At 65.4% G+C, this 55,504-nt stretch carries 51 protein-coding genes, 2 tRNA genes and 1 pseudogene (1 of these 54 cut by a window edge); 22 read left to right on the top strand and 32 right to left on the bottom strand.

Annotation, left to right across the window (positions count from 1 at the left end; all coding sequences use genetic code 11):
- On the bottom strand, positions 1 to 166 hold the 5' end (the start) of the coding sequence (locus ACQR0U_RS25385; RefSeq protein WP_316170109.1) for a hypothetical protein. 596 nt of this gene lie to the left of the window's left edge; 166 of the gene's 762 nt are visible here — the first part of the coding sequence; it begins with the start codon at positions 164 to 166; its stop codon lies off the left edge, out of view.
- On the opposite strand from ACQR0U_RS25385, the gene ACQR0U_RS25380 reads away from it, so the two are divergent.
- Complete coding sequence (locus tag ACQR0U_RS25380) at positions 165 to 992, top strand: metallophosphoesterase family protein (protein WP_316165222.1); 828 nt, start codon at positions 165 to 167, stop codon at positions 990 to 992. The two genes, ACQR0U_RS25385 and ACQR0U_RS25380, sit on opposite strands and share 2 nt — an antisense overlap.
- Here the strand turns inward: ACQR0U_RS25380 and ACQR0U_RS25375 are convergent.
- From ACQR0U_RS25375 to ACQR0U_RS25345, 7 genes are all read right to left on the bottom strand, one after another.
- A complete protein-coding gene (locus tag ACQR0U_RS25375) occupies positions 931 to 1,416 on the bottom strand; it encodes a Crp/Fnr family transcriptional regulator (protein ID WP_316165221.1) in 486 nt (161 codons plus the stop codon). The two genes, ACQR0U_RS25380 and ACQR0U_RS25375, sit on opposite strands and share 62 nt — an antisense overlap.
- Positions 1,417 to 1,748: 332 nt before the next feature.
- Positions 1,749 to 1,825 (bottom strand) — tRNA-Val (locus tag ACQR0U_RS25370).
- A 185-nt stretch (positions 1,826 to 2,010) separates the two neighbouring features.
- Complete coding sequence (gene lon / locus ACQR0U_RS25365; protein ID WP_315711533.1) at positions 2,011 to 4,434, bottom strand: endopeptidase La; 2,424 nt, start codon at positions 4,432 to 4,434, stop codon at positions 2,011 to 2,013.
- A gap of 327 nt (positions 4,435 to 4,761) precedes the next feature.
- Positions 4,762 to 6,036 (bottom strand): ATP-dependent Clp protease ATP-binding subunit ClpX, encoded by a 1,275-nt coding sequence (gene clpX / locus ACQR0U_RS25360; RefSeq protein ID WP_012044595.1) that lies wholly within the window; start codon positions 6,034 to 6,036, stop codon positions 4,762 to 4,764.
- A 444-nt stretch (positions 6,037 to 6,480) separates the two neighbouring features.
- Positions 6,481 to 7,113, bottom strand: coding sequence for an ATP-dependent Clp protease proteolytic subunit (locus tag ACQR0U_RS25355; protein ID WP_315711531.1), 633 nt, complete (start codon positions 7,111 to 7,113; stop codon positions 6,481 to 6,483).
- A 298-nt stretch (positions 7,114 to 7,411) separates the two neighbouring features.
- Positions 7,412 to 8,770 carry a trigger factor gene (gene tig / locus ACQR0U_RS25350; protein ID WP_316165219.1) on the bottom strand — a complete coding sequence of 453 codons (1,359 nt, stop codon included), beginning with the start codon at positions 8,768 to 8,770 and terminating at the stop codon, positions 7,412 to 7,414.
- Positions 8,771 to 8,942: 172 nt separating this feature from the next.
- Positions 8,943 to 9,027: transfer RNA gene (locus ACQR0U_RS25345), tRNA-Leu, on the bottom strand.
- A 174-nt stretch (positions 9,028 to 9,201) separates the two neighbouring features.
- On the opposite strand from ACQR0U_RS25345, the gene ACQR0U_RS25340 reads away from it, so the two are divergent.
- Both ACQR0U_RS25340 and ACQR0U_RS25335 read left to right on the top strand, forming a co-directional pair.
- Positions 9,202 to 10,506 carry a multicopper oxidase family protein gene (locus tag ACQR0U_RS25340; protein ID WP_434843818.1) on the top strand — a complete coding sequence of 435 codons (1,305 nt, stop codon included), beginning with the start codon at positions 9,202 to 9,204 and terminating at the stop codon, positions 10,504 to 10,506.
- 27 nt (positions 10,507 to 10,533) lie between these two features.
- Positions 10,534 to 11,616, top strand: coding sequence for an enolase C-terminal domain-like protein (locus ACQR0U_RS25335; protein WP_316165218.1), 1,083 nt, complete (start codon positions 10,534 to 10,536; stop codon positions 11,614 to 11,616).
- 177 nt (positions 11,617 to 11,793) lie between these two features.
- Here the strand turns inward: ACQR0U_RS25335 and ACQR0U_RS25330 are convergent, their stop codons facing one another.
- Entirely contained in the window at positions 11,794 to 13,293 is a 1,500-nt protein-coding gene (locus ACQR0U_RS25330) for an NAD(P)H-hydrate dehydratase (protein WP_315711528.1), read from the bottom strand.
- A 538-nt stretch (positions 13,294 to 13,831) separates the two neighbouring features.
- Here ACQR0U_RS25330 and ACQR0U_RS25325 point away from each other — a divergent pair.
- From ACQR0U_RS25325 to ACQR0U_RS25315, 3 genes are all read left to right on the top strand, one after another.
- A complete protein-coding gene (locus tag ACQR0U_RS25325) occupies positions 13,832 to 14,170 on the top strand; it encodes a P-II family nitrogen regulator (RefSeq protein ID WP_009027873.1) in 339 nt (112 codons plus the stop codon).
- 222 nt (positions 14,171 to 14,392) lie between these two features.
- Positions 14,393 to 15,802 (top strand): type I glutamate--ammonia ligase, encoded by a 1,410-nt coding sequence (glnA, locus tag ACQR0U_RS25320; RefSeq protein ID WP_006611030.1) that lies wholly within the window; start codon positions 14,393 to 14,395, stop codon positions 15,800 to 15,802.
- 218 nt (positions 15,803 to 16,020) lie between these two features.
- Positions 16,021 to 16,413 carry a COG4315 family predicted lipoprotein gene (locus ACQR0U_RS25315; RefSeq protein ID WP_315711527.1) on the top strand — a complete coding sequence of 131 codons (393 nt, stop codon included), beginning with the start codon at positions 16,021 to 16,023 and terminating at the stop codon, positions 16,411 to 16,413.
- A gap of 426 nt (positions 16,414 to 16,839) precedes the next feature.
- Here ACQR0U_RS25315 and ACQR0U_RS25310 read toward each other — a convergent pair whose 3' ends face one another.
- The 3 genes from ACQR0U_RS25310 to ACQR0U_RS25300 all read right to left on the bottom strand — a co-directional run bounded on the left by ACQR0U_RS25310 (position 16,840) and on the right by ACQR0U_RS25300 (position 18,935).
- Complete coding sequence (locus ACQR0U_RS25310) at positions 16,840 to 17,415, bottom strand: hypothetical protein (RefSeq protein ID WP_410051865.1); 576 nt, start codon at positions 17,413 to 17,415, stop codon at positions 16,840 to 16,842.
- 58 nt (positions 17,416 to 17,473) lie between these two features.
- A complete protein-coding gene (locus tag ACQR0U_RS25305) occupies positions 17,474 to 18,082 on the bottom strand; it encodes a hypothetical protein (RefSeq protein ID WP_315711525.1) in 609 nt (202 codons plus the stop codon).
- An 82-nt stretch (positions 18,083 to 18,164) separates the two neighbouring features.
- Positions 18,165 to 18,935, bottom strand: a complete 771-nt coding sequence (locus ACQR0U_RS25300) for a gamma-glutamyl-gamma-aminobutyrate hydrolase family protein (protein ID WP_315711523.1) — start codon at positions 18,933 to 18,935, stop codon at positions 18,165 to 18,167.
- Between the two features lie 235 nt (positions 18,936 to 19,170).
- On the opposite strand from ACQR0U_RS25300, the gene ACQR0U_RS25295 reads away from it, so the two are divergent.
- Entirely contained in the window at positions 19,171 to 20,319 is a 1,149-nt protein-coding gene (locus ACQR0U_RS25295) for an AI-2E family transporter (RefSeq protein WP_315711522.1), read from the top strand.
- A gap of 18 nt (positions 20,320 to 20,337) precedes the next feature.
- On the opposite strand, the gene ACQR0U_RS25290 is transcribed toward ACQR0U_RS25295, so the two are convergent.
- The 4 genes from ACQR0U_RS25290 to ACQR0U_RS25275 all read right to left on the bottom strand — a co-directional run bounded on the left by ACQR0U_RS25290 (position 20,338) and on the right by ACQR0U_RS25275 (position 23,849).
- A complete protein-coding gene (locus tag ACQR0U_RS25290) occupies positions 20,338 to 21,507 on the bottom strand; it encodes a M20 aminoacylase family protein (protein WP_316175239.1) in 1,170 nt (389 codons plus the stop codon).
- 161 nt (positions 21,508 to 21,668) lie between these two features.
- Positions 21,669 to 22,217: an HD domain-containing protein gene (locus tag ACQR0U_RS25285; protein WP_434843786.1), complete on the bottom strand. Its 549-nt coding sequence runs from the start codon at positions 22,215 to 22,217 to the stop codon at positions 21,669 to 21,671.
- Positions 22,218 to 22,254: 37 nt separating this feature from the next.
- A complete protein-coding gene (locus tag ACQR0U_RS25280; protein WP_315711517.1) occupies positions 22,255 to 22,557 on the bottom strand; it encodes an antibiotic biosynthesis monooxygenase family protein in 303 nt (100 codons plus the stop codon).
- A gap of 68 nt (positions 22,558 to 22,625) precedes the next feature.
- The gene (locus tag ACQR0U_RS25275) at positions 22,626 to 23,849 is read right to left on the bottom strand and encodes a GGDEF domain-containing protein (protein ID WP_315711515.1); all 1,224 of its coding nucleotides are present in this window, start codon (positions 23,847 to 23,849) and stop codon (positions 22,626 to 22,628) included.
- Between the two features lie 390 nt (positions 23,850 to 24,239).
- On the opposite strand from ACQR0U_RS25275, the gene ACQR0U_RS25270 reads away from it, so the two are divergent.
- On the top strand, positions 24,240 to 26,339 hold the full coding sequence (locus ACQR0U_RS25270) for a LamG-like jellyroll fold domain-containing protein (protein ID WP_434843787.1): 2,100 nt from the start codon (positions 24,240 to 24,242) through the stop codon (positions 26,337 to 26,339).
- Between the two features lie 96 nt (positions 26,340 to 26,435).
- On the opposite strand, the gene rpsI is transcribed toward ACQR0U_RS25270, so the two are convergent.
- The 3 genes from rpsI to ACQR0U_RS25255 all read right to left on the bottom strand — a co-directional run bounded on the left by rpsI (position 26,436) and on the right by ACQR0U_RS25255 (position 27,971).
- The gene (rpsI, locus tag ACQR0U_RS25265; protein WP_172109671.1) at positions 26,436 to 26,918 is read right to left on the bottom strand and encodes a 30S ribosomal protein S9; all 483 of its coding nucleotides are present in this window, start codon (positions 26,916 to 26,918) and stop codon (positions 26,436 to 26,438) included.
- A 1-nt stretch (position 26,919) separates the two neighbouring features.
- Positions 26,920 to 27,384: a 50S ribosomal protein L13 gene (rplM, locus tag ACQR0U_RS25260; RefSeq protein ID WP_315711511.1), complete on the bottom strand. Its 465-nt coding sequence runs from the start codon at positions 27,382 to 27,384 to the stop codon at positions 26,920 to 26,922.
- A 158-nt stretch (positions 27,385 to 27,542) separates the two neighbouring features.
- Complete coding sequence (locus ACQR0U_RS25255; RefSeq protein WP_315799672.1) at positions 27,543 to 27,971, bottom strand: PaaI family thioesterase; 429 nt, start codon at positions 27,969 to 27,971, stop codon at positions 27,543 to 27,545.
- A gap of 70 nt (positions 27,972 to 28,041) precedes the next feature.
- Between ACQR0U_RS25255 and ACQR0U_RS25250 the strand changes: the two genes are divergently transcribed.
- From ACQR0U_RS25250 to ACQR0U_RS25240, 3 genes are all read left to right on the top strand, one after another.
- Positions 28,042 to 28,863, top strand: coding sequence for an enoyl-CoA hydratase (locus ACQR0U_RS25250; protein WP_434843788.1), 822 nt, complete (start codon positions 28,042 to 28,044; stop codon positions 28,861 to 28,863).
- 239 nt (positions 28,864 to 29,102) lie between these two features.
- Positions 29,103 to 29,687: a CoA-binding protein gene (locus ACQR0U_RS25245; protein ID WP_434843789.1), complete on the top strand. Its 585-nt coding sequence runs from the start codon at positions 29,103 to 29,105 to the stop codon at positions 29,685 to 29,687.
- A 225-nt stretch (positions 29,688 to 29,912) separates the two neighbouring features.
- Positions 29,913 to 31,196, top strand: a complete 1,284-nt coding sequence (locus ACQR0U_RS25240) for an O-acetylhomoserine aminocarboxypropyltransferase (protein WP_316194892.1) — start codon at positions 29,913 to 29,915, stop codon at positions 31,194 to 31,196.
- 330 nt (positions 31,197 to 31,526) lie between these two features.
- Here the strand turns inward: ACQR0U_RS25240 and ACQR0U_RS25235 are convergent, their stop codons facing one another.
- Complete coding sequence (locus ACQR0U_RS25235) at positions 31,527 to 31,721, bottom strand: hypothetical protein (protein ID WP_434843790.1); 195 nt, start codon at positions 31,719 to 31,721, stop codon at positions 31,527 to 31,529.
- Between the two features lie 318 nt (positions 31,722 to 32,039).
- Between ACQR0U_RS25235 and ACQR0U_RS25230 the strand changes: the two genes are divergently transcribed.
- A complete protein-coding gene (locus tag ACQR0U_RS25230) occupies positions 32,040 to 32,378 on the top strand; it encodes a hypothetical protein (protein ID WP_315750861.1) in 339 nt (112 codons plus the stop codon).
- A gap of 111 nt (positions 32,379 to 32,489) precedes the next feature.
- Here the strand turns inward: ACQR0U_RS25230 and ACQR0U_RS25225 are convergent, their stop codons facing one another.
- Complete coding sequence (locus tag ACQR0U_RS25225) at positions 32,490 to 33,122, bottom strand: RraA family protein (RefSeq protein ID WP_316194891.1); 633 nt, start codon at positions 33,120 to 33,122, stop codon at positions 32,490 to 32,492.
- Between the two features lie 129 nt (positions 33,123 to 33,251).
- Here ACQR0U_RS25225 and ACQR0U_RS25220 point away from each other — a divergent pair, with 129 nt between their 5' ends.
- Both ACQR0U_RS25220 and ACQR0U_RS25215 read left to right on the top strand, forming a co-directional pair.
- On the top strand, positions 33,252 to 34,151 hold the full coding sequence (locus ACQR0U_RS25220) for a LysR family transcriptional regulator (protein WP_315711504.1): 900 nt from the start codon (positions 33,252 to 33,254) through the stop codon (positions 34,149 to 34,151).
- 172 nt (positions 34,152 to 34,323) lie between these two features.
- Positions 34,324 to 35,232 (top strand): amino acid ABC transporter substrate-binding protein, encoded by a 909-nt coding sequence (locus ACQR0U_RS25215; RefSeq protein ID WP_434843791.1) that lies wholly within the window; start codon positions 34,324 to 34,326, stop codon positions 35,230 to 35,232.
- A 267-nt stretch (positions 35,233 to 35,499) separates the two neighbouring features.
- Here ACQR0U_RS25215 and ACQR0U_RS25210 read toward each other — a convergent pair whose 3' ends face one another.
- From ACQR0U_RS25210 to ACQR0U_RS25195, 4 genes are all read right to left on the bottom strand, one after another.
- On the bottom strand, positions 35,500 to 35,736 hold the full coding sequence (locus tag ACQR0U_RS25210; RefSeq protein WP_434843792.1) for a transcriptional regulator: 237 nt from the start codon (positions 35,734 to 35,736) through the stop codon (positions 35,500 to 35,502).
- A gap of 109 nt (positions 35,737 to 35,845) precedes the next feature.
- A complete protein-coding gene (locus ACQR0U_RS25205) occupies positions 35,846 to 36,046 on the bottom strand; it encodes a hypothetical protein (RefSeq protein WP_315738305.1) in 201 nt (66 codons plus the stop codon).
- Between the two features lie 4 nt (positions 36,047 to 36,050).
- Entirely contained in the window at positions 36,051 to 36,344 is a 294-nt protein-coding gene (locus ACQR0U_RS25200; RefSeq protein ID WP_434843793.1) for a BrnT family toxin, read from the bottom strand.
- Between the two features lie 704 nt (positions 36,345 to 37,048).
- Positions 37,049 to 38,137, bottom strand: coding sequence for a COX15/CtaA family protein (locus ACQR0U_RS25195; RefSeq protein ID WP_434843794.1), 1,089 nt, complete (start codon positions 38,135 to 38,137; stop codon positions 37,049 to 37,051).
- Positions 38,138 to 38,239: 102 nt separating this feature from the next.
- Between ACQR0U_RS25195 and ACQR0U_RS25190 the strand changes: the two genes are divergently transcribed.
- Positions 38,240 to 38,461: a DUF2842 domain-containing protein gene (locus ACQR0U_RS25190; protein WP_315711497.1), complete on the top strand. Its 222-nt coding sequence runs from the start codon at positions 38,240 to 38,242 to the stop codon at positions 38,459 to 38,461.
- On the opposite strand, the gene ACQR0U_RS25185 is transcribed toward ACQR0U_RS25190, so the two are convergent.
- Positions 38,462 to 39,523, bottom strand: a complete 1,062-nt coding sequence (locus ACQR0U_RS25185; RefSeq protein ID WP_434843795.1) for a polysaccharide deacetylase family protein — start codon at positions 39,521 to 39,523, stop codon at positions 38,462 to 38,464.
- Between the two features lie 275 nt (positions 39,524 to 39,798).
- On the opposite strand from ACQR0U_RS25185, the gene ACQR0U_RS25180 reads away from it, so the two are divergent.
- Positions 39,799 to 41,031, top strand: coding sequence for a GNAT family N-acetyltransferase (locus tag ACQR0U_RS25180; RefSeq protein WP_315755017.1), 1,233 nt, complete (start codon positions 39,799 to 39,801; stop codon positions 41,029 to 41,031).
- Here the strand turns inward: ACQR0U_RS25180 and ACQR0U_RS25175 are convergent.
- On the bottom strand, positions 41,028 to 43,331 hold the full coding sequence (locus tag ACQR0U_RS25175; protein WP_434843796.1) for a GumC family protein: 2,304 nt from the start codon (positions 43,329 to 43,331) through the stop codon (positions 41,028 to 41,030). The two genes, ACQR0U_RS25180 and ACQR0U_RS25175, sit on opposite strands and share 4 nt — an antisense overlap.
- Before the next feature lie 325 nt (positions 43,332 to 43,656).
- Positions 43,657 to 43,809, bottom strand: a complete 153-nt coding sequence (locus ACQR0U_RS25170; RefSeq protein ID WP_315712657.1) for a hypothetical protein — start codon at positions 43,807 to 43,809, stop codon at positions 43,657 to 43,659.
- Here ACQR0U_RS25170 and ACQR0U_RS25165 point away from each other — a divergent pair.
- The 3 genes from ACQR0U_RS25165 to ACQR0U_RS25155 all read left to right on the top strand — a co-directional run bounded on the left by ACQR0U_RS25165 (position 43,759) and on the right by ACQR0U_RS25155 (position 47,874).
- Complete coding sequence (locus ACQR0U_RS25165; protein WP_315712597.1) at positions 43,759 to 44,829, top strand: glycosyltransferase family 4 protein; 1,071 nt, start codon at positions 43,759 to 43,761, stop codon at positions 44,827 to 44,829. The two genes, ACQR0U_RS25170 and ACQR0U_RS25165, sit on opposite strands and share 51 nt — an antisense overlap.
- Positions 44,830 to 44,982: 153 nt before the next feature.
- Positions 44,983 to 46,512, top strand: a complete 1,530-nt coding sequence (locus tag ACQR0U_RS25160; protein WP_315755021.1) for an undecaprenyl-phosphate glucose phosphotransferase — start codon at positions 44,983 to 44,985, stop codon at positions 46,510 to 46,512.
- 87 nt (positions 46,513 to 46,599) lie between these two features.
- On the top strand, positions 46,600 to 47,874 hold the full coding sequence (locus ACQR0U_RS25155; RefSeq protein ID WP_434843797.1) for an O-antigen ligase family protein: 1,275 nt from the start codon (positions 46,600 to 46,602) through the stop codon (positions 47,872 to 47,874).
- Here ACQR0U_RS25155 and ACQR0U_RS25150 read toward each other — a convergent pair.
- The 3 genes from ACQR0U_RS25150 to ACQR0U_RS25140 form a co-directional block, all read right to left on the bottom strand.
- A complete protein-coding gene (locus ACQR0U_RS25150) occupies positions 47,871 to 49,049 on the bottom strand; it encodes a saccharopine dehydrogenase family protein (RefSeq protein WP_434843798.1) in 1,179 nt (392 codons plus the stop codon). The genes ACQR0U_RS25155 and ACQR0U_RS25150 overlap by 4 nt on opposite strands.
- Positions 49,050 to 49,088: 39 nt before the next feature.
- The gene (locus ACQR0U_RS25145; RefSeq protein WP_434843799.1) at positions 49,089 to 50,267 is read right to left on the bottom strand and encodes a saccharopine dehydrogenase family protein; all 1,179 of its coding nucleotides are present in this window, start codon (positions 50,265 to 50,267) and stop codon (positions 49,089 to 49,091) included.
- Positions 50,268 to 50,398: 131 nt separating this feature from the next.
- Positions 50,399 to 51,184, bottom strand: coding sequence for a DUF169 domain-containing protein (locus ACQR0U_RS25140; RefSeq protein ID WP_315711487.1), 786 nt, complete (start codon positions 51,182 to 51,184; stop codon positions 50,399 to 50,401).
- A gap of 184 nt (positions 51,185 to 51,368) precedes the next feature.
- Between ACQR0U_RS25140 and ACQR0U_RS25135 the strand changes: the two genes are divergently transcribed.
- Entirely contained in the window at positions 51,369 to 53,216 is a 1,848-nt protein-coding gene (locus tag ACQR0U_RS25135; protein WP_434843800.1) for a tetratricopeptide repeat protein, read from the top strand.
- Here the strand turns inward: ACQR0U_RS25135 and ACQR0U_RS25130 are convergent.
- Positions 53,213 to 54,001, bottom strand: coding sequence for a YdcF family protein (locus ACQR0U_RS25130; RefSeq protein WP_315755032.1), 789 nt, complete (start codon positions 53,999 to 54,001; stop codon positions 53,213 to 53,215). The genes ACQR0U_RS25135 and ACQR0U_RS25130 overlap by 4 nt on opposite strands.
- A gap of 130 nt (positions 54,002 to 54,131) precedes the next feature.
- On the opposite strand from ACQR0U_RS25130, the gene ACQR0U_RS25125 reads away from it, so the two are divergent.
- Together ACQR0U_RS25125 and ACQR0U_RS25120 are read left to right on the top strand one after the other, a co-directional pair.
- A complete protein-coding gene (locus ACQR0U_RS25125) occupies positions 54,132 to 55,073 on the top strand; it encodes an acetamidase/formamidase family protein (RefSeq protein ID WP_434843801.1) in 942 nt (313 codons plus the stop codon).
- Between the two features lie 230 nt (positions 55,074 to 55,303).
- Positions 55,304 to 55,504 (top strand): annotated as a pseudogene (locus tag ACQR0U_RS25120) (hypothetical protein); the annotation flags it as partial.

Here is a 55,504-nt window from a genome sequence, read left to right as displayed (position 1 = left end):
AGCTGCGGCTGAACAACGGCCCCATCATACCGCCGCGGGTGAGGGATCGATAGATGCGCGCGGACCTGCTGGCGAGCGCCGTAGCGCAATGCAATAGCGGGACAGCCTCTGGTGTCGCCGGGTCTGGTCTCGCTCTTGCTTCGATCAGGTGCGTCAGGAGCCACATGCGCGCACTCATCGTTGCCGATCTTCATTACTCGCTGCCGCAGTTCGACTGGCTGGTGGCGGCTGCCGATCATTTTGATGCGGTGGTGTTCGCCGGCGATGCGCTCGATCTCGCCTCGATCGTCGACATTCGCGCCCAGATCGTGGTCGTGAAGACATATCTCGCGCTCCTGGCGGCCAAGACGCGGGTCATGATCTGCTCGGGCAATCACGACCTGGAGGAGCGCAACCCGGATGGCGAGAAGATCGCGGCCTGGATCAGGACGGTCCGCGAGCTCGGCATCGCAGCCGACGGCGATGACCTTCTGATCGGCGACACGCTGTTCTCGGTTTGCCCATGGTGGGACGGTCCTCTCGTCAAGGCCGCCATCGCAAGCCAGCTCGATGCCGCCGCGAGGCGCGACACAGCCCGCTGGATCTGGGTGCATCATGCGCCGCCGGCCAACTCGCCGGTGAGCTGGGGCGGCAAGCGCTTCTTCGGCGACACCGAGCTCGAAGGCTTCATCGCGCGGCACCGCCCGGCGATGGTGATCTCCGGCCACGTCCACCAGTCGCCCTTCATCACGGATGGGTCCTGGTTCGATCGCGTCGGTGAGACTTGGGTCTTCAACACCGGGCGGCAACCCGGGCGACCGCCGACCTACATGGTGCTCGACACCGACGAAGGGCGCGCCTTCTGGTTGGCGGCGGGGCAAGCCGAATGGATCGATCTCGCCGGCCCCCTGCAACGCCCGGCGCAGCCGGTGACGGCGGCGCCGGACTGGCTCAGAGTCGTGGATCGGATTCCAGATCCGTTCCTGGCGAAACCTGCTGCGGCGGCAGGTTGATCATGCCCTGCAGCACCTCGCCGACCATCGAAAGATGGGTGCCATGGCCGGCATATTGCCGCTTCAGGTCGGCGAGATAGCTGTTGGCGACGTTGAGGCGCTGCGCCAGCATGCGCGCAATCGCGAGCGTCGCCTCGGGATTTTCACTGAGGAAGCGTGGCGCATCCGGGATCTCGTAGATCCGGCAATCGACGAGCGCCCGCACGGTCGCCGTGTGCGGCTGCTCCAGCAGGAGCGACATCTCGCCGAACAGCGCGCCCGGCTCGGAGATGACGGCCACCGTGGCGCCGGCCTTGATCACCTCCAGCTCTCCGTCGAGCAGGATGTAGAGATGCCCAGTGTTGTGCCCCTCCTCGAGCAGCATGGTGCCCGCCGGAATGGCGCGCTCATGTCCGCCGGTGCAGTGGCGCAGGAAGTCGGTCATCGGTTCGCCCGCGATGTTCACGCCGCGCGCCAAGCTAGCCGAAGAACGGTTCATCGCCACGCGAAATCGTCCGGGCGCTTCGCACCAGCTGTCGCAAAGGATTTTGAACCCTTGTCCGAATTGAGCACTCGGCGGCGCCATCATCGTGATCGGGACGTGGGTTTGGCTCAGCCGCCGAGGCTCGATGGCAAGGTGGCTCAGCTTGGAGAGCAGCAGATCGATGAAACCCGACGCACAAACGCGCTTCTGGAGAGTATCGCCATCAGCTTGGAAAATCGACGCACCACAATAGCAGCGTCACCATTGCGAGGGTGCGTCCCAGCGGATGCTAATGGTAGGCGGCGAGAGATTCGAACTCCCGACCCTCTCGGTGTAAACGAGATGCTCTAACCAGCTGAGCTAGCCGCCCTCACGTCGCGCTTCTTTACCCCCTGCCCGATCCTCAATCAACGCCGGAACCACGCGGCGGCAGCGAGAAACCGCCGCAGCGGGAACGGTGGGGGCAGACCACGCACGCTCGAAGGGTCGGTGGCTCGATCCCCCAAACGAAAACGGCGCCCTTACGGGCGCCGTTTCCTTGGATCAGTTCGGACCTCAGTGGGCGGTCAGGCCGCCGGCGGCTTCGTCGCCATCGGCCTTCACCGGGACCTTGGTATCCTCTTCCCAGACGATCGGCACCGGCTTGCGGACCAAGGCCCGGGCGACGACGTCGTCGAGACGGGAGACCGGGATGATCTCCATGCCGCCCTTGATCGCATCGGAAATCTCCGTGAGATCCTTGGCGTTGTCCTCGGGGATCAGCACCGTCTTGATGCCGCCGCGGGCCGCGGCCAGGAGCTTCTCCTTCAGACCGCCGATCGGCAGCACGCGACCACGCAAGGTGATCTCACCGGTCATCGCGACGTCGTGACGGATCGGAATGCCCGTCATGACCGAGATGATTGCGGTTGCCATCGCGACGCCCGCCGACGGACCGTCCTTCGGGGTCGCCCCCTCCGGAACGTGGACGTGGATGTCGCGGCGGTCGAACATCGGCGGCTCGATGCCGTAGACGATCGCCCGCGAGCGGACGTAGGACGCCGCCGCCGAGATCGACTCCTTCATGACGTCGCGCAGATTGCCCGTCACCGTCATCTTGCCCTTGCCGGGCATCATGACGCCTTCAATGGTGAGCAGCTCACCGCCGACATCGGTCCATGCCAGACCCGTGACGATCCCGATCTGATCGTCGCTCTCGATCTCACCGAAGCGGAACTTCGGAACACCCAAGAATTCCTCGACGGTCTTCTCGGTGATCTTCACCGACTTCTTCTTGGACATCATGAGCTCCTTCACGGCCTTGCGGGCCAGTGTGGAAATCTCACGCTCCAGATTACGTACGCCCGCTTCGCGGGTGTAGCGCCGGATCACGAGCAGCAATGCGTCGTCGTCGATCGACCACTCCTTCGAGTCCAGTCCGTGCTTGGAGATCGCGCTGGGGATCAGGTGCTTGCGGGCGATCTCGAGCTTTTCGGTCTCGGTGTAGCCTGCGATGCGGATGATCTCCATGCGGTCCATCAGCGGCCCGGGAATATTCAGCGTATTCGCGGTCGTGATGAACATGACGTTCGACAGGTCGTAGTCGACCTCCAGATAGTGATCGTTGAAGGTCGTGTTCTGCTCGGGGTCCAGGACCTCCAGCAGCGCCGACGACGGGTCACCCCGGAAGTCCGAGCCCATCTTGTCGATCTCGTCCAAGAGGAACAGCGGGTTCGAGGTCTTGGCCTTGCGCATCGACTGGATGATCTTGCCGGGCATCGAGCCGATATAGGTCCGGCGATGACCGCGGATCTCCGCCTCGTCGCGCACGCCGCCCAGCGACACGCGAACGAACTCGCGGCCGGTGGCCTTCGCGATCGACTTGCCGAGCGAGGTCTTGCCGACGCCGGGAGGTCCGACCAGGCACAGGATCGGGCCGGTCAGCTTGTTGGCGCGCGACTGCACCGCCAGATACTCGACGATGCGGTCCTTGACCTTCTCCAGCCCATAGTGATCCGCATCCAGAACCGCCTGCGCGGCCTCCAGATCCTTCTTCACCTTGGACTTCTTGTTCCACGGGATCGACAGCAGCCAATCCAGATAGTTGCGCACGACGGTCGCTTCCGCGGACATCGGCGACATCTGGCGCAGCTTCTTCAGCTCGTGCTGGGCCTTCTCGCGCGCTTCCTTGGAGAGCTTGGTCTTGTTGATGCGCTCTTCCAGATCGGCGAGCTCGTCGCGGCCGTCCTCGTCGCCCAACTCCTTCTGAATGGCCTTCATCTGCTCATTCAGGTAGTACTCGCGCTGGGTCTTCTCCATCTGGCGCTTGACACGCGAGCGGATGCGCTTCTCGACCTGCAGCACCGAGATCTCGCTCTCCATCAGGCCCAGCACCTTCTCCAGGCGCGTGGTGACGGACAGCGTCTCCAGGATGCCCTGGCGATCGGCGATCTTGACGGCGAGATGCGAGGCGACGGTGTCGGCCAGCTTACCGAAATCGGTGATCGACTGAACGACGCCGACGACCTCTGCAGAGATCTTCTTGTTCAGCTTCACATAGCTCTCGAAATCCGACACGACGGAGCGCCCGAGTGCCTCGGCTTCGACCGACTTGGCGTCGGTGTCCTCGAGCGCAACGGCAGTGGCTTCGTAGTAGTCGGCACGATCGGTGTATTTCTCGACGCGCGCGCGCTCCAGGCCCTCGACCAGCACCTTCACGGTGCCGTCGGGCAGCTTCAGGAGTTGCAGCACGCTGGCGAGCGTCCCGGTCTCGTAGATCGCATCCGGAGCTGGATCGTCGTCGGACGCGTTCTTCTGCGTCGCGAGCATCACCAGCGCGTCGTTCTTCATCACCTCTTCGAGGGCGCGGATGGATTTCTCGCGGCCGACGAACAGCGGAACGATGTTGTGCGGGAAGACGACGATGTCGCGGAGCGGCAGAACCGGATAGGCGTGGCTCTCGCCATAAACGATGGTCGGCCGGGGTTTGGGGGTCGTCATGGCCTGTTCCTTTTGTTTAGCCCCCTTGCACGCAGTCCGCCATCGTGCGCAACCGCCACAAGGTGCGATCTGATCCGGACATCACTGACGCGTCGATATCGCCCGCTTGTTTCGGATCGTTGTTGAGGCGAATCCCGGGATTGAGATTTGTATCGCCACGCGACATTAGGTGGCTATCGACCCGGGGGGTGTCAAGTATCGGTAAACACCCGCCAAAAATGGCTTTACGCGGCGGGACGCTGAAACGCTGCGATGCCGCGGACATGACGTCCGCGGCGATCGCCGATCTAATAAATCGAGGTCTTCTGTCTCTCGTACCAGCGCGCCTCACGCGCTGGCGCTGCTTTCCACCGCGCGATCGGAGCGATCGGCGTAAATGTACAGCGGGCGGGCGGTGCCCTCGACCACTTCACGCGAGATGACCACTTCCTCGACACCCTCGAGACCCGGCAGGTCGAACATCGTCTCGAGCAGGATGCTCTCGAGGATCGACCGCAGACCGCGCGCGCCGGTCTTGCGCTCGATGGCCTTGCGCGCCACCGCGCCCAGCGCCTCGTCGGCGAAGGTGAGCTCGATGTTCTCCATCTCGAACAGCCGCTGATACTGCTTCACCAGCGCGTTCTTGGGCTCGGTCAGGATCTTCTTCAGCGAGTTCTCGTCGAGGTCCTCGAGCGTCGCAACGACCGGAAGACGGCCGACGAACTCGGGGATCAGGCCGTACTTCAGGAGATCCTCAGGCTCGACGTGACGGAAGATCTCGCCGGTGCGGCGGTCCTCCGGCGCCAGAACCTGGGCGGCGAAGCCGATCGAGGTCGACCGGCCGCGCGCCGAGATGATCTTCTCGAGGCCGGAGAACGCACCACCGCAGATGAACAGGATGTTGGTGGTGTCGACCTGCAGGAACTCCTGCTGCGGATGCTTGCGGCCGCCCTGCGGCGGAACCGACGCAACCGTACCCTCCATGATCTTGAGCAGCGCCTGCTGGACGCCCTCGCCCGACACGTCGCGGGTGATCGAGGGATTGTCCGACTTGCGACTGATCTTGTCGATCTCGTCGATGTAGACAATGCCACGCTGCGCGCGCTCGACATTGTAGTCGGCCGCCTGCAACAGCTTCAGGATGATATTCTCGACGTCCTCACCGACATAGCCGGCCTCGGTCAGGGTCGTCGCATCCGCCATCGTGAACGGCACGTCCAGGATGCGGGCGAGCGTCTGGGCGAGCAGCGTCTTGCCCGAGCCGGTCGGACCGATCAGCAGGATGTTCGACTTCGCGAGTTCGACGTCCGAGTGCTTGGTCTGGTGATTCAGCCGCTTGTAGTGGTTGTGGACGGCGACCGAGAGCACCTTCTTCGCATGGTTCTGGCCGATGACGTAATCGTCCAGGACCTTGCAGATCTCCTTCGGGGTCGGAATCCCGTCGCGCGACTTGACCAGCGAGGACTTGTTCTCCTCGCGGATGATGTCCATGCAGAGTTCGACGCACTCGTCGCAGATGAAGACGGTTGGACCTGCGATCAGTTTGCGGACTTCGTGCTGGCTCTTGCCGCAGAACGAGCAATATAGCGTGTTCTTCGAGTCGCTCGTGCCGACCTTACTCATTCCTGTCTCCGTCCGCGGTTCGCTCTTGTCCGCTCGTTCGTCCCGATCCGGCACGGGCCGGACCAGACTGGTGAAAGAGCAAATTTCGTACCAAAATTAACACCTTGTTCTTCACCTGTCGTGCACCCACGACCTACGCGAATCCCCCACGATCCATAACTCGACACTCTAGCCAATCATGCTGTCATCCGACTATCAAGAATTCGCTAATCGGAGCACAGACCCTAGACCGTGACATTACCGTGATTTTGGGGCTTGACACGGCAATAACACGCGAAATCAGCGGAGCGTTGCGTGTTTGCCACGCCTATTTGCCGGCCGCACGGCAAGGTTGCGGCTCTTTTGGGACCCTACCTCAGCACCTTTGCCGACCGAAGCCGGTAAAGGAGCCGCCGTTACATCCCCCAGGCCCGTCCATCGGGCCCCGCGTCGCTTACTGTTGGCTCACTTGCCCATCGCCGCCGGATCTTCCGGCCGCTTGTCGATGACCTTGTCGATCAGGCCGAACTCCTGGGCGGCTTCCGCCGTGAGGAACTTGTCGCGCTCCAGGGCGTCCTCAATCGCCTTGTAGGGCTGGCCGGTGTGCTTGACGTAGATCTCGTTCAGCCGCTTCTTCAGGTTCAGGATCTCCTGGGCGTGCAGCATGATATCGGTCGCCTGGCCCTGGAACCCGCCGGACGGCTGATGCACCATGATGCGCGAGTTCGGCAGCGAGAAGCGCATGTCCTTGTGGCCGGCACAGAGCAGCAGCGAGCCCATCGAGGCCGCCTGGCCGGTGCACAGCGTCGACACCGCCGGACGGATGAACTGCATCGTGTCGTAGATCGCGAGGCCCGACGTCACCACGCCACCGGGCGAGTTGATGTACATCGCGATTTCCTTCTTCGGGTTCTCGGCCTCGAGGAACAGGAGCTGAGCGACGATCAGGGTCGCCATGCCGTCCTCGACCGGACCGGTCACGAAGATGATGCGCTCCTTCAGGAGGCGCGAGAAGATGTCGTAGGCGCGCTCGCCGCGGTTGGTCTGTTCGACCACCATAGGCACAAGGTTCATATAGGTTTCGACGGGATCGCGCATGAATCACCCAAGGGTTGGACCAGCAGTTGAGACGACCGGCCGCCGCAGGTGAGGCTCATTTCAACGAGCAGCGACGGACAGGTGTCCCGTGATGCAGAACTTCAAGACCGAGCCCACAGATATGGACCAATTTGCCGGTGACAAGACCGGGTGCCCTGGGCCGCCGCAAGCGAGGTCGTTGCCCTGTTCAAGCTGATTCCCGCGGCGGCGGCCAGCGCCGGAACCTGGACGACCGGCGCTTTCGCCGGTCAACCTTAATCTCGCGCTTATGTCGCGAACCCTACGATGGACAGCCTGTTCAGGCCGCCTTGTCGCTGTCGTCGTCCTTGAACAGCTCGTCCTTGGAGACCTTCTTCTCGGTCACGTTGGCGAGTTCGAGGATGAAGTCGACGACCTTGTCCTCGTAGATTGGCGCGCGCAGCTGCGCGAGCGCCTGCGGGTTGCTGCGATAGAAGTCCCAGACCTCCTTCTCGCGGCCCGGCATCGAGCGCGCACGCTCGATCACGGCGCGGCTGACCTCGTCGTCGGTCACGGTGATCTTGTTCTTCTCGCCGATCTCCGACAGCACGAGGCCGAGGCGCACGCGGCGGTCGGCGATGGTGCGGTACTCCTCCTTCGCCTTGTCCTCGGTGGTGTTCTCGTCGGCGAAGGTCTTGCCGCTGGAATCCATCTCGGCCTTGACCGAGTTCCACATCAGGTTGAACTCCTCGTCGATCAGCGACGGCGGCGCATCGAACTTGTGGGTCTCGTCGAGACGGTCGAGCAGCGCGCGCTTGACGCGCTGGCGGGTCGCCTGGCTGAACTCGCCGGCGAGACGATCGCGCATCAACTGCTTCAGCTTGTCGAGCGATTCGAGGCCGAGCGTCTTGGCGAACTCATCGTCCACCACCTTGTCTTCGGGCGCCTCGATGGCGGTGGCGGTGGTTTCGAACTCCGCCGCCTTCCCGGCCAGCTCGTTGTTGAGATAATTGGTCGGGAACGTGACCTTCAGCGTGCGGGTCTCGCCGACGCCGATACCGATCAGCTGGTCCTCGAAGCCGGGAATGAAGGTGTTCGAGCCGATCACGACGTCGATGCCCTCACCCGTGCCGCCCTCGAAGGCGACGCCGTCGATCGTGCCCTTGAAGTTGATCTTCACGCGGTCACCGCTCGCCGCCTTCGCGCTCTCGGCCTTCGCCGCGTAGCTGCGGTTGGCATCCGCCAGGCGCTTGATCGCCTCGTCGACATCGGCATCGGTGATGTCGGCCACCGGCTTCTCGACCGAGAAGGTCTTGAAGTCGGCGAGCGCAATCGCCGGCACGACCTCGACGGCCACGGTGTAGGTCAGGTCCGACTGGCCGGAGAGGATCTTCTCGACCTCGGCCTCCTCCGTCGGCATCGTCACCTTCGGCTCGGTGGCGAGGCGGAAGCCGCGCTCGGTGAAGATCTGCGTGTTGGTGTCGCGGATGGTCTGGTCGATGGTCTCCGCCATGACCGACTTGCCATAGATCTTCTTCAGATGCGCGACCGGCACCTTGCCGGGGCGGAAGCCGTTGATGCGGACCTTGTCCTTGAGATCGACCAGCTTGGCGTCCGCCTTGGCGTCGAGATCCGCCGCCGGAACGCTGATCTGGAACTCGTGCTTCAAGCCTTCCGACAAGGTTTCTGTGACCTGCATGGCGTCAATCTTCTTCCGCTTCGGTCCGAACCCTTGCGATCCGGACACATCTGACTCAATTGTGGACGACGCGCAGCAAAAGGCTTTGCGCCGGTGGGATCGGCGGCCCCGCTTCTCTGTGCGAGAGAGCGGGTCTGCCGGTAAAACTTGGGGCAAACGCCGGAGAAGCGCTTGGTGCGGGCGGAGGGACTCGAACCCCCACAACTTTCGTCACTGGAACCTAAATCCAGCGCGTCTACCAGTTCCGCCACGCCCGCGTGAACTGCATCGATAGCCCGGCCGCGGTGCCGCGGGCGGCGCGGCTTATACCACGCACGAAACCGTCCGCAGCAAAAAAATGGGCTGTCGAAAGCACCACCGGCAGGCCGATCGACCGTGTCGCACGCACAGATAAGGGAAAACAGCATGATCCGCATCCCCCTCATCGCACGATGTTTTGTCGCATGACGGAACCGTCGGAGGGGCTCAGCCGCCGCGCCCTGCTCGGCGGCCTTGCGGCAGCCGGCGCGGCCTCGTTTACCCGCTCGGCTCGGGCCGGTGGCCGAATCTCGGTTTCGTTGAACGCTCGCGGCGAATCTCTGGTGCTGGCCCAGGGACGCTCGGCCAGCCCGCTCTGGCGGCTGGCTGCACCGGCCCCGGTGGTCCGGCTCGCCCGCGGCACGGCGCTCGATCTTGACCTTTCGAATGGCCTTTCGATCCCGGCCGCATTGTCCAGCCGCGGCCTCGCTTTGCCCGCACCGCTGCTGGCGCAGGCGGAGATCGGCCCCGGCGGCCGGGCCACCATTCCAGCCCTGGCGTCGCGCGCCGGGACCGGCCTGCTCGACCTGCGGCTGCTCGCCGACGCCGTGCCGATCCGCCCGCTGCCTGTCATCGTCGATGAGGCCGCGACGGTAACTGTCGACCGCGACGAAATTTTCCTGGTCGAGGATTTCAGGCTCAAGGCGGACGGCACCGCGGTTGCGCCAAGAACCGAAGCGCAAGACACCGAGCTCATCTACACCGTCAATGGGCACGTCCAGCCCGAGATCGCGCTGCGGACCCATGAGCGGGTCAGGCTGCGGTTCATCAACGGCTGTCAACGCGCTGTGATTGCGATCAAAATCGCCGACCTCGACGCCGTCCGCGTGATGGCCATCGACGGCCAGCCGGCCGAGCCTTTCCTGGCTCGAAATGGCGCGGTGGTGCTGCCGCCCGGCGGCCGCACCGACGTCTTCATCGACATGCCCGCCGCCAAGACGGTGCTGGCCGTGCTGCTGCACGACGGCAGCAATCCGCGTCCCCTCGCCCGGCTGGTGGCATCGAGCGAGCCGCCGCTCCGTGCCGCCCCACTGCCGCCGGCGCCGCCTTTGCCGTCGAACGGGTTGCCGGACAAGCTGGACCTGAGGACCGCCGCTCGGGCCGAGCTCGCGCTCGACGGCGCCGGCTGGCAACCGCCCGCCGCGTTCAACGCCGCCGGCGCCCCCACCTTCCAGGCCAAGGCCGGCCAAGTGGTCGTGCTGGCATTGGCGAACAAGACCGCCGGCACCCATGTGGTCCACCTTCATGGCCAGCCGTTTCGGCTGCTCGACCGGCTCGACGACGGCTGGAAGCCCTATTGGCTCGACACGCTGGCGCTGGAGGCCGGCCAGACCCAGCGCATTGCATTCCTTGCCGAGCAATCCGGCCGGTTCCTGGTCGAGAGCATGGCGACCAACTGGGCGGCGCCGCGGCTGCTGCGGTGGTATGAGATCAGGTGAGGAAACGAACCTGAGGGAACAGTCCCCATGACCACTGCCGCCATCACCGGGGTCACGGCGCGCGCCGTGATCACGCCCATGAAGCGCCCCCTGCGCAACGCGTTCGGGATCATCGACTCCGGACCGCTGGTGCTGATCGACGTCGCAACCGATCAGGGGGTTACCGGCCATTCCTACCTGTTCGCTTACACCAGGCTCGCCTTGAAACCGCTGCTGCATCTGGTCGAGGAGATCGGCCGAGAGCTCAAGGGCCAAGCCCTGGTCCCGTTCGACCTGATGAAACTCATGGACGCCAAATTCCGCCTGCTCGGCTGGCAGGGCCTCGTCGGCATGGCCGTCTCGGGCCTCGACATGGCGTTCTGGGATGCGCTCGGTCAGCTCGCGGGCAAGCCCGTCGTCGAGCTGCTCGGCGGCACGGCGCGGCCGATTCCGGCCTATGACAGCTATGGCGTGCTCGATGCCAAGGACGACGAGCGCACCTTGCGCGCCGCGCGCGACGAGCACGGCTTCCGCGCCATCAAGACCAAGGGCGGTCATGGCGATCTCGCGACCGACGAAGCGATGATCAAGGGCCTGCGCGCCCTGCTCGGCCCGGACATGGCGCTGATGCTCGACTTCAACCAGTCGCTCGATCCCGCTGAGGCGACACGTCGAATTACCAACCTTGCCGCCTACGACCTGACCTGGATCGAGGAGCCGGTGCCGCAGGAAAACCTCTCCGGCCATGCCCGGGTGCGCGAGCGCTCGGAGATCCCGATCCAGGCCGGCGAAAACTGGTGGTTTCCGCGCGGCTTTGCCGAGGCGATCGCCGCCGGCGCCTCCGACTTCATCATGCCCGACCTGATGAAGGTCGGCGGCATCACCGGCTGGCTCAACGTCGCGGGGCAAGCCGACGCCGCCTCGATCCCGATGTCGAGCCACATCCTGCCCGAGGCGAGCGCCCATGTGCTGGCAGTGACGCCGACGGCGCACTGGCTCGAGGTGCTGGACTTCGCCGGCGCCATTCTCGCCGAGCCGCTGCGGGTGGTGGATGGCAAGGTGACAGCCAAAGGTCCCGGCCTCGGCCTCGCCTGGAACGAGAGCGCGGTGGCGAAATATCAGGTGACGTGAGCACAGCCAAGAGCAGGACGCGCCGTCGCCGCCTCACCCTCAACTGTCATCACCCGTACCCGCGACCGGGCGATCCGGTACGCCGAGACATCGGTGGCTAAATCGATAGGCCGCGGCGTACTGGATGCCCGCCTTCGCGGGCATGACAGCGTGGTTGAGGCGACGACTCGCCCCTAATCAATACTCGACGCCGAACCGGTCATAGAGCCGCCGGAACACCGCAGGCAAGGTCTCCGTCAGATCCTCCGCGATCAGCCCCGGTCCCGCCTCGTTGCCCGCCTCGCCATGCATCCAGACGCCGATGCAGGCGGCCTCGAACGCCGGCACACCCTGCGCCAGCAAGCCGGCGATGATGCCGGCGAGCACGTCGCCGGCGCCGGCGGTGGCGAGCCAGGGCGGCGCGTTGGCGGCGATCGCGGCGCGGCCGTCGGGCGCGGCCACCGTCGTGTCGGCGCCCTTCAACAGCACCACGGCGCCGCAGCGCGCGGCCGCCGCGCGGACGCGCTCCAGCTTGGAGCGGCCGGGATGCTTGTTGCTGAGATCCGAGAACAGCCGCGGGAATTCGCCCTCGTGCGGCGTCAGCACGATCTGCGCCTCGGTCATCGCCCTGATCTGCTCGAACAACCGCTCCGGCGCATCGGCGAAGCTCGTCAATGCGTCGGCATCGAGCACGAGATGACGCTGCGCCGTCAGCGCGGTGTAGACGAGGTCGCGCGTGCGCTCGCTGACGCCGGTGCCGGGTCCGATGATGCAGGTGTTGTAGCGCTTGTCGCCGAGCAGCTCGCCGAACTCGATCGCGGTGTCAGCGGCGCGCACCATCACCGCCGTCAGCGCCGCAGCATTGACCGCCAGCGCATCGCGCGGCGAGGCCAGCGTGACCAGGCCGGCGCCCGCCCGCAATGCGGCCCGCGCGGCCATCCGCGCCGCGCCCGTGGCGGTGACGTCGCCGGACATCGCCAGCACGTGCCCGCGGGCGTATTTGTGGCCGTCGATGCGTGGCACCGGAAAATGGCCCTGCCACAGCTCGGGATCGTTCTCGAAGGCCTGCGGCCTGATCTCGGCGAGCACCTGGGGATCGATGCCGATGTCGGCGAGCCGGACGCGCCCGCAATGCTGGCGGCCCGGCAGCAGCAGGTGCGCCGGCTTCTTGCGGAAGAAGGTCACCGTCTCGGTGGCGCGGACCGCGATGCCCATCACCGCGGCCGTGGTGCCGTTGATGCCGCTCGGCAGGTCGACGGCGAGCACCGGCGCGCCATTGCCGTTGATCGCTGCGATGACGTCATGGGGCTCGCCGGTGACGGGCCGGCTGAGACCTGCGCCGAACAGCGCGTCGATGATCAGCGCCGGCTTGCCGATCGCCTGCGGCGTGAACGGCAGCACCGGAAACTTCCAGCCCTTGGCGGCGGAGGCCGCGTCGCCGTGCAGCGCGTCGCGCTCGCACATCAGGATGACCGACACGTCCCTGCCCTGCGCGGCGAGCTCGGCCGCGGCAACGAAGCCGTCGCCGCCATTGTTGCCCGGCCCACACACGACCACGATCGGCCCGGTCTCGACCAGGTCCATGGCCGCCTCGGCCACCGCCTGTCCGGCGCTCAGCATCAGCGAAAAGCCCGGCGTGCCGGCCGCGATGGTCAGCCGGTCGGCGCGCTCCATTTCGCTCGTGGTCAAGATGTCCATTACCGCTCTCGTCCCCAGCCGCCGTCCTGCGCCGGCTGCGTGATGTCGTCCCCGTCGCCTCGCAGCGGACGTCGGCGCCCCGTCCCTCGGAGCCGGTGCGGGCGAATCCCGCGCTCCCTATTGCCGCGCCAGCCCGCAACTTCCAAGGGCGCTGCACATCTGGCAAGACGCGACGAAACCCGGCACGTCGCCTTTTCCCTGGGCATTTCGGACAGCGCGCGGCTCCGCCGTCAAGACTTGCACAATGTTTGATCTGTTTGCCTAATCTCAAGGCTCCGGTATTCTAGACGTTCCTTGAGGGAATCGTCGGGTGCTGGTGAAATGCCTGAATATCGGCTCCATTTGGGCCCGTTAACGACTTGGCATAGACCCTGCTTTTGTGGAGCCACTTCGGCACGGGGCAAGTCGGGCAATCAATCACCGGGCCTCCGCCGGAGAGTGTTGGGCCCGGTAACGAAATGATCGAACGACTTGCGCGTGGGCGCAGCCTGACGATGACCCACATGTTGTTTATAGCGGAATGCCCGGGAGGCGCTCAGTGAAGAAGATCGAAGCCATCATCAAGCCGTTCAAGCTCGACGAGGTGAAGGAGGCGCTTCAGGAGGTGGGACTTCAGGGCATCACCGTTACCGAAGCGAAGGGTTTCGGCCGGCAAAAAGGCCATGCCGAGCTTTACCGGGGCGCCGAATACATCGTTGATTTCCTGCCCAAGGTGAAGATCGAGATCGTGATCGGCGACGACCTGGTCGAGCGCGCGATCGAGGCGATCCGCCGCGCCGCCCAGACCGGCCGCATCGGCGACGGCAAGATCTTCGTGTCCAACATCGAGGAAGCCATCCGCATCCGAACCGGAGAATCCGGGCTGGACGCGATCTAGCCTGACCGGGGGGCCTCAACGGACCGTCCGCTCCGGGCCCCCCACGGAACGTTTGCTGCGCCAGCAGCCCCCACGGCAGCTCGAGTGTCCTCTGCGAGGCGCTTGCACGCGGCCGTTTTGCCGTTTCCGATGTTGTCTTGGCTCCCGCACGAGGCTATGGAGCATGACCCGCGGACGCCGTCCCGCGCCGGGCCGTGACGTTATAAGCCAAGAGGGGTATTCATGAAGACCGCCAAGGACGTCTTGAAAGCAATCAAGGACAATGACGTCAAATACGTCGACCTCCGCTTCACCGACCCGCGGGGCAAGTGGCAGCACGTCACCTTCGACGTCAGCATGATCGACGAAGACATTTTTGCCGAAGGCACGATGTTCGACGGCTCCTCGATCGCCGGCTGGAAGGCGATCAATGAATCCGACATGTGCCTGATGCCCGACCCGGTGACCGCGACGATCGATCCGTTCTTCGCCGAAACCACCATGATCATCACCTGCGACGTGCTCGAGCCGACCACCGGCGAGCCGTACAACCGCGACCCCCGCGGCATCGCCAAGAAGGCCGAGGCGATGGTGAAGTCGATGGGCGTGGGCGACACCGTGTTCGTCGGCCCCGAGGCCGAGTTCTTCGTATTCGACGACGTGCGCTACAGCTCGTCGCCCTACAACACCGGCTTCCGCCTGGACTCCTCGGAGCTGCCGACCAACTCCGACACCGAATATGAGGGCGGCAATCTCGGCCACCGCATCCGCACCAAGGCGGGCTACTTCCCGGTGCCGCCGCAGGACTCGGTGCAGGACATGCGCTCGGAGATGCTCGGCGCCATGGCCCGCATGGGCGTCAAGGTCGAGAAGCACCATCACGAGGTCGCCTCGGCCCAGCACGAGCTCGGCATGAAGTTCGACACGCTGACCTTGATGGCCGACCAGATGCAGATCTACAAATACTGCATCCATCAGGTCGCCCACATCTACGGCAAGACCGCCACCTTCATGCCGAAGCCGGTCTATGGCGACAACGGTTCGGGCATGCACGTCCACCAGTCGATCTGGAAGGACGGCAAGCCGGTGTTCGCGGGCAACAAGTATTCCGACCTGTCGGAGACCTGCCTGTCCTACATCGCCGGCATCATCAAGCACGCCAAGGCCATCAACGCCTTCACCAACCCGTCGACCAACTCCTACAAGCGTCTGGTCCCGGGCTATGAGGCGCCGGTGCTGCTCGCCTACTCCGCGCGCAACCGCTCGGCGTCCTGCCGCATCCCCTACACCTCGTCGCCGAAGGCCAAGCGCGTCGAGGTCCGCTTCCCCGATCCGCTCGCCAATCCCTATCTCGGCTTTGCCGCGATGCTGATGGCCGGCCTCGACGGCGTGAAGAACAAGCTCGATCCGGGCCCGGCGATGGACAAGGACCTCTACGACCTGCCGAAGGAAGAGCTGAAGCAGATCCCGACCGTCTGCGGCAGCTTGCGCGAGGCGCTCGAGAACCTCGACAAGGACCGCGCCTTCCTGAAGGCCGGCGGCGTGTTCGACGACGACTTCATCGACAGCTACATCGCGCTGAAGATGACCGAGGTCGAGCGCTTCGAAATGACCCCGCACCCGGTCGAGTTCGACATGTACTACTCGGGCTGACAGCCCGATTGATCGGCGGATGACGACACCAGGGCGCCCCTCACGGGGCGCCCTTTTCATTGGTGTCGCAGTGCCGTGCTGCGAATGCCAAGGCCGGCATGAGCGCCAGAACGGCGGTACGACATTCCTCCCAATGACGAATAGGGACAGGCGCAAGGAATAGATCGGGCCGGAATGAGTTTCTATCCCTGTGATCCACATGCATTGGGAGATTTCGAATGACCAGGCTTTCGATCTCGCGCCTCTTCCTGACCGCCGCAATCTCACTCGCGGCGATCTCGTCCGCCAGCGCGGCGCCTCCAACCAAGAGCGGCAGCAGCACGAAGGGTGACATCCTCACCGACAACAAGGGCATGACGCTCTACACGTTCGACAAGGACGTCGACGGCAAATCAGCCTGCAACGGTCCCTGCGCGACCAACTGGCCGGTCCTGAAAGCCGAAGCCAGCGACAAGGCCGACGCCAACTACACCATCATCACCCGGGACGACGGCTCCAGGCAGTGGGCTTACAAGGGCAAGCCGCTCTACACCTTCGCCAAGGATCAGAAGCCCGGCGACATCACAGGCGACGGCTTCCTGAACAACGCCTGGCATCTCGCAAAGCCCTGAGCGGAGCTGCGCTCTCGCCACGCGCGGGACGAACTGCACGGATTGGGCTTGGCCGTAGGAGACGGCCGCTCTCGGAGAATCCGCCGGACGCGCCTGCGACCGGCGCCCATTGACGAGCGCTGCGTTGTCGTGGCTATCGAGAAACGCGGCAAGCTTTCCTGATGGAGATCTTGCCGCACCACCCCTGCCCCCAGCGCCCTTCACCGGGCGCCCTTTGTTGGTGGCTGCTCATCTGCGATGATCCAACGGGACTCGTCCTTCGAGACGCTCGGCTATCGCCAAGCTCCTTAAGGATGAGGAGATGGAGGTCGCGCGAGGCCGTGGTTTCTCCTCATGGTGAGGAGGCGCGCGCCCATGAGTCAATGAGATCATCCGACAGAAGTGCGCGCCGTCTCGAACCATGAGGCCCGAGGGCGCACTCAGCCGCTATTTCTCGGGAAACCTCACCACGATCTGCTCGACCACCGGTCCCCATTTGCGCAACTCCGCCTTGTCGGATGCGATGCGATCACCGATCGGATTTCCCTCGTGGTCGTCACTGCCGAAGCGAACGCTGACGGAGCATCCACCCGGCAAAGGACGGCTCAGCGTGCCGCCTTTCCAGTCGACAACGAAGCCGCCACCATCGGTGAAGAACTCGCGGATCAGAAACGGCCTGCCATTGATCTTCTGCACCTCGGCCAAAGTGGAGCCGAGCGTCACGCCGGCAACGTTCCAATGACTCGTCTTGGAGTCGATCAAGGTGAGACGTGACACCCGCCGCATCGTCTCGTCAGCAAAGCCGATCTCGATACGCCAGTCCGGCACTTTTGGCGACAGCACGACGCCTTGATAGGTGATGTCCTCCACCCCGGTGAACAACTGGTCGTCTGTCACCGCCTCCTGGCCGTAGCGCTGCATCAGGCTCTTGGCGGAGTCCGTGACCGACACCGGCGAGGTGCAGGTGATCGGCCCATCGGCAGGCGGCGCGGTCTGTGCCCATGCCGGCGCAGCCAGAAGCATCAACAACAAGCTCGTTCGGCGCATGCTCATCCCGGTCAGTCCTGCGACTATGAAGCCATCACTTCGCGGCGAAATTGATGCCGATCTCGGTGACGACGGGCGCGAATTTCACCAGCGCCGGATTGTCGGACGACACCTTCACGCCATCGCCCGAGAGCGCTCGCGGTGGGTCCTTGTCCTTGCCGAAGCGCACGGTGATCGAGCAGCCGCCCGGCAGGATGCGTCCCAGCGCGCCGTTCTTGAAGTCGGTGACGAAGCCGCCATAGTCCCAGCCGAAGCCGCTCACGACGAACGACTTGCCATTGGCCTTCTGGACCTCGACGAGGCTGGCCCCGATGGTGATGCCGGCCACGCTCCAGCGGCTCGTCTTGGCCGTATCGCGCAAGGTGAGCCCGGACACCGTCGCGACCTTATCGTCGATGAAGCCGACCTCGATGCGCCGGTCCATCGCCCGCGGAAACAGCACGAGGCCCTTGTAGGTCTCGCCCTCGGCGCCCGGCAGATCCTGAACCACGGCCTCGTCGCCATAGCGCTGCTTGAGGCTGTTTGCCGAATCGGTGGCCGCGACCGGCGACGAGCAGGTGATCGGGCCTTCCATCGGCGGCGTGCCTTGGGCCAAGGCCGGAGCGGCGCGGAGCACAATGGCGACAGTCAGGACGTGGCGCATCACGGTTTCCTTGTGACGAGCTCACGATGAGCCGTCTCTGCAGCTTCGTCTGCCGTTTTGGAAACCCGGTTCAGCCCCGACGTCAGGATGACAGATGCCGCTTCCTCACCGCCTTACCGAACGCCTCGAACAGCTTGCGATTGATCGGGTTCTTCTGCGGGTCATATTCGGCATGCCATTGCACGCCGAGCGCAAAGGATGGCGCGTCCGCGATGCGGATGGCCTCGATGGTGCCGTCCTCGGCGATGCCCTCGATCACGACGCGGTCGCCCGGCTCCAGGATGCCCTGACCATGCAGCGAATTGACCTTGATGCTGTCGCAACCGAGGATGCTGGCGAAGGCACCGCCCGGCGTGAGCCGCACCTCGTGGCGATCGGCGAACACGACGTTGGGATCGGGATGGATCTCGCCGTTCTCCAACCTGGGCATGCGGTGGTTCATGCGGCCGGGAATCTCGCGGATCTCCGGATGCAGCGAGCCGCCGAAGGCGACGTTCATCTCCTGCAAGCCGCGGCAGATGCCGAACAGCGGGATGCCTCTGGAGACGCAGGCTTCCGACAACTGCAGCGCGACCTCGTCGCGGTGGACGTCGTAGGGCTCGTGCTTGAGGCTCGGCTCGGTGTTGAAGCGGGTCGGGTGCACGTTGGCGCGGGCGCCGGTCAGCACCACGCCGTCGACGACATCGAGCAGCGCGGCGATGTCGGTGATCTCGGGAACACCGGCAAACATCAGCGGTAGCGCGCCCGCGACCTCGGCCACGGCGCTCAGGTTGCGCTCGCCCACCATCTGCACGGTGAACCTGTTCTCGACGCGATGGCTGTTGCCGATCACGCCGACCACCGGACGTTTCATTGTTTTTGTTTCTCTCCCCTCTTATGTGGCCGTTGGCGGCCGCGTCCGCCAGTGTGGCAGGCACAAATCATGCCTGCGTCGCACGGCAGGATCAACATATGGCCACGCGGGTCCCCAATGCCAATTCCGGACACCCCCGCAAGCGTCCTGCAGCGCCCCGCTTCCCCAAGCCTGCGCTTGATCCGCCAGCCGTTTTCGCCAATGTGTGGGGGCCGATCAGCACAGAGGATGCCTCATGACCGCCCCCGCCGACCCACGCCTCCAGGCCCGCAGCGACCTGGCCTGGGCCATTGCCGTGGGCGGCATCGGGGTAACCCTGTTCATGGCCGGCATGGCCTTCACCTGGTATTACGCGGCTGCGATCTTCCTGTTGTTCGCGGGCATGCTGCTCGGCGTCGCGCTCAACGCGATGACCAGCCTGCTCGGCCGCGTCCTGCCCTGGCCGCATCCGGCGCGGCTCGTCATCGTCTGCCTGGCGCTCGCGGCCGTGCTCGTCGGCATCGTCTTCCTCGGCGGCACCACCATCGCGGACCAGGCCAAGGTGCTGAGCGATACGATCAAGTCGCAGCTCGGCAACATCAAGGGCTTCCTCGACCGCAACGGCATCGACACCAGCTTCTTCGACTTCAACGCCGCGAGCACGGCCACTGCCGCGCCTGATGGCGGCTCGACCACACCGACCCAGACGCCGTCCCATGGCCTGCCGGGCGGCCTGCCCTCGCCGAGCGCGCTGGCCTCCTCCGGCGGCGCCATCGTCAGCCAGACCTTCAAGCTGCTGCTCGGCACCGTCAGCGCCGTCGGCAACTTCTTCATAGTGTTGTTCCTGGGATTGGCCTTCGCGGCCCAGCCGGCGGTCTACCGCAGCGGATTGCTTTTCCTGGCGCCGGCGAAGTACCGCGACCAGGCCACCGTGATCGTGGACCGCATCAGCTACACGCTGGAGCGCTGGCTGATCGCCCAGATCACGACGATGTTCGCCGTGTTCCTCGTCACCTGGATCGGCCTCGCCATCATCGGCGTGCAGAGCTCGTTCATCCTGGGCATCCAGGCCGGCCTGTTGGCCTTCATTCCGACCGTCGGCGCCATCATCGCCGGCGTCATCGTGGTGCTGGCGAGCCTCGCCTCCGGCTGGGTCGCTGCGGTCAGCGCCTTCGTGCTGTTCCTCGGCGTGCACGCGATGGAGAGCTACGTGCTGACGCCGCTGATCCAGCGCCAGGCGCTGGACATCCCGCCGGCCACGCTGTTTGCGTTCCAGATCCTGCTCGGCATCGTGTTCGGCGTCTGGGGCCTGACCCTGGCGCTGCCGCTGATGGCGATCGCCAAGGTCATGATCGACTATTTCAAGAGCGACCGCCGCACCGAGGACGCCGCGGCCGCGATCTGAGGCCCGGTCAGAGCCCGCTCAGCCGGCCGGCATCGCGGTCTCGACCAGCTTGGCCCAATAGCTGATGCCGTGCGGGATCACGTCGTCGTTGAAATCATATTCCGGGTGATGCACGCCGGCCCCATCGCCGATGCCCATGAAGACGAACGCGCCGGGCCGCGCCTGCAGCATGTAGGCGAAGTCCTCGCCGCCGAGCCGGGGCGGCATGTCGATGATGACCTGATCCGGCCCGACGACGCTGCGCGCCACGTCGGCCGCGAACGCGGTCTGCTCTGCATGGTTGATGACGACCGGATAGCCCCATTCGTAGTCGATCTCCGCCTCCACGCCCATGCCGCTCGCGAGCGCCGTCACCAGGCCCTTGAAGCGTTCGTCCATCAAGCGGCGGATGTCCTCATCGAGCGTGCGCACGGTGCCGCCGATGACGGCGGTCTGCGGAATGATGTTGTCGGCGGTCGTCCCCGCGTGAAAGCGCGTGATCGACAGCACCGCGCTTTCGACCGGATCGACGTTGCGCGCCACGATCGTCTGCAGCGCGGTCACGATCTGCGCGCCGGCGATGATCGGATCGACGCATTTGTTCGGCCGCGCGGCATGGCCGCCGAGGCCCTTCAGGCGCACCTCGAAAGTGTCGGCCGCGGCCATCACCGCGCCGGTGCGCGTCGCGACCGTTCCGAGCGGCAGGCCCGGCGCATTGTGCAGGCCGTAGACCTCCTCGATGCCGAAGCGTTCCATCAGGCCATCCTCGACCATCGCACGGCCACCGGCCCCGCCCTCCTCGGCCGGCTGGAAGATGACGATGGCCGTGCCGGCGAAGTTGCGCGTCTCGGCGAGATAGCGCGCCGCGCCCAGCAGCATGGCGGTGTGGCCGTCATGGCCGCAGGCGTGCATCTTGCCGGGAATGGTGGACTTGTGCGGGATGTCGCTGACCTCCTGCAGCGGCAGCGCGTCCATGTCGGCGCGCAGGCCGATCACCCGCGGCGACGACTCGCGGCCGCGGATGACGCCGACGACGCCGGTCCGGCCGATGCCGGTGACGACCTCGTCGACACCGAACGAGGTCAAGAGCTCGGCGACGCGCCCGGCCGTCCGATGCACCTCATATTGGAGCTCGGGATGCTGGTGGAAATCGCGGCGCCAGACCTTGGCGTCTTCCGCCAGCTCGGCGGCGCGGTTGATGATCGGCATGACGGAGTTCCAGAAAATGGGGAGCGCGTCATGGCGACGCGCATGTCATCTCATTGCATGTCGGGCCACGGCAAAAGACAAGCGCTATCAGCACATGCAATGCTGCACGGGCTGCATTGCCGCGGCGACGCGGCCGCGCGAAACGCCTGAGCTGATCCTGCTTATGATCGAAGGCCGCGCAGCTCGCGCGCGAGGTTGGCCCGCGCCTTCTGGTCGAGCGCAGCGGCAAAGCCCGCATCCGGATAGATCACGGGGCGCCGCGCGAACCGCTCCAGCACCGCCGCGCGCCCGGCGCGGTAGGCGTCGTCCGGCACATCAGCATATTCGCGCCGGATCGCATCCGCATAGGCGTCGTAGCTGGCCTCGTCGGCGCCGAGAATGGCGAGATCGATCGAGACGAGCAGCGCGCCCAGCCGATCGTCGGGCGCGACATCGTGCGTCCGGGTCAGCCGGATCAGGCGTCCGACCTCGTCGCGCAGCTCGGGCGCGACGTGACGCTCGGCAAGGATGGCGCTCTGCTCCTCATTGTCGGACCGCGTGGGATCATACACGGCGTCGTGCCACCAGATCGCCAGCGTCAGGATCTCGCGCTCGCGGACGCTGAGGTCCGCGACGCGATCGATCTGGTCCAGGCAATCCTGGACGTGGCGAAGATCGTGGTAGTGCCGTCCCCCGGCAGAGTAGGCTTCGACCAGATCGTCATGCGTCATGTTGTGTTCCGTGGCGGAGCAGCGCTGACGCGCGGCCTCAGCCGGCCGAGGTCAGCACCGTCTCGGTGTGCTCGACATCCGGAGGATTGGCAAAATACTGCCCGACCAGGCCACGCCATTCGGTGAAGTTCTCCGAGCCGCGGAAATCGACCGTGTGGTTCTCGAGCGTTTCCCACTTCACCATCAGGCGGTAGCGCTGCGGCTTCTCGATCGATTTGTGCAGCTCGAAGCCGTGAAAGCCCTTGGAGCGGCCGAAGGCGGCGCGTGCTTTCGCGACCGCGGCCTCGAAATCCTTCTCCGTGCCCGGCTTGACGTCGATCTGGGCGATTTCCGTGATCATGTTCTGTCGGCCTCCCCTGGTGTGGGCCGCTTGTCTAGCCCAGACCTCGGGAGAGCGAAAGCCGCACCTCAGCTGGACAACACCGCCTCTCCCGACTGCGGCAGGCTGGCAGCCGCGGCAGCGCGCTGGCGGCGGTAGCGGTCGAGCGACAGCGGCAGCTCCGCCGAGGCCTCGACCCGGTTGCGACCGGAGCGCTTGGCCTTGTAGAGCGCGGTATCGGCGGCCGCGAGCAGCACGTCGAGATCGGTCCCGCCCGGCCCGCCGGCAACGCCGATGCTGACGGTGGTATCGACCGGCTTGTCCTCGCACACCACGCCGGAGGCCGCGAACGCCTCGCGGACACGCTCGGCGGCGACCATGGCCTCTTCGATGGAACAGGGCAGAAGTGCTGCGAACTCCTCGCCGCCGATCCGGCCCGAGAGATCGGTGAGGCGTAGATTGTTGACCACGACGTTTGCGAACAGCTTCAGGACCTCGTCGCCCTCGGCGTGACCGAAGCGGTCGTTGATCGACTTGAAATGATCGATGTCGAAGATCAGCACGCTGACCGGGCGCTGCTCGCGCGCCTCGCGCTCGATCAGCTGCGCGCAGGACTCGGCAAAGCCGCGGCGGTTGAGCAGGCCCGTCAGCGGGTCGGTGGTCGCCGCGCGCTTGTGGGCGCTGACGATGCGCTCGGACACCAGCATGAAGATCACGAACACGGTGCCGACCGCATACAGCACGAGTTCGATAGAGAAGATCGTGACCCAGGCGGCGGCGAAGGCGCCGTCGGAATCGCGCAGCATGTTGCCGAGCAGGATCGGCAACATCAGCACGAAGCCATGCATCACCGGTACGATCAGCGCCGGCCAGCGCTTGTGCAGAGTCCGCCGCCGCTCCTGCCACAGCTCGGCCGCGGTCAGCATGGCGTAGATCACGACGATCGCTGCGCCGATCGTCAGCCGCAGCGCCTGCGCCGACGCATCGAGCAGCATGCCGCTGGCGATCCAGACCGTCGCGCCGAGCACGAGCCCGGGCACGCTCGCCGGCTTGCCGTGAAACACGCGCGCGGCGTTCCACACCATGGCAGTGGCGATCAGGCCGATGGAGCTCAGGAACAGCGACACCACCTCGCCGTAGAGCTCGCCGATCAAGGTCCACAGCGCGATCGCGACCGCGCCGAGGACGTAGGCCGCGCCCCACCAGCGCAGCGCCGGCGTGTTCTCCTGCCGGCCGAAGTGGAGCAACATAGCGCCAAGCAGCGCTGCGACCATGGTCGCTACGATGTCGAGCGTCATGCTATCAAGCGCCATCGATCACCTCGGTTGCTGCGGCGGCGCGGGAATTCAGGGTTAGCGCGGCCTTATCGCGATCAACCTAGCGGGCGGTTTGTTGGAAAGAGGTTTGCCTGGGATACCAAGTTTTCTCGAAAAGCTCGGCACAACTCGTCAGCAAATTGCTGCGCAAGAAATCTGCAAACAGGATTCAAAAATGCCGGGGCAATCCGCGCGACCGCCCGCCCTGATTGTACACGGCACAGCGTCATTCATTGATAGTTGTGCGCCCCATCGTGCGGAATCAATGGTTTCCCGTCCTGCGGCGAACACTCATCGAAACGATAAGAAACCTTCTCAAATTTGAGATCATCTCTCCCTAACACGTCCCGACCGCGGCGCGATCCGCCGCTCGAGGTGGGGACAAGGATGTCTTTCGACGACGATTCATCGAACAACAAGCCGGCCGCAGGCGATCATCCGGCGCGTGATCCGCAGCCGGCGCAGGGCGTCGATCGCCGCACCCTGCTGCGCAATGCCATGGGCGTCTCGGCGCTCGGCCTCGGCGCCAGCCTGCTGCCCGGCCAGGCGGCGCACGCGCATTGGCGCATGCACCATCACCATCGTCACGTCACGACCAGCTTCGCGCTCGCCGTCCTTCCCGATACGCAGTTCTACTCGCGCTATGCGACGTCAGAAGAAGGCCAGTCCTATCAGCGCCAATATGGCAGCACGCCCTACCCCGCGCAGACGCAGTTCATCGTCGACAACGCAGCGAAGTACCACATCCCGTTCACGATCCACCTCGGCGACGTCGTCGACCAGTCCAAGCATCCGCAGCAATGGGCGGTCGCCGATGCCGCGATGAAGCTCTTAGAGAACGCCGGCCGGCCGTATTCGGTGCTCGCGGGCAATCACGACGTGCTTTCGGCGCTGGAATTCGAGAACGCGGCGAGCCAGGGCGCGGGCACCGATGCGCAGCGCGGCGCGTCCGAGCCTTATCTCACATGGTTTCCGACGAGCCGCGCCGCGAAGCAGCGGACCTTCCTGGAGCGGCATCCGAGCGGCTGGCACGAGGCGCATGTGTTCCATGCCTGCGGCGTCAGTTTCATGGTGCTGTCGCTGTCGTGGCGCGCCTCGGACGATGCGATCGCCTGGGCGCGCAGCATGATCGCGCGGCATCCGATGCTGCCGGTGATCCTCGCCAATCACCAGTTGCTGAACATCGCCAATGACGGCACGAGCCCGCTCGAGGTCGCCTACGGCCAGTACCTGTGGGAGAAGCTGATCCGCAGCAACGACCAGATCTTCATGACCCTGAACGGCCACTATCACGGTGGCGCGCTGCTGACGAAGATCAACGACTTCCATAACCCCGTCCATCAGATGGTGGTCGACTATCAGATGGCCTATCAGGGCGGCAACGGCCTGATGCGGCTGTACGAGTTCGACTTCACGGCCAACAAGATCGACGTCGCCTCGTTCTCGCCCTGGGTGGTCGAGAAGCCGAAGGACAGCCTGAAGCAGTTCGACCGCGCCTGGCTGTCCGAGGACAATCACGAGTTCTCGATTCCCGTCGACTTCCGCCGGCGTTTTTCACGCTTCACCAATTTCTGCCATCTGCCGGCCTTCGCCGGCACGCCGATCCTGCCGCGCCTCAAGCAGGATCTCTACGTCAACTACACCGAGGCGCCCGAACCGGTGGTGGTGCCGCCCGCGAACGAGCAGGACTATCCGCTCGTGGCCGAGACCGTTGCGCATTGGCGGATCACGTCGTCGGCGATCGGCAAGGCCGTGGCCGCCGGCACCGCGCTGTCGGACCTCACCGCCGCCAACCCGATGCAGCGCGCCACGCTGGCGGGTGCCGCCCAGGTCGCCGACGTCGTCTTCACAGCCGACAAGCATCGCCTGTCGTCGGCGCCGGGCAGCGTGCAGTTCCTCAACACCACCAAGCAGGGCGCCGGCCGCTTCAGCTGGTTCACGACGGCGGCCAACGCGCCGATCAACGCGGCAACGTTCGCATCCGGCTACACCGTCGAGGCCTTCATCAAGATCGATCCGAACTGGAAGGCCGCCGATCACGCCTGGTGCAACATCCTGACCCGCTTCGGCAACCGCGGCTGGCTGCCGGGCTATGCCGGCGGCGATCCGGAGTCACCGCCGATCCTGTTCGCCATCTCCAACCTGCGCGAGGTGCAGTGGGAGGTCGTGCCGTCGAGTTCGACCCGGCAGCCGCAGACCGACTGGTCCGGCGAGATCATGCTCGACACCTGGTATCACCTCGCGATCGTCAACGATCCCGCCGACAATTCGACCGTGCTCTACATCGAGGGCGCGCCGGTCGTGCGCAGCGTCATCGGCGGCAACGGCATCGCCTCGACGGCGGCGTCGCAGCCCTGGGCACTCGGCTGCGGCTGGTGGGACCGCGCGCCGTCGGACGGCTTCATCGGCAGCATCGGCGAGGTCCGCGTGGTGTCGAAACCGCTGGCGCCGAGCCAATGGCTGACCGCGCGCCGCGCTAGCGCCTGACCCGCGCAAGCCTGCGTCAAAAGCAAGACGGGCGCCCGCGAGGGCGCCCGTTCGTATTTGAAGCTGATGGATCCGGACGGAGCCGGAGCCAGGCGATCAGCGCTTCGAGAACTGGAAGGAGCGGCGGGCCTTGGCCTTGCCGTACTTCTTACGCTCGACGACGCGCGAGTCGCGGGTCAGGAAGCCGCCCTTCTTGAGGACGCCGCGCAGCTCCGGCTCGAAATTCGTCAGCGCCTTGGACAGGCCGTGACGGACCGCACCGGCCTGGCCGGACAGGCCGCCGCCGGCGACCGTGCAGATCACGTCGTACTGGCCCTTGCGGGCAGCGACGACCATCGGCTGCTCGATCATCATGCGAAGCACCGGACGGGCGAAGTAGACCTCGATGTCGCGGGTGTTGACGGTGACCTTGCCGGAGCCCGGCTTGATCCAGACGCGGGCGACCGCGTCCTTGCGCTTGCCGGTGGCATAGGCGCGGCCGAACTTGTCGACCTTCTTCTCATACTTCGGAGCGTCGGGAGCCGTGACGGCACCCTTGAGCTGCGACAGCTGATCGAGAGACTGGATGCTTTCGGCCATCTTATGCGGCCCTCGTGTTCTTGCGGTTCAACTTGGCGATGTCGATCTTCTCGGGGTTCTGCGCTTCGTGCGGATGATCGGGTCCGCCATAGACACGCAGATTGCCCATCTGCACGCGACCGAGCGGCCCGCGCGGGATCATGCGCTCGATGGCCTTCTCGATCACGCGCTCGGGGAAGCGGCCCTCGAGGATCTGGCGCGCGGTGCGCTCCTTGACGTGGCCGACATAGCCGGTGTGCTTGTAGTACACCTTCTGCTCGCGCTTGCGGCCGGTCAGCACGGCGTGCGCGGCATTGACGATGATGACGTTGTCGCCGCAGTCGACGTGCGGCGTGTAGATCGGGAGGTGCTTGCCGCGCAGCCGCATGGCGACCAGCGTGGCGAGACGGCCGACGACCAGACCCTTGGCGTCGATCACGACCCACTTCTTCTGGACCTCGGCCGGCTTTGCCGAAAAGGTTTTCATGAGAGATATCCGTGACAGGGAGAATGCGGCGCGGGTGACGCACCGAACTGGTCGCAGCTTCTAGAGAAGCGGCCTGCATTCGTCAACGCCATCGGCGTCAAATTAATGCAACAAAAACAGCAGCTTGCAAATATGGTGCAATAATACCCTCGAAAACCCTACGCATTCGGAATGGAATAGGTCGCCGTGACATGGGCGATCGGATCGGGCGATTCCCCTGACAGCAGCGTGACTTCGCCGACCGCGAGCCGCTTGCCGAGCTTGAGCAGCCGCGCCTCCGCCAGCACATCGGCGCCGGCCGCGCCCTTGCGCAGGAAGTTGATGTTGAGATTCGTGGTCACGGCAAGACCGACCGGACCGATCGCCGACAAGAGCACCACGTACATCGCGAAATCGGCCAGCGCCATCAATGTCGGCCCGGAGACGGTGCCGCCGGGGCGCAACATGCGCTCATTGAAGCGCTGGCGCATCCGGCAGCTCTTGCCGTCGGCGCTCTCGATCGAAATGTCACCGCCGGTGCGGAACGCCTGGGGAAATTCCGCGTGCAGGAACGCTTCCAGCTCCGCGATGGTCATCTTCGCCGTCATCTCTCCCCCTGCTCTCGTCGTTGCTCATCTGTTACATTAGCTGCATCGATGCGCCCATATGGAAATCGCAATGTCCGTCCCTGCCCTCGCCGACGCCGCCGATACGCCGATTCTGTTGCGCGAGATGGCGGGCCCCGTCGCCGTGCTCACGCTCAACCGCCCGGCACAGCGCAACAGCCTGTCGGAGCCGCTGATCGCAGAGCTGCATCGGGCCCTGGCCGAGATCGGCGCCGACAGGGCGGTGCGCGCCGTGGTGATCGCAGCGAATGGCCCTGCGTTCTGCGCCGGCCATGACCTCAAGGAACTCACCGCGCATCGCAGCGAGGCCGACCGCGGCCGCGCCTTCTTCGCCCGGCTGATGAACGCCTGCAGTGCGATGATGCGGGCGATCGTGCATCTGCCCAAGCCGGTTGTCGCGTCCGTGCAGGGCATCGCCACCGCCGCCGGCTGCCAACTGGTCGCGAGCTGCGATCTCGCCGTCGCCTCCGAGCGCGCCTCGTTCGCCACGCCCGGCGTCGACATCGGCCTGTTCTGCTCGACGCCGATGGTGGCGCTGTCGCGCAACGTACCCCGCAAGCAGGCGATGGAGATGCTGCTGACCGGCGAGCCGGTTCCCGCTGTCCGCGCCCGCGAATTGGGCCTCGTCAACCGCGTGGTCACGGCCGGCACGGAACGCGACACCGCGATTGCGCTGGCACAACAAGTGGCGCGCAAATCGGCCTATACGATCAAGCTCGGCAAGGAGGCATTCTACCGCCAGGCCGAGATGAGCCTTGCCGACGCCTATCGCTATGCGGCAGAGGTGATGACGCAGAACATGCTCGCCCGCGACGCCGAGGAAGGCATCGGCGCCTTCATCGAGAAGCGGACGCCGAATTGGCGGGACGAGTGAAGCTCGCCCTGCTCTCTCCTTCGTCATTGCGAGCGCAGCGAAGCAATCCAGAGTCCCGCTCGAGCCCCTGGATTGCTTCGTCGCAAGTGCTCCTCGCAATGACAGAAACTGAAACTGGCTCGTCATTCCGGGGCGCCCGGAGGGCGAGCCCGGAATCCATAACCACGATCGGGAGTATGGATTCCAGGCTCGTGCTGCGCACGCCCCGGAATGACAATAACTAATAGAAGCGTCCCGCCATGAATCACGACACCTATCCCGACGACTACATCCGCGGCATTCTCAACGGCGTGAAGGTGATCGCGATGGTCGGCGCCTCGCCATCGGAGATCCGGCCGAGCTTCTTCGCCTTCAAATATCTGGTGCAGCGCGGCTACGACATGATCCCGGTGAACCCCGGCCATGTCGGCAAGAGCCTGATGGGCCGCCCCTTCGTCGCCTCGCTCGCCGACATTGGCCGCCCGCTCGACATGGTCGACATCTTCCGGAGCTCGCAGCACATCATGCCCGTCGTCGACGAGGCGCTGAAGCTCTCACCTTTGCCGAAGGTGATCTGGATGCAGCTCGGCGCGCGTGACGATGCGGCGGCCGAAAAGGCCGACGCCGCTGGGCTGAAGGTCGTGATGAACCGCTGCCCAAAGATCGAATATGGCCGGCTGTCGTCGGAGATCTCCTGGATGGGCGTCAACTCGCGCACCATCAGCGCCAAGCGCGCGCCGATCCCGACGCAAGGGATGCGGCTGTCGCTGAACCGCACCAGCGTCGGCGGCGGCACGACGGCCGCGGCCGACCGCGCCGCGAAGGACAGAAGCGATCCCGCCTGACGCATCTGCGAAAGGAACGTGTTGCGACGACGGCGCGACACAGCAGCGCATTTCAAATCGGAGCGATCGGCGCCGGCAGCCTTGACGCCATCCTGGCCGCTGGCAAATGTCCTCCGCCGGGATGACGCGGAGGCGCACGGTGCGCGCTATCGACACCGTCTCCCATCATCGATCCCTGCGCCAGCCGGCGCCGGCGCGCAACGGATCAAGCCAAGAGGAAACACCATGACCGAACGTCCCCCGGGATTTGCCACCCTTGCCATTCACGCCGGCGCCCAGCCCGACCCGACCACCGGCGCGCGGGCGACGCCGATCTACCAGACCACGTCGTTCGTGTTCAACGATGCCGACCACGCCGCCTCGCTGTTCGGACTGCAGGCATTCGGCAACATCTACACCCGCATCGGCAACCCGACCAACGCCGTGCTGGAGGAGCGCGTCGCCGCGCTCGAGGGCGGCACCGCCGCGCTTGCCGTTGCCTCGGGCCATGCCGCGCAGGTCGTGGCGCTGCAGCAGTTGCTGTCCCCCGGCGACGAGTTCATCGCCGCGCGAAAACTCTATGGCGGCTCGATCAACCAGTTCACGCATTCGTTCAAGAGCTTTGGCTGGAACGTGGTGTGGGCCGACACCGATGACGTCGCGAGCTTCGAGGCGGCGGTGAGCCCACGCACCAAGGCTGTATTCATCGAGTCGATCGCCAATCCCGGCGGCACCATCACCGACATCGAGGCGGTCGCGCAGGTGGCGCGGAAGGCGGGCGTGCCGCTGATCGTCGACAACACCTTGGCTTCGCCCTACCTGATCCGCCCGATCGATCACGGCGCCGATATCGTGCTGCACTCGCTGACCAAGTTCCTGGGCGGCCACGGCAACTCGATCGGCGGCGTCATCGTCGACGCCGGCACCTTCGACTGGGCCGGCAGCGGCGATAAATATCCGATGCTGACGCAGCCGCGACCGGAATATCACGGCATCCGGCTGCACGAGACGTTCGGCAATTTCGCCTTCGCGATCGCCTGCCGCGTGCTGGGCTTGCGTGATCTCGGACCGGCGTTGTCGCCATTCAACGCCTTCATGATCCTGACCGGCATCGAGACCCTGCCGCTGCGCATGCAGAAGCACTGCGACAATGCCAAGGCGGTCGCCGAATATCTCAGCAAGCATCCCGGCGTGGCCTCGGTGAACTACGCCGGCCTGCCCGAGGACAAGTATTACACGCTCGCCCGCAAATACTGCCCGAAGGGCGCCGGTGCCGTGTTCACCTTCTCGCTCAAGGGCGGCTACGACGCCGGCGTCAAGCTGGTGTCGAACCTGAAGCTGTTCTCGCATCTCGCCAATGTCGGCGACACCCGCTCGCTGGTGATCCACCCGGCCTCGACCACGCACAGCCAGCTCGACGACGCGGCGAAGATCAAGGCCGGCGCCGGCCCCGACATCGTCCGCATCTCCGTCGGCATCGAGGACAAGGAAGACCTGATCGCCGACCTGGAGCAGGCGCTGAGCACGTAAGGCGCGTTTCGCTCCACGGATCGCGCCGCGCGTCGACATGCGGCATGACGAGCGCATCTCTCACCACGTCATGGCCGGGCTTGTCCCGGCCATTCATGTCTTTGCCCCGGCAATGACGACGTGGATGCGCGGGCCGTCGCCGCGCCGAAGGGGCTTCGGCCCCGCAGGCGGGAAAAGCCCGCGCATGACGAACAACTGACAGCTGAGGCAGCAAGCGGCCCCGAAAACAAAGAGAGCGCGGGCGGCCCCCTTGGGCTTCCGCGCTCTCCTTCGTCCCACGGCCGGGCCGTTGCCGGCTTCTCGGACCGCGCCCTCGTTAACTCCAGGTGATCATCTCATCAGCTGCAACAGGCGCGCGTGCATCTGGCCGGCCAGAGGCAGCGCGGAGGCCGCGATCAGCCGGCTCGCCGACAGCGCCTGCAGGCCGGCGGCGCGCTCCTCGATGGCAGCGAGTTCAGCGTTGACTAAGCCGGTCCGTGATTGGAGATTTTGGCGCGCCGACGCCGAAAACATGATCACCGACATGCTCGAAACCTTCTGGTCTGAGACTCTGATGAAATGCAGCAGAGATTTTCGCGCCCGGACGCAGCGGCCGGGCTGCATTCGGCCGACCTTCAAAATCGCCGGCAGCAGTAAGCTTGCACCCGCAGAACTTAACAAAAGCTGAAAATGCCCGTCCTTCTACGGATGATTGCAGCCAACTGTCGGATGCCGGAAGGATTTCGTTAACCATACCCGGCTCATCCTGCCGCCCGTGGAATCGCCTTCCGGACCCGCGTGAAAGCAGCGGTGGATGTATCGCGAAGCGCCGACGCCACCCGAACAGAAGTCGAGGAGAGCAGGATGCGAACGTTGGTGATCATGATGCTGCTGGCGGCCATCGCGGCGAACGGCGTCGTGCTCGCGGCCGACCTGCCGGCCGTCCACGACAAGATCGTGCACACCAAGGCCCGCCGCGCCGTGAGAGCGCCGCCGCCGACGGTCGTCGTCGTCAGGGACCAGGACTCGCTGATCTCCCCGATGTGGCCCTCGACGCCGCTGCTGTTCGGCCGCCAGGAGCTGCCCGGCTATTACGGCCGCGCCTTCTCCTACGACTACCAGGGCCCCTATTACGGCGGCGAAGGCTATACCAACTACATGTTCCGCCTGCCCTACGCGTGTGGCGTGTATGGGTATTGCTGAGCGGGGTGCCGTTGGCATGTAAGTAGCCCGGATGGGCGAAGCGACATCCGGGACGACAAGGACGAGGTTCCGCATACCACCGAGGCTCGTGCGGACGACCGCAATAGCCGGCTATTTTGCGTAGGCACCGGCATAGCGCCCTGCGCGGATGCTCGCCAGGATCTCGGCTTCACGCTGTTCCTGCGCGCGGGCGGACTCGAGCAGCTCGGACGCGATCGCCGGCGCGAAAGCGACCACCCCGTCGGCGTCGGCGACCACGATATCGCCTGGCGTGACGATCATGCCGCCGATCGACACCGGCACGTTGATCTCGCCCGGACCGTTCTTGTAGGGGCCGCGGTGATTGACCGCACGCGCGAACACGGGGAAGTCGGACTTCATCAGCACGCCGGAGTCCCTGATCGCGCCGTCGACGACGATCCCGGCCGCGCCGCGTTCCCTCGCGATGGCGGCGATGATCTCGCCGACCAATGCCCGCGTCTCGTCGCCGCCGCCATTGACGACGAGGACGTCGCCGGGCGTGATGAGATCGAGCGCGCGATGAATGAAGAGATTGTCCCCCGGCGCCGTATTCACGGTCAGCGCGATCCCGGCCATCGGCGAGCCCGTATAGAATGGCCGTAGACTGGCTGCACCAGGCAGCCGCTGAAGGTTGTCACTGATCACGGCCGTGGAAACGCTCTTGAACGCGGCGACGACCGCCGCATCGATCGGCGCACCAGGCTGCGCTTGTCCCTCACCCATTCTCGCTCCCCGTCTTGCACAGTCCAGAGCGTCGCTCGATGGCGCGCCGCCTCGGCGGTGTAGGACTCGCCTTGAATTCAGAAAACCGATAAATGGAGATATCGATCCATCTCTTTTTTGAATGCGAACATGGTCACCCTGAAGCAGCTGGAAGCTTTGAACTGGATCGCGGAGCTCGGCACGTTCGAACGCGCCGCAGCCAAGCTGAACACCACGCAATCGGCGATCTCGAAGCGCATCCAGGAGCTGGAGGCCTCCGCGCGCGTTCCGCTGTTCGATCGCAGCCAGCGCGGGGCTCGCCTGACCGAACGTGGCGAGCAGATCCTTGCTCTTGGCCGGCAGATGTTGGCGTTGCAGGACCAGATCCTGGAGTTGAAGGACGGCCGGCAGTCACCGGCCCGCCGCCTGCGGCTTGGGGCGACGGAGCTGTCCGCGCTGACATGGCTGCCGCGTCTGGTTTCGGCGATTCGCGAAGCCCATCCGGCGGTGATGATCGAGCCTGAGGTCGAAACCTCCCGAAGCCTCTACGATCGGCTGATCGAGGGCAGCCTCGATCTCGTCGTCATCCCGGACGTCTTCTCCGACCCGGAGGTGACGTCAGTGCGGCTTGCCGAAGTGCAGAACGTGTGGACGGCGCGCCCCGGCCTGGTCAGAGCGCGCCGGAGCCTCGATTTCGACGAGCTTGGTCATCATACTATTCTGATGCAGGGCCGTCGCTCGGGCTCCGGCCTCTTCGTCAACAAATGGCTCGCGGCCAACGGCGTCTCGTTCAAGCGCGCCATCTCGGTCGACAATCTGACCGCGCTGGTCGGGCTCGCCGTGGCCGGCCTCGGCATCAGCTATCTTCCGCAACGCTGTTTTCGTCCTCTCTTCGAGCAGAAGAAGCTGGTCATCCTGCCCGTCAAGCCGACGCTGCCGGCCGTGCCCTATGCGGCCATGTATCGCAACGACAGACCCTCGGCCTTCGCGGCCGCCGTAGCGGAGCTGGCGCGCCAGACCTGCGATTTTGGCCGTCAACTCGAAGGTTAGACCGGGCAGGTGACCCCGGCGACGACGCCCGGCGCGGCGATCCATCACTTCCAGGAATGAGAAATAAGGCGGTTTTATCCCTTTTCATCCAGGCCGGACGCAGCGAGGCTGCATCACCGCTGCGCGGGCAACGCTGCACGCGCGAAGAGGGTTGCTGCGAGGAGAGGCTTTGATGCGCATTTGGGGACTTCTGCTGACGGCAGCGCTCGCTGCAAACGCCGCCGGCGCCGAGGAACTGACGGGCACGCTCCAGAAGGTCAAGGAGACGAACAGGATCTCGATCGGCTTCCAGGAATCGTCGGTGCCGTTCAGCTATCTCGACGGCAACCAGAAGCCGGTTGGCTACGCGCTCGACATCTGTGCCCGGATCGCGGATGCGGTCAAGAAGGAGCTCGGGCTTCCTGACCTCACGATCGAAACCGTTCCGGTGACGTCCTCCAATCGCATCCCGCTGATGACGAACGGCACGATCGACCTCCTGTGCGCCTCCACCACCAACAACACCGAGCGCCAGAAACTCGTGGCCTTTGCCAATACGCACTTTCTCAGCGCCACACGCTATGCGGCCAAGAAATCGCTCTCGCTCCAGACGATCGACGACCTCAGGGGAAAGACGGCCGTCGCGATCGCCGGATCGACCAACATCGCCCAGCTGAACAAGGTCAATGTCGAACGCAAGCTCGGCATCAACATCGTTCCGGCCAAGGACCAGGCCGAAGCGTTCCTGATGCTGGAGACCGACCGGGCTCAGGCCTATGTGCTCGACGACGTCCAGCTCGCGGTCGCCATCGCGCGGTCGAAGGACCCGGCGGCGTACACGATCAGCAACGACGCATTCTCCAAGCCCGAGCCTTTCGGCATCATGCTGCGCAAGGACGATGCGCCGTTCAAGGCCATCGCCGATCGCGTCACGGCCGAGCTCTATCGGAGCCCCGCCATCGAGGCGCTCTACAAGAAGTGGTTCGAATCCCCCGTGCCGCCGACCGGGATCAACTTCAACTACCCGATGCCGGCCCCCCTGCGCGCCGCGTTCAAGTCGCCCAGCAGCAGTCCCGACCCGGACGCGTATGCGCCCGATTGAAGCCCGCGGTATCCGTGCCAACAGCAACGGCGGAGACAGCCTCATCCGCCGCGGTCGCCTGCGACGGACGGCCCTCGGCTATTGCCAAGATCAGCGGCGGCGGCACTCCTGATATCTATTTCGCCGCCTTGATCCGCGCGATCTCCTCCTTGAGGAGCGTCGCGACCAGTTCGTTCAACGACGAGCCGCACTCGGCGTTCGAGAAGTCGTATTCGTTCTTCATTGGTTGAGAGCAGCTGTGATCTTGTTGATCCGCGCGCCAGTAACTCACTCCGCGGCCACGACGCGCACGTCGAGCTGCACGCCTGTCTCTGCCTGCAACACGCCGATCACGCCAAGCAGGTTCTCGGCCGTGGGATTGCCGGATGGCCCTAACATGCGCATCAGGCTCTTCGACGGCCGCCCGAGCGCGTTGCTCAACGCCTCGAAGCCGATCGTTGCGTTGATATACGCACGCAGGCCGGCGCGGCCGTCATCGACCTCTCCGCGCAGCAGCGCACTCACGGCTTCCTGGAACAACGCCTCGCGAAACGCCGGATCGCGGTCCGAGCGCGCCCGAACCGTGTCGCGGTCGCGAAGGCATCATGAGGTGCTCGCATAAACTCCCAAAGAGCTATTTCGCAGCCTCGATCCGCTCAATATCCTCCTTGAGAAGCGTGTTGACCAATTCGGTCAACGATACGCCCCTCGCGCTGGCCAGCCCGGTCAGGTGATCGAGCACATCAGGCTCGAGATGCACCGGAGGCAGCATTCGCGCGCCCTTGCGAAAGAACTTGCCGCGTTCGGCGTTCGAGAAATCGTATTCATCCTTCATCGAATCACCCATTCTCGTAGGAGCGGATTTCGCGCCGGGTCGGGCGACGGACAGAAATGATGCGGATCGCTGCGCGGTCTGCCGATAGCTCCGTGTACGTATGCACGACCAGCAGTAGCTCGTGCGCAATATTGCGTCCCATCGTAACCCATCGTTCCTCGTCTGCGCCAGATCCGTCATCGAGACGCGAGAGCGCCAACGGATCGCTGAAGATGCTCATCGCCCGCTCAAACGCAACGCCATGCTTGCGCAGATTGCTCTCTGCCTTGGCCGGATCCCAATCGAACTCGAATTGCATGGTCCGCCCCACCCGGCGATGTCCGCGACACGCCACGCTTGCCAAACGACGCAAATCAGTTTATGTTCTCTTTTTGTTCCTGTCCAGCCGAGGGGCGCTTCCGGATCGTCCAGTTGCGTGGGATTGGGAATGCGGTGGACGTGGCGGGCCGTGCGCGGACGAAAGTTCGCGCGGACGAGCGATCTGTCACGGACGGCGAAGTCGCGTGGTCCTGGCGCCCCGACGCTGGCGCTAAGTCTCGTGTCGGTGCTCAACGCATCGCGCGAGATGACGGGGGCAAGAGAGCCCGGTCCCCGGGGAGATCGCGTATAAGCGTTAACACCATCGCGCGGGGAAGGCCGGGTGTTTTCGGCCGTACCTGTGGTGACCGCCGCGTGCTTTTTTCTTTGCACGCGGGCCATGGGTGCCGGCCAGGCATCCGGCCTTCCCCGCGCCCTCGCGTGTTTCGAGGGTGAAACGACCGGCAGAACTCGGCGTGATTGCGCGCGAGGATGAGGATGTTTGTCTTCACATCATTGCGCAGCGTGCGTAGTCACGCTTGTTGGCTTGCGCGAATGTCTCTCCACCGTCATTCCGGGGCGTGCGCAGCACGAGCCCGGAATCCATTTTCCAGCGTGTCTCGCGGCTCAATGGATTCCGGGCTCGCCCTGCGGGCGCCCCGGAATGACGGCGGAGGTCACTGCAACAGCGAGCGCGAGAACGCCCTACCCCGCCTGCCCGGCCGCCACGGCCGTCTGCGGCACGGCGACTGCGGCCACTCGCCGCGGCGACAGGCGTTCGGCTTGCAGCACGGCGAACGTCAGCACGATGATGGCCGTGCCCTGATGCAGCAGCGCGAGCGAGATCGGAACCAGCGCCAGCAGGGTCAAGATCCCAAGCACGGCCTGCACCAGGATCGCGGCGAGCAGCCGGTGCGCGCCACGCACCACGTCGCGGCCGACGCCGGCACGCATCACGTCGAAGGCGTGCCAGGCTGCCAATGCGAGCAGCGTGTAGGCGGTCATGCGATGCATGAACTGCACCGTCAGATCGTTCTCGAACAGATTGATCCACCACGGCGAATGGATCCACAGATTGGCCGCCTTCGGGATCAGGCCGCCGTCGATCTCAGGCCAGGTGTTGTAGACGAGGCCGGCGCGCAGGCCGGCGACCAGCGCGCCGAGATAGAGCTGCACGAAGGTGACGCCGACCAGCATCCACGCGGTGAGCCGCAGCCGCGCCGGTGCCGCGGTTTCCTCGCGCGACGCAAGCCGGCGCAGGGTCCAGACGATCGACGCATAGATCAACAGCGCCAGCGCGAGGTGCGTCGCGAGACGGACAGGCGCCACTTCGGTGCGCTCGGTGAGGCCCGAGGCCACCATCCACCACCCGACCGCGCCCTGCAGCGCGCCGAGGCCGAAGATCAGCCACAGCCTGCGGCCGAGCGGGCCGGACACCGCGCCGCGCCACAGGAACCACAGGAAGGGCAGCAGATAGACCATGCCGATGACGCGGCCGAGCAGCCGATGGCTCCATTCCCACCAGAAGATGGTCTTGAACTCGTGCAGGGTCATGCCGGCATTCATCTGCCGATACTGCGGAATGGTCTTGTAGGCCTCGAAGGCGTCGGTCCAGGCCTGCTCGGACAACGGCGGCAGGGTGCCGGTGACCGGCTTCCACTCGACGATCGACAGCCCGGATTCGGTCAGCCGCGTGGCGCCGCCGACCAGCACCATCAGCGCGATCAGGCCGGCCACGGCGAGGAGCCAGATGCGGATCGCGGCGAGATCTCGTGTGCGGGGAACCGTGGTCATGGACGTTGAACGCTCGATTGAACCGGGGCTGACAGGCCCTTATAATCCCGGCGAAATCACGCGCAAGCCGCGCCGCCCCCAGCCAAAGCTGACAATCCCGTCATGACGATCCGCACCCGTAAACTGATCGGCGCCGTCGCGCTGCTCCTGCTCGCTTTCGCCTGGTCGATGATGGGCATGGTGATGGCGCAATTCCCCCTGATCGCCAACTCCGGCTGGCTGCAGGCGGTCTATTACGTCGTCGTCGGCATGGGCTGGGTGCTGCCCGCGATGCCGATCGTGAGCTGGATGCTGCGCCCGGATCCGGAGCGGCAGCAAGGCTGATCAGCCGAGATCGAGCTTCGGCTGCGGCGCGGATTTTTCCCGCGGCAGGGTGATGCCGGCCATCAGCACCTTCAAGGCGCGCAGCGAGCGCGAGCGGCCGTCCCAGGCGATCCGCGGCAGCATGTGCAGATGCGTGCGGCCCTCGCTCTGCACGACGCCTGGCATCGTCGAGGCCGCGCTGACGAAGCCCGCCTGCTCCGCAAGCACGACGTCGCTGCGGCGGAACGAATAGCGGTCGCCGAACGGATACGCCATGTGCCGGACCGGGCGGCGCAGCGCCGTCTCCAGCACCGCCTTGCCCATCGTGATCTCGCGCTGGGCGTCGGCATCCCGGAGATTGGCGAGCACGGAATAGTGCACGGTGGCACTGCCGATCGTGACGTTGGGGTCGGCGGCGAGACGGGCGATGTCGGTCCAGTCCATCGAGGACTCGCGGCTCAGGCCGGCGAGATCGACCGAATGGCGCGCGCAGAGGTCGCGGATCGCGATCGACAGCTCGGCCGGAGGCAGCTTGCGCAGCCACGCCGAAAGATACGCGAACAGCTCATATTTTTCGGCCGGCGTGACCACGTTGAAGCGCTGCTCACGATGATCGATCACAAGGCTGATGCGGGCCTCGCGCGCGATCACGGCCTCCAGCGCCAGCCACCAGGCTTCGCCGAGCCCATCGGGGAAGGCCGAGGGCACGTAAACGGTGAACGGCACGCCGTGGCGCGCCAGCACCGGATAGGCGTGCGTGATCAGGTCCCTCGCGGTGCCGTCGAAGCTCAGGCAGGCGAAGCGGCTGCTTTGGGGAAGGCGCACGGCGCGGTCGCAGGCCTCGTCGAGCGAGACGATGTCATAGCCCCAGCGCTTCAGCGCCCGGATCACCTTGTCGAGGAAAACGGGGGTGATCTCCGCGCATTTCAGCGGCTGGAACGCGCCCTTGCGCCGCGGGCGCACGCGCTCGAACCGCAGCACGGCGCCCGCGCCACCCGTGGCGCGCGACGCGAGCAGCGTGCCACCGCTGAAATAGGCCAGCTCGAGCCGGGCGCTGCGCAGCCACCTGTTGTCCGACGACAATTCCCGCGCCCCTTCCCCGAATCCCACTTGAAACCAGACCGTCCGCGCCCACCTGATGCGGACAGACCGTGGCGCGATCGCGTCATGATCACCGCCATCCGATGATAGCGATCGTCCGCCGTCAAGATCGCGTGGCCGCTGCCGATTTGAACAGGTCTTTGTTTGTGCCATTCCCGATTTGGGACGACGTCATTGCCATTACCTTTTGTTGAGACTTCTTTGCGAGGGTCTCCGGACGTCAAGCAACAAAATTCCACGACAACGCGAGCTGCGCGATGACCATGGCCGCCGTGATCGAGAGCCGGACGGCGCAGGCGCCCGCGCGGCGGCTGCCGTCGGGGCTCGCGCGGGTGGAGATCGTGTCCGATCTGGCTGCCGCCGAGCCGGTCTGGCGCGCGCTCGAAGTCCCCGAACATGTCTCGACGCCCTACCAGCGCTTCGATCTGCTCGGCGCATGGCAGCGCGACGTCGGCGCGCGCGAGCATGCGACGCCGTTCATCGTTATCGGGCGTGATGCCGAGCAACGCCCGCTGCTGCTGCTGCCGCTGACGTTGCGGCACGCCTGCGGCGTGCGCATCGCCACCTTCATGGGCGGCAAGCATACGACCTTCAACATGCCGCTGATGGATCGCGAATTCGCCGCGCGCGCCAGCGCCGGCGATCTCGACGTCCTGCTCGCAGGGCTGCGCGATCGCGGCGGTGTCGACCTGCTCGCCTTGACACAGCAGCCGGAGCGCTGGCGCGATCTCGCCAATCCGCTGGCGCAATGGCCGCACCAGCCGTCGGTGAACGACTGTCCGGTGCTGTTGATGCCGCCGGGGGCTGCGCCGACGGCGCTGTTGTCGAATTCGTTCCGAAAGCGGCTGAAGAGCAAGGAAAAGAAGCTGCAGACGCTGCCCGGCTACCGCTACATGGTCGCGAGCAGCGACGCCGAGATCGCCGAACTGCTCGACTGGTTCTTCCGCACCAAGCCGATCCGCATGGCCGAGCAGAGGCTGCCGAACGTGTTCGCCGAGCCCTGCATCGAGGCCTTCGTGCGAAGCGCCTGTATGGCAAAGCTCGACTGCGGGCATCGCGCCATCGATATCCACGCACTGCGCTGCGACGCCGAGATCATCGCACTGTTTGCCGGCGTGGCCGACGGGGCGCGCTTCTCGATGATGTTCAACACCTACACGTTGTCGGAGAATGCGCGCTGGAGTCCCGGACTGATCCTGATGCGCTCGATCATCGATCACTACGCGCAACAGGATTTTCGTGCCCTCGATCTCGGCATCGGATCGGACGACTACAAGCGGATGTTCTGCAAGAATGACGAGCCGATCTTCGACAGCTTCATGTCGTTGACCGCGCGGGGGCGCGTCGCCGCGACGACGATGGCTGCGGTTGGACGGGCCAAGCATGCCGTCAAGCACAGCCCTGCCCTGTTCCGTCTGGCGCAACAGCTGCGCGGCGCGCTGCAATCGCGTGGCGGCGCCGCCAAGGCTGACGAGAGGGCCGAAGATTAGGCGGCGACGCCGCGCGGCCCCGGCTGGTTGCGGTTGGCGCCTCCGGCCGGTGCCTTCAGCATGGTGACGGCGCCGAAGCCGACCTCGCGCAGCTGCTCGCTCATCTGGCTGCGCGCCTCGGCGGCCATCTTGGGATCGGGCACGACGACGGCGCGCGCGCCCGCGGTCAGGAGCTCGGCCGGCAGATCGGAGGCATTGCCAGCGTCGAGCAGGACGTGGTCGTAGACGCGCAACAGTGCGTCGATCGCGAGCGCGAGCCGCGGCGATTGCAGTTGGCTGCGGTCGGCGCCGGGACGGCCAGCATTGACGATGTGCAGCCGCGAGGCCTGGTCCTTGGTGATGATGGACGCGAACGATGCCTCGCCCAGCATCAGCTCGATCAGCCCGGGCGCGGCCGGATCGACCGAGACGCCCGCAAGCAGTTGCGGGCTGCCGGCGAGGTCAACCAGCACCACGCGCGCCTGCGCCGCCATGGTGCGGGCGATCGCGAGCGCAGTGGACGTGACGGCCTCGCCGCCGGCCGTGCCGAGCACGGTGACCTTGCGGGCGCCCTCGCCCGCGCCGAGCAGATCGGCGGCGAGTTGCTCGAACTCGTTCAGCGGTGGCGGCGCAGGCTTGACCGGCTCGGCCGACGGCGCCTCGGCCGGCTGCATGGCCGTGGGGGGCGGCGGTACCGAAGCCGGACGCGCGGCCTCAACCGGCGCCGACGTCGAAGGTGGTGCAACGGCCGGCGACGCGGAGACCGTACGCGGGGCGATCATCGGCTCGACCCGCGCCGCGAGCACCATGACGTCGGCCATGCTGCTCATGGCCGGGGCGGCCGGGCCAACCGCACGCGGCGCCGTGAGGCGCAGCAGCTCGCCGGTGATGACCACGCCCGAGGTCAGCATCAAGGTCGCCAATGTCGCGATCAGCACGATCGGCAGCTTCTTCGGATACGCCGGTGTGTTGGACACCACCGCCCGCGAGATGATCCGTCCATCCGCCGGCGGCGTGTCGAGCGACTCACGGGTGTTCGCCTCGCGGTATTTGGCGAGATACGATTCCAGCAGGTCGCGCTGCGATTTGGCATCCCGCTCCAGCGCCCGCAGCTGGACATCGAGGCCATTGGTCGAGGTGGCCTGCTTCTTGGCCTGATCGAGGCTCTGGCTCAGCATCTGCACCCGCCCGTCGGCGATGCGCGCGTCGCTGTCGAGCGAGCGGGAGATCTTGCCGGCCTCGTCGCGGATCTGGCGGTCGAGATCAGCCAGTTGCGCCTTCAGTTCCTTAATGCGCGGATGATTGTCGAGCAGCGTCGACGACTGTTCCGCGAGTTGCGCGCGCAGGCTCACGCGCTGCTCCGACAAGCGCCGCATCAGCTCCGAATTGAGCACCTCGGACGCTTCGATCGGCTGGCCGCTCTGCAGCATCTCGCGGATCAGCCGCGCCTTGGTCTCGGCATCCGATTTCAAGGCGCGCGCATTGTTGAGCTGGGTATTGACCTCGCCCATCTGCTGGTTGGACAGCGAGGTGTTGTTGGTCCCCATGAACGAATTCGACTTGGCGCGGAACTCCTCGACCCGCGATTCCGCCTCCTCGACCTTCTTGCGCAGGCCCTGGATCTCCCCAGCCAGCCACTGGCTGGCCGACTTCGCCTGCGCCTGCCGCGCGTTCTGCTGAACAACGAGATAGCCGTCCGCGATCGAATTCGCGACCTTCGCCGCAAGCGCCGGATCCTGCGACTGGAACTCGACGACGAGGACGCGCGATTTGTCGACGGCGTAGACGGTCAGGCGTTCGTAATAGGCATCCATGACGCGTTCGTCCGGCGTCATGGCAAGCGGATCCTTCACGAGCCCGACCATCGCCAAGACCGACTTCAGCGGCGACACGCCGCGCAGGACGGGATCAAACTCCGGCAGCTCGCCCAACCTGTTCTTCGCGATAATGTCGCGCGCCAGATCTCGCGACAGGACCAGTTGCACCTGGCTCGTGACCGCCTCGGCATCGAGTGCCGTCCGCTCTTCGGTACGCTCCCCGTTCGGCCGCACGAACACGTTCTCGCGGCCGTCGATCAGGATCCGCGCTTCGGACTTGTAGCGCGGCGTGATCATGTTGACCGCGGTGATCGACAGAACGAGAGCGAGAAGCGTCGGCAAAAGAATGAAGCCACGCTTTCGTGCCAAGGCGCGGCCGACCAGCCGGAGATCGAGATCGCCGGCCGGGCCCGGCTCCGCCGACGATGGCGAGCCTGTCACGGGTCGGACGGAGGCCCCGTCAACCTGTGTCTTCTTGCCGGCACGCCAGAACGCCAACCGCATCATCCACTCCCGCGAGACCTACACCACGCCGCTACCATACGTGGTACAATTACACTCCATTAAGGTTGCTGACGGGTTAACCGGAGCGCCTGCAACCTCGCCCTATCAAACAATCGTCATCCTTCGCCAAATGCTGCTCGCAGCACGTAGGCTTGCGCCAGATCGTCACAATGCTGGAGCGAACCTGCCCGGCAGTGACGACAAGTGAGACTTTGTTAACCATCAAGCCTCTATCGAGGTTGGAGCTATCAATATTCAGCGACGAGAGGCGCCCGTGCTTCCTCTATCCGCCAGTCGTCAGATCAGCTCGCGCAGCGACGCCTGGCTAAACCACGCGCAGGCCGAAGGCGCGGGCGAGTTCGACATGGCACCGTCGCAGAACAAACCTCTCAAAATCCTTCACGCGGTCAGAGCTCCCGTCGGCGGCATCTTTCGGCACATCCTCGACCTTGCCAACGGCCAGGTCGATCGCGGGCATGACGTGGGCATCATTGCGGACAGCCTGACCGGCGGCGAACGCGCCGATGCCGCGCTGGCCCAGATCGCGCCTCGCCTGACACTCGGCGTGCACCGCGTTCCCATTCATCGGGAGCCTTGGCCGAGCGACATTCTGGCACTCAGCCGATTCCATCGCCTCTCCCGCGCGCTCGCCCCCGACGTGCTGCACGGCCACGGCGCCAAAGCCGGCGCGTTCGTACGCCTGCTGCCGCATCGGCCTGGAACGATCCGCATCTACACGCCTCACGGCGGCTCGCTGCACTACCCGCTCGACACGCTCAAAGGCGCGCTGTATGGCCGGCTTGAACGTGCGCTGATGAACCGGACGGATCTCTTCCTGTTCGAGAGCGCCTTCGCCCGCGATACCTATGAGCGCATGATCGGCCATCCCAACGGATTGGTGAATTGCGTCTTCAACGGCGTCACTGCAGGCGAATTCGACCCGGTCACGCCGGCTCAGGACCAGACCGACCTGGCTTATGTCGGCGAGTTCAGGCACATCAAGGGCACGGATCTGCTGATCGACGCTGTCGCGCAGTTGCGCTCCCGTGGCCGGCCGCTGACGCTGACCTTGGGCGGCGACGGCGAGGAGATGTCGAAACTCAAAGCTCAGGTCGAACGCCTCGGTCTTGCGGCCGCAGTGCGTTTCATCGGCCATGTGAAGGCCCGCGACGGATTTTCCAAAGGACGACTGCTCGTCGTTCCATCGCGTGGCGATTCCATGCCCTATGTCGTGATCGAGGCGGGAGCCGCTGGGGTTCCGATGATCGCGGCGAGGGTCGGCGGCATCCCCGAGATCTTCGGGGCGCACGACGACGCGATGTTCATGCCAGGCAACGCGACCGCGCTGGCCGACGCCATTGCAGCCGCACTGGACGATCCGGCTACCGCGCAGCTGCGCGCCAAGGCGCTGCGCGAGCGGATCTTCCAGCATTTCTCGCAGAAGGCGATGGTCGAGGGCGTGCTCGACAGCTACCGCGAGGCGTTTACCAAGACCTGACGTCATTTACCATCGCTAACCGTTTCTTCCGATTTGGCCCTTAATCCCGCCGGTGGAGAATTTCCCCCGGCGCTATCAGCGCTTACATGACCACAAATACTAACAAACATAATCCGGGCTTGTACGACTGTGGAACCGATCAACGCTCGCTCGATGTTGGATGCTGCTGCGGCCACGGCCGCATCGACGGCCGCGGCAGGCAAGCCGGCCGTTGAACGGCGTCGCCGCCTGTCGCCGGCGGCCCTGGCGGTCGCCAATCAGAAGGTTCACCGCGCCTACTCTCCGATCGTCCTCGCCGGCATCGTCCGCATCACCGATTTCGTACTGCTGAGCGTCGTCGGCAGCGCCGTCTATTTCGGCTACGTGGTGCCGCTCAGCGGCTTCCATTGGGAGTATCTCGTTGCCATCGTCGGCCTCGCCGTGAGCACGGTGGTGTGCTTCCAGGCCGCCGACATCTACCAGATCCAGGTCTTCCGCGCCCAGGTGCGGCAGATGACCCGGATGGTCTCGTCCTACTGCTTCGTGTTCCTGCTGTTCATAGGACTGTCCTTCTTCGCCAAGATCGGCAGCGAAGTCTCCCGTCTCTGGCTCGCCGCGTTCTTCTTCGTGGGGCTCGGCGCGCTGATCGCGAGCCGCGTCGTGCTGCGCAACCTGATCCGCAGCTGGGCCAGGCAAGGACGTCTCGATCGACGGACCATCATCGTCGGAGCCGACCAGAGCGGCGAGGACCTGGTGCGTGCGCTGAAGGCGCAGGACGACTCCGAGATCGAGATCCTCGGCGTGTTCGACGACCGCAACGACTCGCGATCGCTCGAGGCCTGCGCCGGTGCGCCGAAGCTCGGCAAGGTCGATGATATCGTCGAGTTTGCCCGCCGCACCCGCGTCGACCTGGTGCTGTTCGCGCTGCCGATCTCGGCGGAGACCCGCATCCTGGACATGCTGAAGAAGCTGTGGGTGCTGCCGGTCGACATCCGCCTTTCGGCCCATACCAACAAGCTGCGTTTCCGCCCGCGTTCCTACTCCTATCTGGGCGCGGTCCCGACGCTCGACGTGTTCGAGGCTCCCATCACCGACTGGGACCTGGTGATGAAGATGCTGTTCGATCGACTGGTCGGCGGCCTCATCCTGCTGCTCGCACTGCCGGTGATGGCGCTGGTTGCGCTTGCGATCAAGCTCGACAGCCCGGGACCGGTGCTGTTCCGGCAGAAGCGGTTCGGCTTCAACAACGAGCGCATCGACGTCTTCAAGTTCCGGTCGCTCTATCACCATCAGGCTGATCCCACGGCGTCCAAGGTCGTCACCAAGAACGATCCACGTGTGACCCGCGTCGGCCGCTTCATCCGCAAGACCAGCCTCGATGAGCTGCCGCAACTGTTCAACGTGGTGTTCAAGGGCAACCTCTCGCTGGTCGGACCGCGGCCCCACGCCGTGCAGGGCAAATTACAGAACCGGATGTTCGACGAGGCCGTCGACGGCTACTTCGCCCGCCACCGCGTCAAGCCGGGGATCACTGGATGGGCCCAGATCAACGGCTGGCGCGGCGAGATCGACAACCAGGAGAAGATCCAGAAGCGAGTCGAGTTCGACCTCTACTACATCGAGAACTGGTCCGTGCTGTTCGACCTCTACATCCTGCTCAAGACGCCGCTGGCGCTGATGACCAAGAGCGAGAACGCCTATTGATTGCGGGGATCCGGAGCGGGCCCACGTCCGCTTCGCGCGTGTGTCTGGCCGATCCCGCCCTGCGTTGCGTATGAGTGTGAGTTCGCGATGGCCGTGACGGCAGCAGCCGAAGAGTTCGCATCCAGGCCGATGGCCCCTCCGGGCGTCGTCGCCCTGCAGCGCACGCTGGTCTGGCTGGTCGGGGTCTCCGGCGCCATCGTGTTCATCGAACCGAGCCCCTATGAGCTCGTCACGCTCGCCTCCGCCGCAGTGTTCTTCGCGACCGGCATGAGGCTGCGCCTCGTCTTCCTGCCGCTCCTCCTGTTGCTGGTCCTGGTCAATCTCGGCTACACGATCAGCGCCATACCGCTGCTCGACGATTCCAAGATCGCGACCTGGATCGCCACCTCCTGGTACATGGCGTTCACGGCGATCTTCATTGCCATGCTCACGTCGGACGACACCGAAGCGCGGCTCGACATGCTCCGGCGCGGCCTCGTGATGGGCGGCGCGATCGCGGCCCTCGCGGGTGTCGCCGGCTATTTCCATCTGGTGCCCGGTGGCTACGATCTCCTCACCTTGTATGGCCGCGCTCGCGGGACGTTCAAGGACCCCAACGTGCTCGGCGCGTTCCTGATCCTGCCGGCGCTGCTCGCGCTGCAGAACGTCGTGACCGCCCGCTTCGCCGCGACATTGCGCGCCAGCTTTGCGCTCGGCGTGATGGCGCTCGCCATCCTGCTCGCCTTCTCGCGCGCGGCCTGGGGCGGCCTCGTCCTCACCGCCGCCTTCATGCTGGCGATGATGGTGCTCACCAGCCAGACGCGGGGCGAGCGCTCCCGCATCATCTTCATGACGTTGGCGGCCGCCGTGGCCGGCATCGTCCTGATCGGCGTTCTGCTCTCGATCGATTCCATCGCCGACATGTTCAAGCAGCGGGCAAGCTTCGACCAGAGCTATGACGAGGGCCGGTTCGGCCGCTTCGGACGCCACATTCTCGGCGCCGACATGGCACTCGACCTGCCGTTCGGGATCGGGCCGCTGCAGTTCCACAACTACTTCCCCGAGGACACCCACAACTCCTATCTGAACGCCTTCATGTCGGGTGGCTGGCTGTCCGGCATCTGCTATCCCGCGCTGGTGTTCACCACTGTCATTCTCGGCTTCCGCTATCTGTTCGTGCGCGTGCCCTGGCAGCGCACCTACATCGCGGTATTCTCGGCGTTCCTCGGCACCGTCGGCGAAAGCTTCATCATCGACACCGACCACTGGCGGCATTTCTTCCTGATGCTCGGCACGATGTGGGGCATGATCGCCGCCACGCGCGCCCATCAGGCCGAGGCGAACCGATCCGCAGGGATCGGCCCGCACATCGCAGCCTACTAATCCTCCACCGTGAACGTCAGGCCGGCGTGGTCGACCAGCCGCTTGATCAAGCTGTCGCCGAGCGCGGCGCCGGGCGTCCAGAAACCGCCCTTCACAACGGCACCATCGCGCTGCAGGCCGATGGCGCATTCGCTGATCATCCTCGCCGTCAGACCGTAGCCGGGATCGCCCTTCCCTTTCACCGACGCGCAAACGCGCCGTCCGTCGGGAGACACTGCGACGTACAACAGGTCGAAGTATCCGTTGTCCCGCATCTCCTTCGAGGGCCCCTCCCCGACCTTGGGCGCATTCGGGCCGGTCTTCTCGGCATTTGCCGCCATGACCAACTTGGCGTTGGCTTGGCCTTCCTCTCCATCGCCCGTCAGCACCATTTCGTCGTAGACAAAGTCCTGCCCGTACGGAAAACCCATCAGCACGTTGGCACGATGGACGTTGCGTGTGTTGACCAGCGCCATTGCAAACGGCGCGGCCCAAGACTGGAGATCCTCCTCATAGATCGGTCGGTTGGCCGGTGGCTGCTTCGGGCCGGTGAATCCCGGCGTCAGCGCGAACGGGTCCTTCATGATCGCCACAAGGCTCAAATCGGCGGTCAATGCCGCCGCTGTTGCCTTGGCGCTCGCCGAAGTGCCGCCCGACAGCGAGCCGCTCATGCCGCGAATGCGCCCCTTCACGCGCGGCTGTGGCGCACCTAGCACCTGTTTTGCCTGCTGCTGCACGAACAGCACGCCGAGCTCGAACGGCACCGAGTCGAAGCCACACGAGAACAGGATTCTTGCGCCGCTGTGCTCCGCCTCATCTCGATGCTTCTCGATCATCTGGCGCATCCACAGCGGCTCGCCACAGAGATCGACATAATCGGTCCCCGCAGCGACGCAGGCGGCGAGCACATCGGCCCCGTAGAGCTGATAGGGTCCGACCGCAGTCAACACCAGTCTAGCCTGATCGACCATCGTGCGAATGGAGCCGGGGTCGCTTGAATCGGCCACGATCAGCGGCAGATCAGGCGGCGCTCCGACCGCATCGCGCACCTTGGCGAGCTTGTCGCGGCTGCGCCCGGCCATGGCCCAGCTCAGCTTGGCTTCGCCGCTATCGCGCGCGGCGAGGTACTCGGCCACGAGTTGGCCGGTGAAACCGGTTGCACCATAAACGACGATGTCGAATTTAGCCGACGTCATGGTTGCTCTCTGGGCCGCGGCGGATGGATTCCACCGCTCTTAGCCCTCCACCGTGAACGTCAGGCCGGCGTGGTCCACCAGCCGCTGGATCAGGCTGTCGCGGAGCGCCGCGCCCGGGGTCCAGAACCCGCCCTCCACGCCGGCGCCGTCGCGCAACAGGCCGACGGCGCATTCACTGATCATCTTCGAGGTCGAACCGTAGCCGGGATCGCGGTTGCCCTTCACGGATGCGCGGACCTGGCGGCCGTCGGGGGCTATCGCGACGAAGAGAAGATTGTAGTAGCCGTTCTCGCGCTCCTCCTTCGAGGGACCCTCGCCCGGCTTCGGCGCGTTGGGGCCGGTTTTCTCGGCATTCGCCGCCATCACCTTCTTGGCGTTGGCCTCGCCCTTCTCGCCCGGGCCGGTCAGCACCATCTCGTCATAGACGAAGTCCTGCCCGTAGGGAAAACCCATTAGCATGTTGGAGCGGTGGACATTGCGGGTGTTGATCAGCGCCATCATGAACGGCGCCGTCCAGGACTGCAGATCTTCCTCATAGACGGGCTTGTTGCCCGACGGCTGCTTCGGACCCTTGAAGCCGGGCGTCAGGGCGAACGAGTCCTTGAGGATCGCGACCAGGCTCAGATCCTTGGCGACCGCATCGAAGGTCGCCTTGGCGCTCGCCGCGGTGCCGCCCGAGAGCGTGCCGCTCATGCCGCGGACGCGGCCCTTCACACGCGACGCTGCGGCGCCGAGCACCTTCTTGGCCTGCTGCTGCACGAAATAGACGCCGAGCTCGAACGGCACGGAATCGAAGCCGCAGGAGAACACGATGCGCGCGCCGCTCTTCTCGGCGGTGGCCTGATGCTTGTCGATCATCTGCCGCATCCACACCGGCTCGCCGCACAAATCGACGTAGTCGGTGCCGGTCTCGGCGCAGGCCGCGACGAGCTCGTTGCCATAGAGCTGATAGGGACCGACGGTGGTCAGCACCAGCTTCGTCTGCGCCACCATGGCCTTTAGGGATGCAGGATCGGCGGCATCGGCCGCGATCAGCGGCGTATCGGCGGGCGCGCCGATCGCATCGCGCACGGACGCGAGCTTGTCGAGGCTGCGACCAGCCATCGCCCAGCGCAGCGAGCTGTCGCCGCGATATTGCGTGGCCAAATATTCAGCGACGAGCTGCCCGGTGAAACCGGTCGCGCCATAGACGATGATATCGAACTTGGATGACGTCATTCTTGTTCCCTAGCGATCAGCTGCGATTTTAGTGCCCCGTCATTGCGAGGAGCGCAGCGACGAAGCAATCCAGAGTCCCGTCCTCAGCCCTGGATTGCTTCGCTGCGCTCGCAATGACGGAGTTTGCGGGTCTACTTTTTTCCATAAGACACATTCATTCCGGCGCGGACGTCGTTCTGGATGCCGTAGGGGGCGATCGGGTAGCGCAGGCCGTTCCTGGCAAGCTGTTTCATGCCGGCGATCGCCTTGGCGAGATCGGATGGCTTCAGCGCCATCAGCATCTCTTCGTCCGGCACGCCGCCATAGCGGCGCTCGGCGAAGCATGGCAGCGACAGGCTCGGCTCGCCGGTTTTCAGCGCGCGTCCCCAGGAGTCGGCGCAGGCGGTCTCGCCGACGACGCCCCATTCGAACTTCTTGTAGCCGACATATTGCAGGCCGTTGATCAGGATGATCATCTGTCCCGGCGTCGCATAGACTAGGCAGATGTCCGGCGGATCCAGCCGGCCGCTCGACAGCGGGCTGACGGCCATGGCCTGGTAGCGGCCGAACGGCACGACATCCAGCGCCTCCTGTCGCTTGCGCGCGTCCTCCGCCGTGCCGTGCCAGACGCCGACATAGTTCGCGCCCTCGAGCCAGGTGTCGTCCTGCGGGCCGAGCCCGATCACCGCGCGGCACTGCGCGCCGACCAGATCATCTCCGGTGATGCCGACTGTCCAGCCGAGCCGCGAGGCCATGCTGACGATCTGGTCGGTGGTGTGCACCGCGTTGGGCCGGCGGATCTTCTCCACCGCTTCCATGTCCTCGACGCGGGCGAACATCTTGATGCCGATCACGGTCGTCTTCAGCCGCAGCAGGCCGTTGAGATCGGCCACCATGGCCGCCAGATCCAGCCTGTCCGTCCCGTTCGGCTGTTGCATGTGGCGCTCCCTCCCTACCGCACCGCTGCCGGTCCAATGCGTGGTTCGACTTCGGAGCGCTTGTTAGACCCTCGCACCGCGTGATGCCAGTATTTCCGCCCTCGGGCTCGCCCGCCATACCATGATCCTTCTCGATATTACGGGAATCACTTATGAATTTTCGATCCTCGGACAGGATCAGTCGATGACCCGCAGCGACCGGAAGGAAGGCGCCAAGAGCGCAACGGCCGGCCCCGGCGGAACGCCCGTGCTGTCGCCCGCCGCGCTCTACGAGGCGGGACTGCATCACCTCGGCGGAGGGCGTCTGCTCGATGCCCAGATGTGCTGCGAGCAGGCGCTGGCGGCCGACCCGGCCCACGCCGACAGCCTTGCGCTGATGGGCATCATCGCGCTGCAGACCGGCCAGCACGACCATGCCGTTGCGTGGTTCTCGCGCGCGATCCGACAGACGCCGAAGATCGACTATCTCACCAGCCTCGGCTTCACTCTGAAGCAGATGGGCCGGCTCGACGACGCCCTCGCCGTCTTCGACAAGGCGATCCAGCTCAAGCCCGACGAGGCCGAGTTGTGGAAGCATATGGGCGGCGTGCTGCTGGCGCTCGACCGTGGCGCCGAGGCGCTGCTGAGCTATCAGCACGCGCTGACGATCGATCCTTCGCACCGCGAGGCCGCGTTCCAGAGCGGCCTGCTGCTGCATCAGCAGCAGCGTTATGAGGAAGCTGCCCAGGCCTTCACGATCTGCCTGACGCAGCAGCCGAATGACCTGCAGTCGCTGCAGATGCGCGCCCGGTGCCTCCGCGAGCTCAAACACTACGACGCGTATCTGGCCGATTGTGAACGCGCGCATGCGCTGGCGCCAACCGAGGCGATGGCCAGCAACAATCTCGGCGATGCGTTCGTCTGCCTCGGCCGCAACGCGGAGGCGCTGCCGTGGTTCGACGAGGCGCTGAGCCTGCGCCCGAACTTCGTCGAGGTGCTGCTCAACAAGGGTTTTGCGCTGATGCAGCTCCTGCGTTTCGAGGATGCTGCTGCCGTCTACCGGCAGATTCTCGCGCTCGTCCCCGATCATCCCAAGGCGGCGTGGCAGCTCGCGCATATCGAGCTGCAGTGCGGCGACTTCGTCTCCGGCTGGGCCCGGCGCGAGGCGCGCTGGGCCATGCCGGATTTCTCGATCGACTATCCGCGCTTTGTCGAACCGAAATGGCTGGGCAAAGAGGACATTTCCGGCAGGACCCTCCTGATCGAGGAGGACGAGGGTTTCGGCGACACCATCCAGTTCGCCCGCTACGTGCCGATGGTCGCCGCGCGCGGCGCCAAGGTGATCTTGGTGGTGCGCGAGGCGCTGCGGCCGCTGATGGCCGGCATCGACGGTGTGACGCAATGCCTCGCCTACGCGCCGGACCTGCAGCGGCCGGTCTTCGATATGCACTGCCCGGTGATGAGCCTGCCGCTGGCCTTCGGCACCACGCTCGATACCATTCCACCGCCAAGCTATCTCCCGCCACTGCCGGCCGAGCGCATCGCGGCCTGGGAGCGGCGGCTCGGAGCGCATGACCGGCTGCGGGTCGGCCTCGTCTGGTCCGGCAATCCGCATCAGGGCAACGATCGCAACCGTTCGATGCCGCTGTCGACCTTGCTGCCGCTGCTCGATCTCGACGCGGATTTCGTCAGCCTGCAAAAGGAGCTGCGGCCCTCGGACAGAGCGCTGCTGGCGCAGCAGGGCGGCATCCGCGACCTCACCGGCGAGCTGACCGACTTCGTCGAGACGGCGGCCTTGATTTCCTGTCTCGATGTCGTCGTCACGGTCTGCACCAGCGTCGCGCATCTCGCCGCCACGCTCGGACGGCCGACTTGGATCATGCTGCCATACTTGGCCGACTGGCGCTGGCTCAGGGATCGCGACGACAGCCCGTGGTATCCGAGCGCGCGGCTGTTCCGGCAGGATTCGAGCTGCCGCTACGAGCCGGTCGTCGCGCGCGTGCGCGGCGAGCTGGCGGCGAAAGCGGCGGGCTTCAGCAAGACGATTGCCTAGGCCGGTCCCGGAAACAGATCGTCGATGCGGCCGCGCAGGCGGTAGGCCACGAGCCCGACCCATTCGCGCACGGCGATGTCGGCGCGCCGCAGGCCGAGCAGCGAGATGCCGTCGAAGTCGAGCACGCGGCCGACGCGCCAGTCCACCGGATAGGGCTCGACCGGAAAGCCGGCCTTGCGGAACAGCCCGACCGAACGCGGCATGTGATAGGCCGAGGTCACCAGCAGCCAGCGCTCGCCCGGCTTCGGAGAGATCATCGCCTTGGAGAAGATCGCATTCTCGTAGGTGTTGCGCGACTGCCGCTCCAGCAGCAGCCGCTCCTTCGGCACGCCGAGGCTGAGCAGGATCTCGGCGCCGACATCGGCCTCCTTGGCCTCTGTCGCGATCAGGTTGGCGCTGCCGCCGGTGAACAGGATGCGCGCATTCGGATAGCGCCGCGCCAGCGCGGCGGCCTGGATCACCCGGTCGGCGCCCGCCACCGTCACCGGCATGCCGTACATGACCGACAGGTCGGAATCGACGGGACCACCGAGCACGATGATGCCGTCGGGCGCGCCATTAGCCGGGTCCCATTTCGGAAACCGGCTCTCCAGCGGATAGAGCATCAGGCTGCCGAGCGGCGTCAGGCCGACGATCGCCAGCAGCAGCATGGCCGAGACGACCAGCCTGCGCCCCAGCACGGCAAACCGGGTCAGCATCAGGATGGCGCCTGCGAGGCCCAGCGCGATCATGAAATTGGTCGGCAGTGCCAGCAGGCCGAGCGTCTTCGACAGCACAAAGAACATTGCGAACTCCGGCGCGGAGTGAGGTGCCACGGCCGCCCTCATACACGACAGCGGCCATGCGTCGCCATCTCTCTGCGGCGGCCAGCGGATGCGCTATGCTCGGTCCCGAACCGGTACGAATGAGAGGACCATGGCCCATCACCATCTGCACGCGAGCCCCGAGACCTGCCATTGGGGCTTCTTCGAATCCCGGCTGAAGCCGGTGCTCACGATCGACAGCGGTGACGAGGTCACGATCGATTCGATCAGCGGCGGGCCCGACGTGGTGCCCGACACCAGCAAATTCCACGTGCCGCCGGAATTGTTCGACGTCCACGCCCGCAGCGAGCGCATGGTGCCCGGCCACATCCTGACCGGCCCGATCGCGGTCAAGGGCGCGGAGGTCGGCGACGTGCTCGAGGTCGAGATCCTCGACGTCCAGCTGCGGCAGGACTGGGGCTACAATTTCATCCGGCCGCTGGCGGGCACCCTGCCCGACGATTTCCACGAGAGCCGGCTGATGAACATCCCGCTCGACAAGGACCGGATGGTCGGCAAGCTGCCGTGGGGCCTGGAGCTGCCGCTGGCGCCGTTCTTCGGCGTGATGGGCGTGGCGCCGCCGCCGGCCTGGGGCCGCATCACCTCGCTGATCCCGCGTGCGATGGGCGGCAATCTCGACAACAAGGAGCTCGGCGCCGGCGCCAAGCTGTATCTGCCGGTGTTCGTGCCGGGCGCGCTGTTCTCCTGCGGCGACGGCCACGGCGTGCAGGGCGACGGCGAGGTCTGCGTCACCGCGATCGAGACCGCGCTGCAGGGGCGTTTCCGTCTCACTGTGCGCAAGGATCTCAACTTCGACTATCCGCGCGCCGAGACGGCCACCCACTACATGACGATGGCGATGGACCCTGACCTCGACCAGTGCGCGGTGAAGGCGCTGCGCGACATGATCGTGCTGCTCGGCGAGAAGCGCAATTTGTCGCGCGAGGACGCCTACACGCTGTGCAGCCTCGCCGCCGACCTGCGGGTGACCCAGACCGTCAACGGCTCCAAGGGCATTCATTGTTTGATCGCGAAGGCGGTGGTGCACGGGTGAGAAGACAGGGCTGAGCGTCGGGCCAAACACACTGCTGTCGTCCCTGCGAACGCAGGGACCCATAACCACCGAACCAAGTCGTGACGCGAGGTGGTTGGACTTGCGCAAGCCAACTGCTCCCTGGGGTTATGGGTCCCCGCCTTCGCGGGGACGACGCCATTGATGCCGCGCGAGGGAGCGCATCGAACGACGCGTGACGTCGCGCTGCCGCGGCAGATCCTGCCCGGGTCATGCTGCAGATCTCACCCTCTGAAATGTCGGAGGGCGCAGGGAAGGCCAGGCGCCGGCTGGCGCCTGCGGCCCGCCTGCGAGAAAAAATGCAGGCGGCAGGTACCACAGGTGCAGCCGAGAACGCCGGCGGGCTCAAGCGGTGGTCGCAACACCAAGTGTTTTCATTCGTGACAGCAGCTCGTCAAGCGCTTCTGCTGGAG

The organism is Bradyrhizobium sp. HKCCYLRH3097 (assembly GCF_051167875.1).
Taxonomy (GTDB): Bacteria; Pseudomonadota; Alphaproteobacteria; order Rhizobiales; family Xanthobacteraceae; genus Bradyrhizobium.
Note: the sequence above shows the minus strand (reverse complement) of the source record. Positions and strands in the feature narration are given on the sequence as shown.

Excerpts from the sequence above, each read along its gene's own strand:
- ACQR0U_RS25160 (WP_315755021.1), top strand. The coding sequence starts at position 44,983 with ATGTTGGATGCTGCTGCGGCCACGGCCGCATCGACGGCCGCGGCAGGC.
- ACQR0U_RS25175 (WP_434843796.1), bottom strand. The coding sequence starts at position 43,331 with ATGCGGTTGGCGTTCTGGCGTGCCGGCAAGAAGACACAGGTTGACGGG.
- ACQR0U_RS25275 (WP_315711515.1), bottom strand. The coding sequence starts at position 23,849 with ATGGCGCTTGATAGCATGACGCTCGACATCGTAGCGACCATGGTCGCA.
- lon (WP_315711533.1), bottom strand. The coding sequence starts at position 4,434 with ATGACGACCCCCAAACCCCGGCCGACCATCGTTTATGGCGAGAGCCAC.
- ACQR0U_RS25270 (WP_434843787.1), top strand. The coding sequence starts at position 24,240 with ATGTCTTTCGACGACGATTCATCGAACAACAAGCCGGCCGCAGGCGAT.
- ACQR0U_RS25295 (WP_315711522.1), top strand. The coding sequence starts at position 19,171 with ATGACCGCCCCCGCCGACCCACGCCTCCAGGCCCGCAGCGACCTGGCC.
- ACQR0U_RS25310 (WP_410051865.1), bottom strand. The coding sequence starts at position 17,415 with ATGCTTCTGGCTGCGCCGGCATGGGCACAGACCGCGCCGCCTGCCGAT.
- ACQR0U_RS25190 (WP_315711497.1), top strand. The coding sequence starts at position 38,240 with ATGACGATCCGCACCCGTAAACTGATCGGCGCCGTCGCGCTGCTCCTG.
- ACQR0U_RS25235 (WP_434843790.1), bottom strand. The coding sequence starts at position 31,721 with ATGTCGGTGATCATGTTTTCGGCGTCGGCGCGCCAAAATCTCCAATCA.
- ACQR0U_RS25140 (WP_315711487.1), bottom strand. The coding sequence starts at position 51,184 with ATGCAACAGCCGAACGGGACGGACAGGCTGGATCTGGCGGCCATGGTG.
- ACQR0U_RS25285 (WP_434843786.1), bottom strand. The coding sequence starts at position 22,217 with ATGACGCATGACGATCTGGTCGAAGCCTACTCTGCCGGGGGACGGCAC.
- ACQR0U_RS25355 (WP_315711531.1), bottom strand. The coding sequence starts at position 7,113 with ATGCGCGATCCCGTCGAAACCTATATGAACCTTGTGCCTATGGTGGTC.
- rpsI (WP_172109671.1), bottom strand. The coding sequence starts at position 26,918 with ATGGCCGAAAGCATCCAGTCTCTCGATCAGCTGTCGCAGCTCAAGGGT.
- clpX (WP_012044595.1), bottom strand. The coding sequence starts at position 6,036 with ATGAGTAAGGTCGGCACGAGCGACTCGAAGAACACGCTATATTGCTCG.
- ACQR0U_RS25250 (WP_434843788.1), top strand. The coding sequence starts at position 28,042 with ATGTCCGTCCCTGCCCTCGCCGACGCCGCCGATACGCCGATTCTGTTG.
- ACQR0U_RS25200 (WP_434843793.1), bottom strand. The coding sequence starts at position 36,344 with ATGCAATTCGAGTTCGATTGGGATCCGGCCAAGGCAGAGAGCAATCTG.
- ACQR0U_RS25145 (WP_434843799.1), bottom strand. The coding sequence starts at position 50,267 with ATGACGTCATCCAAGTTCGATATCATCGTCTATGGCGCGACCGGTTTC.
- ACQR0U_RS25230 (WP_315750861.1), top strand. The coding sequence starts at position 32,040 with ATGCGAACGTTGGTGATCATGATGCTGCTGGCGGCCATCGCGGCGAAC.
- ACQR0U_RS25130 (WP_315755032.1), bottom strand. The coding sequence starts at position 54,001 with ATGTTCTTTGTGCTGTCGAAGACGCTCGGCCTGCTGGCACTGCCGACC.
- ACQR0U_RS25315 (WP_315711527.1), top strand. The coding sequence starts at position 16,021 with ATGACCAGGCTTTCGATCTCGCGCCTCTTCCTGACCGCCGCAATCTCA.
- ACQR0U_RS25215 (WP_434843791.1), top strand. The coding sequence starts at position 34,324 with ATGCGCATTTGGGGACTTCTGCTGACGGCAGCGCTCGCTGCAAACGCC.
- ACQR0U_RS25245 (WP_434843789.1), top strand. The coding sequence starts at position 29,103 with ATGAATCACGACACCTATCCCGACGACTACATCCGCGGCATTCTCAAC.
- ACQR0U_RS25170 (WP_315712657.1), bottom strand. The coding sequence starts at position 43,809 with ATGCCCGCGATCGACCTGGCCGTTGGCAAGGTCGAGGATGTGCCGAAA.
- ACQR0U_RS25335 (WP_316165218.1), top strand. The coding sequence starts at position 10,534 with ATGACCACTGCCGCCATCACCGGGGTCACGGCGCGCGCCGTGATCACG.
- ACQR0U_RS25180 (WP_315755017.1), top strand. The coding sequence starts at position 39,799 with ATGACCATGGCCGCCGTGATCGAGAGCCGGACGGCGCAGGCGCCCGCG.
- ACQR0U_RS25330 (WP_315711528.1), bottom strand. The coding sequence starts at position 13,293 with ATGGACATCTTGACCACGAGCGAAATGGAGCGCGCCGACCGGCTGACC.
- ACQR0U_RS25150 (WP_434843798.1), bottom strand. The coding sequence starts at position 49,049 with ATGACGTCGGCTAAATTCGACATCGTCGTTTATGGTGCAACCGGTTTC.
- ACQR0U_RS25225 (WP_316194891.1), bottom strand. The coding sequence starts at position 33,122 with ATGGGTGAGGGACAAGCGCAGCCTGGTGCGCCGATCGATGCGGCGGTC.
- ACQR0U_RS25240 (WP_316194892.1), top strand. The coding sequence starts at position 29,913 with ATGACCGAACGTCCCCCGGGATTTGCCACCCTTGCCATTCACGCCGGC.
- ACQR0U_RS25340 (WP_434843818.1), top strand. The coding sequence starts at position 9,202 with ATGTTTTGTCGCATGACGGAACCGTCGGAGGGGCTCAGCCGCCGCGCC.
- ACQR0U_RS25125 (WP_434843801.1), top strand. The coding sequence starts at position 54,132 with ATGGCCCATCACCATCTGCACGCGAGCCCCGAGACCTGCCATTGGGGC.
- ACQR0U_RS25375 (WP_316165221.1), bottom strand. The coding sequence starts at position 1,416 with ATGACCGACTTCCTGCGCCACTGCACCGGCGGACATGAGCGCGCCATT.
- ACQR0U_RS25135 (WP_434843800.1), top strand. The coding sequence starts at position 51,369 with ATGACCCGCAGCGACCGGAAGGAAGGCGCCAAGAGCGCAACGGCCGGC.
- ACQR0U_RS25220 (WP_315711504.1), top strand. The coding sequence starts at position 33,252 with ATGGTCACCCTGAAGCAGCTGGAAGCTTTGAACTGGATCGCGGAGCTC.
- rplM (WP_315711511.1), bottom strand. The coding sequence starts at position 27,384 with ATGAAAACCTTTTCGGCAAAGCCGGCCGAGGTCCAGAAGAAGTGGGTC.
- ACQR0U_RS25255 (WP_315799672.1), bottom strand. The coding sequence starts at position 27,971 with ATGACGGCGAAGATGACCATCGCGGAGCTGGAAGCGTTCCTGCACGCG.
- ACQR0U_RS25195 (WP_434843794.1), bottom strand. The coding sequence starts at position 38,137 with ATGACCACGGTTCCCCGCACACGAGATCTCGCCGCGATCCGCATCTGG.
- tig (WP_316165219.1), bottom strand. The coding sequence starts at position 8,770 with ATGCAGGTCACAGAAACCTTGTCGGAAGGCTTGAAGCACGAGTTCCAG.
- ACQR0U_RS25155 (WP_434843797.1), top strand. The coding sequence starts at position 46,600 with ATGGCCGTGACGGCAGCAGCCGAAGAGTTCGCATCCAGGCCGATGGCC.
- ACQR0U_RS25305 (WP_315711525.1), bottom strand. The coding sequence starts at position 18,082 with ATGCGCCACGTCCTGACTGTCGCCATTGTGCTCCGCGCCGCTCCGGCC.
- glnA (WP_006611030.1), top strand. The coding sequence starts at position 14,393 with ATGAAGACCGCCAAGGACGTCTTGAAAGCAATCAAGGACAATGACGTC.
- ACQR0U_RS25380 (WP_316165222.1), top strand. The coding sequence starts at position 165 with ATGCGCGCACTCATCGTTGCCGATCTTCATTACTCGCTGCCGCAGTTC.
- ACQR0U_RS25300 (WP_315711523.1), bottom strand. The coding sequence starts at position 18,935 with ATGAAACGTCCGGTGGTCGGCGTGATCGGCAACAGCCATCGCGTCGAG.
- ACQR0U_RS25280 (WP_315711517.1), bottom strand. The coding sequence starts at position 22,557 with ATGATCACGGAAATCGCCCAGATCGACGTCAAGCCGGGCACGGAGAAG.
- ACQR0U_RS25290 (WP_316175239.1), bottom strand. The coding sequence starts at position 21,507 with ATGCCGATCATCAACCGCGCCGCCGAGCTGGCGGAAGACGCCAAGGTC.
- ACQR0U_RS25205 (WP_315738305.1), bottom strand. The coding sequence starts at position 36,046 with ATGAAGGATGAATACGATTTCTCGAACGCCGAACGCGGCAAGTTCTTT.